Origin of the sequence: Paenibacillus sinensis (genome assembly GCF_019904155.1) — a bacterium.
GTDB classification, from domain to species: domain Bacteria; phylum Bacillota; class Bacilli; order Paenibacillales; family Paenibacillaceae; genus Paenibacillus_AQ; species Paenibacillus_AQ sinensis.
This window is the reverse complement of record NZ_JAHCMB010000013.1, coordinates 1-57,671: the sequence shown is the minus strand read 5'-3', so window position 1 is coordinate 57,671 and position 57,671 is coordinate 1. Positions and strand designations below refer to the sequence as shown.

At 55.1% G+C, this 57,671-nt stretch carries 51 protein-coding genes and 1 pseudogene; 11 read left to right on the top strand and 41 right to left on the bottom strand.

What is annotated here, in order from left to right:
* Positions 1-56: 56 nt before the first annotated feature.
* The 3 genes from KIH86_RS00865 to KIH86_RS00855 form a co-directional block, all read right to left on the bottom strand.
* Positions 57-1,646, bottom strand: a complete 1,590-nt coding sequence (locus KIH86_RS00865; RefSeq protein WP_223082817.1) for an ABC transporter substrate-binding protein — start codon at positions 1,644-1,646, stop codon at positions 57-59.
* A 67-nt stretch (positions 1,647-1,713) separates the two neighbouring features.
* Positions 1,714-2,703 (bottom strand): dipeptidase, encoded by a 990-nt coding sequence (locus KIH86_RS00860; protein WP_223082815.1) that lies wholly within the window; start codon positions 2,701-2,703, stop codon positions 1,714-1,716.
* A 16-nt stretch (positions 2,704-2,719) separates the two neighbouring features.
* The gene (locus KIH86_RS00855) at positions 2,720-3,901 is read right to left on the bottom strand and encodes a metal-dependent hydrolase family protein (protein ID WP_223110255.1); all 1,182 of its coding nucleotides are present in this window, start codon (positions 3,899-3,901) and stop codon (positions 2,720-2,722) included.
* A 197-nt stretch (positions 3,902-4,098) separates the two neighbouring features.
* Between KIH86_RS00855 and KIH86_RS00850 the strand changes: the two genes are divergently transcribed.
* Positions 4,099-5,019 (top strand): LysR substrate-binding domain-containing protein, encoded by a 921-nt coding sequence (locus KIH86_RS00850; protein WP_223082809.1) that lies wholly within the window; start codon positions 4,099-4,101, stop codon positions 5,017-5,019.
* 82 nt (positions 5,020-5,101) lie between these two features.
* On the opposite strand, the gene KIH86_RS00845 is transcribed toward KIH86_RS00850, so the two are convergent.
* Positions 5,102-5,929 (bottom strand): VanW family protein, encoded by an 828-nt coding sequence (locus KIH86_RS00845; protein WP_223082807.1) that lies wholly within the window; start codon positions 5,927-5,929, stop codon positions 5,102-5,104.
* A gap of 3 nt (positions 5,930-5,932) precedes the next feature.
* Positions 5,933-6,463: a cysteine hydrolase family protein gene (locus KIH86_RS00840; RefSeq protein ID WP_223082804.1), complete on the bottom strand. Its 531-nt coding sequence runs from the start codon at positions 6,461-6,463 to the stop codon at positions 5,933-5,935.
* Between the two features lie 103 nt (positions 6,464-6,566).
* On the opposite strand from KIH86_RS00840, the gene KIH86_RS00835 reads away from it, so the two are divergent.
* Positions 6,567-7,454 carry an NAD-dependent epimerase/dehydratase family protein gene (locus tag KIH86_RS00835; RefSeq protein WP_223082801.1) on the top strand — a complete coding sequence of 296 codons (888 nt, stop codon included), beginning with the start codon at positions 6,567-6,569 and terminating at the stop codon, positions 7,452-7,454.
* A gap of 107 nt (positions 7,455-7,561) precedes the next feature.
* Here KIH86_RS00835 and KIH86_RS00830 read toward each other — a convergent pair whose 3' ends face one another.
* The 3 genes from KIH86_RS00830 to KIH86_RS00820 form a co-directional block, all read right to left on the bottom strand.
* Positions 7,562-10,261, bottom strand: a complete 2,700-nt coding sequence (locus KIH86_RS00830) for a CHASE3 domain-containing protein (protein ID WP_223082798.1) — start codon at positions 10,259-10,261, stop codon at positions 7,562-7,564.
* Between the two features lie 65 nt (positions 10,262-10,326).
* The gene (locus KIH86_RS00825) at positions 10,327-10,713 is read right to left on the bottom strand and encodes a DivIVA domain-containing protein (RefSeq protein WP_223082796.1); all 387 of its coding nucleotides are present in this window, start codon (positions 10,711-10,713) and stop codon (positions 10,327-10,329) included.
* A 119-nt stretch (positions 10,714-10,832) separates the two neighbouring features.
* Entirely contained in the window at positions 10,833-11,192 is a 360-nt protein-coding gene (locus tag KIH86_RS00820) for a helix-turn-helix transcriptional regulator (RefSeq protein WP_223082793.1), read from the bottom strand.
* A gap of 195 nt (positions 11,193-11,387) precedes the next feature.
* Between KIH86_RS00820 and KIH86_RS00815 the strand changes: the two genes are divergently transcribed.
* Positions 11,388-11,729 (top strand): hypothetical protein, encoded by a 342-nt coding sequence (locus tag KIH86_RS00815; protein ID WP_223082791.1) that lies wholly within the window; start codon positions 11,388-11,390, stop codon positions 11,727-11,729.
* A gap of 11 nt (positions 11,730-11,740) precedes the next feature.
* Complete coding sequence (locus KIH86_RS00810; RefSeq protein WP_223082789.1) at positions 11,741-12,736, top strand: ketoacyl-ACP synthase III; 996 nt, start codon at positions 11,741-11,743, stop codon at positions 12,734-12,736.
* A gap of 225 nt (positions 12,737-12,961) precedes the next feature.
* Here the strand turns inward: KIH86_RS00810 and KIH86_RS00805 are convergent, their stop codons facing one another.
* Together KIH86_RS00805 and hrpB are read right to left on the bottom strand one after the other, a co-directional pair.
* On the bottom strand, positions 12,962-13,597 hold the full coding sequence (locus KIH86_RS00805; RefSeq protein ID WP_223082785.1) for a general stress protein: 636 nt from the start codon (positions 13,595-13,597) through the stop codon (positions 12,962-12,964).
* Between the two features lie 150 nt (positions 13,598-13,747).
* Positions 13,748-16,276, bottom strand: coding sequence for an ATP-dependent helicase HrpB (hrpB, locus tag KIH86_RS00800; RefSeq protein ID WP_223082782.1), 2,529 nt, complete (start codon positions 16,274-16,276; stop codon positions 13,748-13,750).
* Between the two features lie 243 nt (positions 16,277-16,519).
* Here hrpB and gluQRS point away from each other — a divergent pair, with 243 nt between their 5' ends.
* Positions 16,520-17,527 carry a tRNA glutamyl-Q(34) synthetase GluQRS gene (gene gluQRS, locus KIH86_RS00795; RefSeq protein WP_223082779.1) on the top strand — a complete coding sequence of 336 codons (1,008 nt, stop codon included), beginning with the start codon at positions 16,520-16,522 and terminating at the stop codon, positions 17,525-17,527.
* Positions 17,528-17,646: 119 nt separating this feature from the next.
* On the opposite strand, the gene KIH86_RS00790 is transcribed toward gluQRS, so the two are convergent.
* From KIH86_RS00790 to smc, 9 genes are all read right to left on the bottom strand, one after another.
* On the bottom strand, positions 17,647-18,024 hold the full coding sequence (locus KIH86_RS00790) for a DnaJ family domain-containing protein (protein ID WP_223082777.1): 378 nt from the start codon (positions 18,022-18,024) through the stop codon (positions 17,647-17,649).
* A 330-nt stretch (positions 18,025-18,354) separates the two neighbouring features.
* Positions 18,355-18,828 (bottom strand): DinB family protein, encoded by a 474-nt coding sequence (locus KIH86_RS00785; RefSeq protein WP_223082775.1) that lies wholly within the window; start codon positions 18,826-18,828, stop codon positions 18,355-18,357.
* Between the two features lie 349 nt (positions 18,829-19,177).
* A complete protein-coding gene (locus KIH86_RS00780; protein WP_223082772.1) occupies positions 19,178-19,987 on the bottom strand; it encodes an SDR family oxidoreductase in 810 nt (269 codons plus the stop codon).
* A gap of 150 nt (positions 19,988-20,137) precedes the next feature.
* Positions 20,138-21,001 carry a transglutaminase family protein gene (locus KIH86_RS00775; RefSeq protein ID WP_223082770.1) on the bottom strand — a complete coding sequence of 288 codons (864 nt, stop codon included), beginning with the start codon at positions 20,999-21,001 and terminating at the stop codon, positions 20,138-20,140.
* Positions 20,998-21,951, bottom strand: coding sequence for an alpha-E domain-containing protein (locus tag KIH86_RS00770; RefSeq protein WP_223082768.1), 954 nt, complete (start codon positions 21,949-21,951; stop codon positions 20,998-21,000). The genes KIH86_RS00775 and KIH86_RS00770 overlap by 4 nt, the downstream gene beginning before the upstream one ends.
* Before the next feature lie 61 nt (positions 21,952-22,012).
* Positions 22,013-23,476, bottom strand: coding sequence for a circularly permuted type 2 ATP-grasp protein (locus tag KIH86_RS00765; RefSeq protein ID WP_223082767.1), 1,464 nt, complete (start codon positions 23,474-23,476; stop codon positions 22,013-22,015).
* A gap of 567 nt (positions 23,477-24,043) precedes the next feature.
* On the bottom strand, positions 24,044-25,051 hold the full coding sequence (gene ftsY / locus KIH86_RS00760) for a signal recognition particle-docking protein FtsY (RefSeq protein ID WP_223082764.1): 1,008 nt from the start codon (positions 25,049-25,051) through the stop codon (positions 24,044-24,046).
* A 90-nt stretch (positions 25,052-25,141) separates the two neighbouring features.
* Entirely contained in the window at positions 25,142-25,699 is a 558-nt protein-coding gene (locus KIH86_RS00755) for a GNAT family N-acetyltransferase (RefSeq protein ID WP_223082761.1), read from the bottom strand.
* 66 nt (positions 25,700-25,765) lie between these two features.
* Entirely contained in the window at positions 25,766-29,335 is a 3,570-nt protein-coding gene (smc, locus tag KIH86_RS00750) for a chromosome segregation protein SMC (protein WP_223082758.1), read from the bottom strand.
* 188 nt (positions 29,336-29,523) lie between these two features.
* On the opposite strand from smc, the gene fdhD reads away from it, so the two are divergent.
* From fdhD to hydG, 3 genes are read left to right on the top strand one after another with little or no spacing between them, the layout of a single operon-like run.
* Positions 29,524-30,336 carry a formate dehydrogenase accessory sulfurtransferase FdhD gene (gene fdhD, locus KIH86_RS00745; protein WP_223082755.1) on the top strand — a complete coding sequence of 271 codons (813 nt, stop codon included), beginning with the start codon at positions 29,524-29,526 and terminating at the stop codon, positions 30,334-30,336.
* 58 nt (positions 30,337-30,394) lie between these two features.
* Entirely contained in the window at positions 30,395-31,465 is a 1,071-nt protein-coding gene (hydE, locus tag KIH86_RS00740; RefSeq protein ID WP_223082929.1) for a [FeFe] hydrogenase H-cluster radical SAM maturase HydE, read from the top strand.
* Positions 31,466-31,499: 34 nt separating this feature from the next.
* Entirely contained in the window at positions 31,500-32,915 is a 1,416-nt protein-coding gene (hydG, locus tag KIH86_RS00735) for a [FeFe] hydrogenase H-cluster radical SAM maturase HydG (protein WP_223082752.1), read from the top strand.
* Positions 32,916-33,023: 108 nt separating this feature from the next.
* Here the strand turns inward: hydG and hydF are convergent, their stop codons facing one another.
* From hydF to KIH86_RS00715, 4 genes are all read right to left on the bottom strand, one after another.
* Positions 33,024-34,274, bottom strand: coding sequence for a [FeFe] hydrogenase H-cluster maturation GTPase HydF (gene hydF / locus KIH86_RS00730; RefSeq protein ID WP_223082750.1), 1,251 nt, complete (start codon positions 34,272-34,274; stop codon positions 33,024-33,026).
* Between the two features lie 26 nt (positions 34,275-34,300).
* Complete coding sequence (locus KIH86_RS00725; protein WP_223082926.1) at positions 34,301-35,713, bottom strand: aspartate ammonia-lyase; 1,413 nt, start codon at positions 35,711-35,713, stop codon at positions 34,301-34,303.
* A 67-nt stretch (positions 35,714-35,780) separates the two neighbouring features.
* Entirely contained in the window at positions 35,781-36,842 is a 1,062-nt protein-coding gene (gene moaA / locus KIH86_RS00720) for a GTP 3',8-cyclase MoaA (RefSeq protein WP_322098658.1), read from the bottom strand.
* A gap of 28 nt (positions 36,843-36,870) precedes the next feature.
* A complete protein-coding gene (locus KIH86_RS00715; RefSeq protein WP_223082745.1) occupies positions 36,871-37,455 on the bottom strand; it encodes a 4Fe-4S dicluster domain-containing protein in 585 nt (194 codons plus the stop codon).
* Between the two features lie 447 nt (positions 37,456-37,902).
* On the opposite strand from KIH86_RS00715, the pseudogene KIH86_RS00710 reads away from it, so the two are divergent.
* Positions 37,903-38,754 (top strand): annotated as a pseudogene (locus KIH86_RS00710) (IS110 family transposase); the annotation flags it as partial.
* A gap of 140 nt (positions 38,755-38,894) precedes the next feature.
* Here KIH86_RS00710 and KIH86_RS00705 read toward each other — a convergent pair.
* The 14 genes from KIH86_RS00705 to KIH86_RS00640 all read right to left on the bottom strand — a co-directional run bounded on the left by KIH86_RS00705 (position 38,895) and on the right by KIH86_RS00640 (position 51,824).
* A complete protein-coding gene (locus tag KIH86_RS00705) occupies positions 38,895-40,313 on the bottom strand; it encodes a [FeFe] hydrogenase, group A (RefSeq protein ID WP_223082743.1) in 1,419 nt (472 codons plus the stop codon).
* 33 nt (positions 40,314-40,346) lie between these two features.
* Positions 40,347-40,958, bottom strand: a complete 612-nt coding sequence (locus KIH86_RS00700; protein ID WP_223082741.1) for a 4Fe-4S dicluster domain-containing protein — start codon at positions 40,956-40,958, stop codon at positions 40,347-40,349.
* Positions 40,951-43,098, bottom strand: a complete 2,148-nt coding sequence (fdhF, locus tag KIH86_RS00695) for a formate dehydrogenase subunit alpha (protein ID WP_223082736.1) — start codon at positions 43,096-43,098, stop codon at positions 40,951-40,953. Before fdhF ends, KIH86_RS00700 begins: the two co-directional genes overlap by 8 nt.
* 137 nt (positions 43,099-43,235) lie before the next feature.
* A complete protein-coding gene (locus tag KIH86_RS00690; RefSeq protein WP_223082734.1) occupies positions 43,236-43,586 on the bottom strand; it encodes a Na-translocating system protein MpsC family protein in 351 nt (116 codons plus the stop codon).
* A 208-nt stretch (positions 43,587-43,794) separates the two neighbouring features.
* Positions 43,795-44,499, bottom strand: coding sequence for a ribonuclease III (rnc, locus tag KIH86_RS00685; RefSeq protein WP_223082732.1), 705 nt, complete (start codon positions 44,497-44,499; stop codon positions 43,795-43,797).
* 12 nt (positions 44,500-44,511) lie between these two features.
* Positions 44,512-45,750, bottom strand: a complete 1,239-nt coding sequence (gene fabF, locus KIH86_RS00680; protein WP_223082730.1) for a beta-ketoacyl-ACP synthase II — start codon at positions 45,748-45,750, stop codon at positions 44,512-44,514.
* 213 nt (positions 45,751-45,963) lie between these two features.
* Entirely contained in the window at positions 45,964-46,197 is a 234-nt protein-coding gene (gene acpP, locus KIH86_RS00675) for an acyl carrier protein (RefSeq protein WP_025334828.1), read from the bottom strand.
* A gap of 133 nt (positions 46,198-46,330) precedes the next feature.
* Positions 46,331-47,080, bottom strand: coding sequence for a 3-oxoacyl-[acyl-carrier-protein] reductase (gene fabG, locus KIH86_RS00670; protein WP_223082728.1), 750 nt, complete (start codon positions 47,078-47,080; stop codon positions 46,331-46,333).
* Between the two features lie 121 nt (positions 47,081-47,201).
* Entirely contained in the window at positions 47,202-48,125 is a 924-nt protein-coding gene (fabD, locus tag KIH86_RS00665) for an ACP S-malonyltransferase (protein WP_223082726.1), read from the bottom strand.
* A gap of 21 nt (positions 48,126-48,146) precedes the next feature.
* Positions 48,147-49,136, bottom strand: coding sequence for a beta-ketoacyl-ACP synthase III (locus KIH86_RS00660; RefSeq protein ID WP_223082724.1), 990 nt, complete (start codon positions 49,134-49,136; stop codon positions 48,147-48,149).
* A gap of 8 nt (positions 49,137-49,144) precedes the next feature.
* Positions 49,145-50,134, bottom strand: a complete 990-nt coding sequence (plsX, locus tag KIH86_RS00655) for a phosphate acyltransferase PlsX (RefSeq protein WP_223082722.1) — start codon at positions 50,132-50,134, stop codon at positions 49,145-49,147.
* Entirely contained in the window at positions 50,118-50,714 is a 597-nt protein-coding gene (gene fapR, locus KIH86_RS00650; RefSeq protein ID WP_223082924.1) for a transcription factor FapR, read from the bottom strand. The genes plsX and fapR overlap by 17 nt, the downstream gene beginning before the upstream one ends.
* Positions 50,715-51,076: 362 nt before the next feature.
* Positions 51,077-51,250 carry a 50S ribosomal protein L32 gene (gene rpmF, locus KIH86_RS00645; protein WP_019911234.1) on the bottom strand — a complete coding sequence of 58 codons (174 nt, stop codon included), beginning with the start codon at positions 51,248-51,250 and terminating at the stop codon, positions 51,077-51,079.
* A 61-nt stretch (positions 51,251-51,311) separates the two neighbouring features.
* Positions 51,312-51,824, bottom strand: coding sequence for a YceD family protein (locus KIH86_RS00640; protein WP_223082720.1), 513 nt, complete (start codon positions 51,822-51,824; stop codon positions 51,312-51,314).
* A 159-nt stretch (positions 51,825-51,983) separates the two neighbouring features.
* Here KIH86_RS00640 and KIH86_RS00635 point away from each other — a divergent pair, with 159 nt between their 5' ends.
* A complete protein-coding gene (locus tag KIH86_RS00635; RefSeq protein WP_223082718.1) occupies positions 51,984-53,249 on the top strand; it encodes a tRNA(Met) cytidine acetate ligase in 1,266 nt (421 codons plus the stop codon).
* Here the strand turns inward: KIH86_RS00635 and KIH86_RS00630 are convergent.
* A complete protein-coding gene (locus KIH86_RS00630; protein ID WP_407672220.1) occupies positions 53,239-54,276 on the bottom strand; it encodes a SepM family pheromone-processing serine protease in 1,038 nt (345 codons plus the stop codon). The genes KIH86_RS00635 and KIH86_RS00630 overlap by 11 nt on opposite strands.
* A 161-nt stretch (positions 54,277-54,437) precedes the next feature.
* On the opposite strand from KIH86_RS00630, the gene KIH86_RS00625 reads away from it, so the two are divergent.
* The gene (locus tag KIH86_RS00625; RefSeq protein WP_223082716.1) at positions 54,438-55,694 is read left to right on the top strand and encodes a nucleoside recognition domain-containing protein; all 1,257 of its coding nucleotides are present in this window, start codon (positions 54,438-54,440) and stop codon (positions 55,692-55,694) included.
* Here KIH86_RS00625 and coaD read toward each other — a convergent pair.
* The 3 genes from coaD to KIH86_RS00610 all read right to left on the bottom strand — a co-directional run.
* Entirely contained in the window at positions 55,663-56,184 is a 522-nt protein-coding gene (gene coaD / locus KIH86_RS00620) for a pantetheine-phosphate adenylyltransferase (RefSeq protein WP_223082714.1), read from the bottom strand. The genes KIH86_RS00625 and coaD overlap by 32 nt on opposite strands.
* A 3-nt stretch (positions 56,185-56,187) precedes the next feature.
* The gene (rsmD, locus tag KIH86_RS00615) at positions 56,188-56,778 is read right to left on the bottom strand and encodes a 16S rRNA (guanine(966)-N(2))-methyltransferase RsmD (RefSeq protein WP_223082710.1); all 591 of its coding nucleotides are present in this window, start codon (positions 56,776-56,778) and stop codon (positions 56,188-56,190) included.
* A gap of 676 nt (positions 56,779-57,454) precedes the next feature.
* Positions 57,455-57,671 (bottom strand): hypothetical protein (locus KIH86_RS00610; RefSeq protein ID WP_223110254.1); only part of this gene is annotated, 217 nt, incomplete at its 5' end.

Below are 57,671 nucleotides of genomic sequence, written 5' to 3'. Positions count from 1 at the left end.
AGGGAGCACCTGCCAGCCGATTCCGGCCAGCAAGTGCGCTCTATTTTGCCGAACATTTATTTGTCCACATATGCCTTTTCGAACGTAATCAAGCTCAGCGGACTGACCGTGACGTCCTTCACGCCCGTTCTCTGTCCGATCATTACATAGCCGTCATACAACCAGAAAGCAACCGGGTCTTCGATGTACACAATCTCCTGCGCCCGTTTGTAGAGCGCTTTACGCTTCTCCGGATCGATCTCCTTCATCGCTTCCTGCATCACTTCATCAAACTCTTTGTTCGAATAAAACCCGTAGTTCTGCTCATTGGTAGGAGCTGTCGAATAGATTGTCCGCATCCCTTTGTCCGCTTCCAGCGTTGATGGCGCGGCGCCCATAATGAAGATTTCCTGATTGAATTCATCCGGTGTCAGACCGCTCCACTCCTGGACGATTTCACTCCATTCCTTCACGACGATCGAAGCATCGATGCCGACTTTTTTCAATTGTGCGGATAATGCCTCGGCCAGCTCCACGCCTTGGATGTAGCGTTCCGTCGTCGTAATGGTCGTCTTGAACCCGTTCGGATATCCTGCTTCGGCCAGCAGCTTCTTGGACTTCTCGGGATCGTAGGGGATGACGCCAAGGTCGGTATAGCCCCAGGTCACTTTCGCCAGGGAGCTGGTCGACAGCTCGCCGAGACCCGGCACTACATTATCCAATATTTCCTGCCGGTTGATGGCGTAGGAGACAGCTTGCCTGACCCGCGGATCATCATACGGCTTCTTGGCGAGATTGAAACGGAACTGCCGCTGATTGTTGCTCGGCGCTTTGATAATCTCAATGCCATCGACCGACTCCAGCCGTTTCAGTTCATTCGCCGGAATCTGCTGGATCACATCCACTTCTCCGGTTTCCAGCGCCATTACACGGGAGGCCGCCTCGGGAATCGGCTTGTATACGATGGTCTTCGTCACGCCTTTTTCGCCGTAATAGTCTTCATTTCGTTCCAGTACGATCTGCTGATCCTTCTTCCACTCCACAACCTTGTAGGGGCCTGATCCGATGGCGGATTCCGCCGATTTCCCAAGCTCCTTGCCATAGGTATCAATGGCTTTTGGATCCAGAATGCTGGCGGAGGTGCTGGCCAGAACGTTCGCTAAGGCTCCGAAAGGCTCCTTGGTCGTCAAGCTGACGGTGTAGTCGTCAATCACTTTGGTTTGGGTGATCATGGAGAAGGAGGCATATTGGGCAAGGGCGTTGTCCTTGTTGGTCAGCCGGTCAAAGCTCTTTTTCACCGCAGCCGCATTCAGTTCTTCACCGTCGTGGAATTTAACCCCTTGTTTCAATTTGAAGGTCCAGGTCTTCCCGTCCTCCGAGGTTTCCCAGGACTCGGCCAAATCCCCGACGACCTCGGACTTGTCGAACTTCAGCAATCCGCTGTAGATCATCCGGATCACCTGCTCGGAGGTGTTGTCATTCATATGCTGCGGGTCCAGGATTTGCGCATCGGTGTTGGGCGCGAAAATCAGCTTGTCTTTATGGCCGCTCGAAGTAGAAGCATTGTCTGCGGAGGCATCAGTTCCATTTCCATTTCCTGATGAATTGGAGCAACCGACAATCGCCAGAATGAGACACATGGACAGGATAAATACAACTTTCCTCACATTAACCCCTCCTGATTTCTATCAATTAAAAAGATGATGAACAAAATGGCGATTCTCAGCGGCTGTCCTATTTCCACACCTGCTTGATCACTCTTGCGAAATTGCCTCCCAGGAACTTCTCGATGTCGGATTCGCCGTATCCTCTTTTTTCCAGTCCTCGCACCACATTGTCGATATCTTTGACTCCGTCGAATCCCTTGGCATGAGCCAGCGCATAATCGGTTCCCACCCGGGTATAGTAATCGCCGGCCACTTGGGGATACATTGTGGCTTGTACAATCGTCCCCGACTCATCCGATTTGCCGTCAGGCGTACAGTCTCCGCCAAAGCCGACATGATCGATCCCGACCATCTTGATTACATACTCGACATGGTCGAGATAGTCGTCGAGCGAGGGCTGTTCATCATTCTTTCTTGTCCAGCAGATCGGCGCCCACGGTGTCAGACCCATAACTCCTCCGTTCTCGGCAAGCAGTTTGATCTCCTCATCAGTCTTGTTGCGCGGATTGCTGCTGATCTGCTTCACATTCGCATGGGAGAATACGATCGGCTGGGAACTGGCTTTGATAGCGTCGATCACCGTATCCCGGCTGCAGTGAGACACATCGACCAGCATGCCAAGCCGATTCATCTCCGCAATCACCCGTCTGCCAAAATCCGTAAGTCCGCGATCTCTGGACTCCGTACAGCCTGTGCCGATATAGTTCGCTTTGTTGTAAGTCAACTGAACAACCCTTACGCCGAGCTCATAGAACACACGCAGATTGTTCAAGGAGTCACCGATCGGATACGGCTCCTGAAAGGTCAGAATCACGGATTTCTTGCCCGCCTTCGCGGCTAGTTCGAGATCGTCATAAGTTCGCGCCACGCTTAAACGGTGCTCCTCCTTGTCAGCGAAATCGTAGATTTTGCCGATGCCGCGCACAGTCTCCGCAAAACCATCGAATGATGACAGGGTTAGAAAAAAAGCATTCAGTCTCGATTGCAGCACTTCCTCCGAGCAGCCTTCAAACCCGCCTTCGCTGTAAATGCAACCGTCGATAGTCAGTGTACTCAAGGTCGATTCCCTCCGTTTATATGGATTTGGCTATTAGATGGCGAGTATCAAATTCAACGGCTCCCGCTTTCATGACAAAGGGTACATCCTTCAATATGGTAAAATCATCCAATGGATTGCCCGCAACCGCAATCAGATCGGCATATTTACCCACTTCCAGCGTTCCGATCTTGTCGGCCATACCGCACAGATCAGCTCCGTTCTTCGTACCGGCTAGCAACGCCTCCATCGGCGTATAGCCCACCTTCACCAGGTATTCCATTTCCTTGTACAGTTCTCCGTGGATTTCATCCGTCCCGACCGCAATCTTGAGACCGGTTCCTTTGGTGCCTGCGATGGTACGGAACATGATCTCGGTGTCATCCTTCAGCTTCTCTTTCATGAAGGCCGGCACATCCGGCTGATCGCGGATGGCAAGGATTACACCAGCGGTGACGACCAGATAAGTACCATGCTCCACCATCAGCCGGATCTCATCTTGTGTCAAATAAATGCCATGCTCAATCGAGTCGATACCCGCTTTAACCGCGACGGCCGTTCCCGGACCGCCATGACAGTGGCCCGCAACCTTGCGCCCTCTCCGGTGTGCTTCGTCGATGACCGCCTTGATCTCATCCTCCGCGAACTCCGCTGCCAGCACATCGGAACCGAGGGTGGATAGTCCGCCCGATACCATGATCTTGATCAAATCCGCGCCGTTCTTGATCTCCTCCCGGACAGCGGCGCGCAGCTCATCCGGCCCGTCCGCTTCGCGTCCAAGAAAATGGGCGTGACCGCCGGTGCGAATGATGTTGCGTCCGGATACCACCAGACGCGGCCCCTGCACGAGACCTTCCTGAATGGCACGCTTCATCATGGGGCCTGTTCTGTCCTTCTCGCCGACGCTGCGCAGCGTCGTAATGCCCGCCCGCAGAATATCCTTCGCATTCTTGACGCACCGGATCGAGATGTACTCGATAGGCTCCCTGCACTGCGCTTCCTCATCTCCAAGATCGACCCCCAAATGATCATGACAGTCGATCAGGCCAGGCAGCACCGTCAGATGCGAGAGATCAATCACATTCCCTCTTTCCGCTCCCAGTGCTTCCGCCGGCTTCACCCACTCGACCATCCCGTCTTTGATCGAGATCGCCCTGTTGCGTAGAGGCTCATCTCCCGTTCCGTCAATCAAAAGACCGCAAAGCACAACAGTTGACACCATTCACACCCCCCATGTTATGATTAGTGGAAGTTTTTATAACATGTCTAGTAATTTAATATATCTTTAAATATACTAATTACGTCATGTTTATGTTGATAAGTGTACAGAATGGGTTATTATATTTCAAATATTAAATAAATTGGTTATGATATGTGACACATATCATTAACAGGCTTTGGAGAGGGAGGATTATAGTGGAACTTCGACATTTGCGTTATTTTGTCGCTGTCGCTGAAGAATTGAACTTCGGCCGGGCGGCTGCCCGATTGAATATCTCGCAGCCGCCTCTCAGCCAGCAGATTCAACAATTGGAGCTGGAGCTGGGGATTCAGTTATTTATGCGCACCAACCGTAAGGTGGAATTAACCCAGGCCGGGATTGTCTTTCTTGAGAATGCCTATAAAGTCTTGAATCAGGTAGAAAGCGCCTGTGAGCAAGCCCGCAAGGCCTACCTGGGAGAACAGGGCCAGCTCATTATTGGAGTTACCGGTTCCGCGCTCTATGATCTTATCCCGCTCCTCCAGTCTTTCAAGGCCCGGTATCCGCAGGTCGAGGTCATCATGCATGAAATGAGCACTCCGATGCAGCTAAAGGCACTCTCGGCAGGCAGTATCCAGATCGGCTTCGCCTGTATTCCCATCAAAGATGACGATATCATCGTTCATCCGTTCCGCAGGCAAAATTTCATCGTTGTCCTTCCGACCAATCATCCGATGGCAGACGCCGATTCACCTATTGATATACGCTCACTGGCCAACGACACCTTCATCATGATTCCAAGGGAGGTCGGTTCGGTGTATTACGATACGATTATCGGTATTTTTCAGAAGGCCGGTATCAGTCCTCCCACTACGCTGTCGGCGCATATTTCGGTTGCCGTGTCGGCCTTCGTATCCGCGGGTCTGGGACTGGCTCTGGTTCCCCGATCCTTGAAGCAATTGTCCGTTAACGGGGTCGTCTTCAAGGAAATCAGCGACACCGGCACCGTAATCGAGACAGCCGTCATTCACCGCATCGCCGACAATTCACATGTGGTCGCTTCTTTCATACATTTCGTGGATGAATTCAACGCTGTGGCTGAGGAGGAGTCATTGAGCACCGGATTCACCGGTTGAGACACATGAGATGCAAGAGACGCGGAGGACAATATCAGCCCAATAGAAAAAGACACCGCTTTGGGTGTCTTGTGCCGTCTCTTCAATTGGAGGCTTCCTTCAATAACGGAGCATACATCATCAGCGCTGTATTGTCCGCAACGGGTTCATCCCGAATCTCGCTGCCGTCCATAGCCAGCATTCTCCGGCGAATGCTGTTGCGCCTGACATAAGCGCCCCAAGGCTCAAGCCTGATAGAGTGGCTGCTCTCGTACACCTCGAACCGATTCAGGACGGGTGCGGAGGAACGCCATTCTCCATACAGATGTGTGTCATCAAGCCAAAGGCATAACTGGTAGTCATGCTCCGTGTCGTTGCGGATCTGCAGATCCAGATAGTTATAGGAACAGGTCGCCCCGCTTCCGAACGGCTGTGTCCGCTGTTCATCGGGGAACACATCATAACTGTGCCGGTGGCGTTCGGTAACGGTAAGCGGAGTGTGCAGTGTCATCCAGTAAATCAGATTCGACAGCTGGCATAATCCTCCTCCGACTCCGGACCGAAAGCCGCCGTAATACAGAACCATGCCGTCCAGATAACCTTTTCGCCGCGTTGGTTTCCCGATTTTCCGCCAATAAGAGAATGTCTCTCCAGGCTTGACCGTCAAGCCGTTTAGCCTCGGGATCGCGAGACTCAGGTTCCTGATTTTATTATATTGCAGCTGCATATCCACTTTGCGCAGCTTTCGGAGCAGGGGGGTCTGATGCGAGGCGGCCAGATAAGGCAGCTGCTCCTTCTTGAAGGTTGCCGCAACAGATTTGTCTTTAAGCAGCCAACGCAAATACCTTCTGTACACGAAATAGTGGCGACCGGCGAACAAGCGCAGGCGTGAGCGTTTCTTGGGGCGCAGGACAGACTGACTTCTTCTCATTCCTCAAAATACCACTTCGTCCGCCGGACTCAGACTGACAAACCGTCCGCCCAACACACGGTTGTGATGGCGGACAATCTCTTCACCGCTTAAGGAGTCGCTGTCGAATGTGCTGTGCGCATCTTGCACAAGTACAGAACGGTATCCCAGGCTGAAAGCGCGGCGGCAGGTCGTATCCAGGCAGAATTCGGACTGCATTCCGACGATAGTCAAATCGGTAATCCCCCTGCTCTCCAGTTCGGCTTGAAGGCAGGTCTTATGAAAGGCATCCCATGTCGATTTCTCAATAATCGCCTCTCCGGGCTGTGGTTTGATTCTAGCGCTAATCTCCCAAGTCGGCGTCCCCCTCAAATACTCTCCCTCGTCTTCGGTGTGTTGAATATATATAACAGGTATGCCTGAGCGGCGCGCGCGTTCCAGGACAGCTTGAATCCGGTTCATTACACCCTCTTCGTCATACAGCTTCATACCCGGTTCGCAAAACATCCCTTCCTGCACGTCGATAACAATTAAGGCCTTTTTAGATTCTGACATAATATCGCCTCCGTATCCTATTTATTCCATGATTCGTTTCTTATATGATGAGTATACCAAACAGCGAAGCTGAAAGAATATACGAATAAGGGGGACGTTAAGCTTGAGAGAAATATTGGTGCTTGGAGGGACAAGGTTCTTCGGTAAGAAGCTGGTCAGCCGGCTGATTCAACATCCCGATAACCATGTGACCCTGTTGACGCGGGGCAATGCCCATGACGATTTCGGCGACAAAGTAAGCAGGCTTCGGGCGGATCGGTCCGACCCTAAACAATTGGAAGACGTACTCGGAAGTTCATCCTGGGATATCGTATACGACAACATCTGCTATTCGCCGAATGATGCGCTAACCGCTCAGAGCTTGTTCAAGGGCCGAACCGCAAGATACATACTTACCTCCAGCATGTCAGTCTATGATCCGAGTCCTGAAGCCCTGACCGAAGCGGTGTTCGATCCATACCGGCACCCGTTGCGCCGGGGCGACAGAGACGACTTCACTTATCAGGAAGGCAAACAGCTCGCGGAAGCAGTCCTGCTGCAGCAGAGCGGATTTCCGGTCTCGGCTGTCCGGTTCCCGATCGTGCTTGGTGAGGACGATTATACGAGACGCCTTCATTTTCATATCGAACATATCCGAAACGGTGATCCGATCGGAGTCCCCAATCTTGATGCCCGCATGTCTTTTATCACATCGGATGAAGCAGCGGATTTCCTGAATAAGCTCGGATGTAGCACATTAACCGGTCCGGTTAACGCTTGCTCGGGCGGTACCGTGTCAATCAGGGAAGTAATCGCCATGATCGAGCGCGAGACTGGACAGCGAGCTGAGGTGTGCAGTGAAGCTCCAGAAGAGCATATCTCGCCTTTTGGAGTCGAGGAATCCTGGTATATGGATACGGCCTACGCACAGAAAGCCGGCTTTGCTTTTCGCGAGCTGACGGAATACCTTCCTGCCCTTATTGCCTCGATCAACCTTAAATTGAATAGTTAGAAAAAATAGAACCGCGCCAGCGGACGTTAACTAGTAACGTTACTGACGCGGTTCTTCTATGGCAAGCACAATTTAGAGGTGAAGTGATAATAAGCATACTATAGTATTTAAGCCGCGCGATCGCGAAGGTAGTACCGCAATATCCGGAGAAGCTCCCGGAACTGCACAGGCTTGCTGATGAAATCCGAGGCTCCAGCGGCGAGACAGCGCTGGCGCTCTTCTTTCATTGTCTTCGCGGATACCGCGATGATAGGCAGTTCGAGCAGCTGCATCTCGTCCCGAAGAATGGATAGGGTATCATATCCGTCCAGAACCGGCATCATGATATCAAGCAGAATCAAATCGATCGCGGAAGCGGTTCTCACCTTCTCCAGACATTCAAAGCCGCTTTGGGCAGTTAACACCCGCATGCCGTAGCCTTCCAGTCTCTGGGAAAGAGCATATAAATTCCGCTGATCATCGTCCACAATGAGGACCGTTGCATCCGCAAAAAGCACACCGGCGTCCGGATCTCCCTCATGACCTGTCTCTTTATCCCACTCACTTCTTGTCCAACTGTCAGGCTCATTCTCTCCCTGATTGTGCAGTTCACTGCGATCTTCCGCAGCCGCCGGCCGCTCTTCGGGGTCCCAAGGCTCTTCATGCAGCGGAAGATACAGTGTGAAGACACTGCCTCCCTCGGGTCTTCCTTCAAATGACAGATGCCCGCGGAGCAGCCGGGCGAGCTGCAGGGAAATGGACAGCCCGAGTCCTGTACCGCCAAACTTTCGGGCCGTTGAGCCGTCCGCCTGCTGGAACGCCTCGAAGATCAGCTTGCTCTTCTCCAGCGGGATGCCGATCCCCGTATCGATTACATCGAACGCCAGCACCGGTCCTTCCCGGGTATAATCCTCGGAGCGGATATCCTGCCGTATGGAAACCTCCAGCCGAACCTCGCCTTTCTCCGTAAATTTAAAGGCATTGGAGAGCAGATTCCGCAGGATTTGATGCAGCCGCATTTCATCCGTATAGAACAGATCCGGAGTATCGGGATGCACAACAACGCTGAACTCCAGATTTTTGGCTTCGGCAGTTTTTCCGAAATACCCTTGAAATACAGAAGGAAATTCCGTCAAATTCACAGCGCTCATTTCGATATGCATTTTTCCGGCTTCAACCTTGGACAGGTCAAGAATATCATTAATAATGGCGAGAAGATCCGAGCCGGAAGAATGAATGACAGAGGCGAATGAGCGCTGCTCCTCCGTCAAGTTGCCGCTGGGGTTCTCGTTCAGCAGCTGGGAGAGCAGCAGCATGCTGTTAAGCGGAGTCCTCAGCTCATGAGACATATTGGCCAGAAATTCGGATTTGTATCTGGAGCTTCGTTCCAGCTCGATGTTCGTCTGTTCAAGCTCGGCTGCCGTATTCTCGGCTACCCGCTTCTGGTTCTCAAGCTTGCCGTTCAGATTAATCAGCTCATGTGTCTGTGCGAGAAGTTCCTCCGACTGTGTCTGAAGCTCTTCGTTCATAATCTGGGCCTCGTTGTACAGATGTTGAATCTTGGAACGCGTCATAACGGAATTGATGGAGACCCCGAACAGATCGAGCAGCTTTTTCAGAAGGTCAAAATCACCTTGCGGCCATTGGGTCAGAGATGCCGTTTCGATAACGGCGACCGTTCGTCCTTCAAACAACACCGGCGCGATGATAAGCTGACGGGGCGGGGTGACACCTAGCCCGGATTGGATAGGAATATAATAATCCGGCAGATCGGCCAAATGGATCAAATGCTGGTCCTGCGCGGATTGTCCGACAAGTCCCTCCCCCCATTTGATCCGCTCCCGTCCGATCTCGGTTCTTCCCTCACTGCCGGCATAGGCACTGATCTTCGTCAGCTCGTCCTCGTTCTCGCGTGCGACGTAGACGGCGCCGAACTGGAATTCCAGCATCGTCGCCAGACGATATAGAAAGGTATCGCACAACGAGTAAATATCCGTCTTCTCCTGGAGCTTGAGCGACATTCCCGTGATCCGTTCGCCGGCGATCTGTTCCTTCTCTACCTTGTCAAGAAGCCGGTTCGTCATCTCGACCAGGTCGTATATTTCATCCTTTGTACTGAAGTTTAACCGCGTCTTTAAGCTGCGTCCTTCCGATATGCGCTGGATCGCCACAATGACTTCCTTCAATGCCTTGACAATTCCACCCGAGATCATCGTGCTCGCAATGATGGAGGCCAGCGCAACAAGAGTCCACAGCACATACATCGTCAGGAACAGTTCCCGGTTCCGATCCTTAAGCTCGACTACCCGTTCGGCAGTCTTCCCGGCTTCAATTTCGCGGAACCGGTCCGATTGGCTTCGGATTTGATCGACAATGGCTTTGCCTACATCCGCCTTGAAGTATGTGGCTACCTCGGCATCCTTACCCTGCTGCTTGAGCTCAACCACCGGCTGACCGGCCTCTTCGATCCACAGCTTGATGTTGTTCCTGATGCTCTCCAAATTCTCTAATTGGGTTGCATCAGACACCATTCCCTTGAGGTCGGCAAAATTCTCCTGCCAATCCTCGTTGCCGTCATTATAAGGAACCAGATAAGATTCATTGCCGGTAAGTGCAAAGCCCCGTTGACCCGTCTCCATATCGAGGACGTTCTTCTCTATTTTGTCGACCAGCTCGTTCACTTGCATATCATGCCCGCTCAGCAGTTCGGTTTCCTTCTCCAATTCTTTGATGCGTCCCTGTACGATAAGGAGAAACAGACCCAACAGAAGTACAATCATGAAATACCCCACGGCAATCTTGCCGCGGATCTTGAGATTCCACAACAATACGTTTACCTCCGTCCTGACATTCTCCATGCTTGTCCGCTCGTGATGATCGAATCCTCAATGAGCTAGATCATTTCACTGCGCTGGATACTTTCCTTCAGCAGGCGAATGCCGGATTCCAATTTCGTGATCGAGTCCTCGATCTCCTTCGGATCGACACCCTGGATTATAGGGGCTGGGACTGGAGCTGGAGCTGGCTTGCTCTCCGCCTTAAGCTCGCGAAGCGTGATCTGCTGCTCCTGCCATTTATCCATCAGGTCCGCGATCGTAGCGTAAAAACGCTCATAATCCTTGATTACACTATCGAGAAAGGTGTCCACCTCATCGGGGTCATAGCCTCTAAGCTTCATGCTGAATTCCTTCTCGTGAATGGTCAGCGCATCGAGCCCGATTCCGAGCTGACTGAACAGCTTTCTCTGTTTGTCCAATCTGCGCTTCATATGTTCATCCATGGTTATACCCTCCATTTTGACTGCTTTCTTCGGCATTACCCATTATATCAGGGTGAGCCCGGGCTGAAAATATCGGCGCTCGGCGATCGAAGACGCTCAGTCAGCAGCGATTCGTCCTACTAGAAATTGTCGGCCACCGCCTTGTTCAGAATGCTCAGACAGCGGTCAAGATCGGTCTTGACCTGCTTCTTGTACAGTTTGGCCTTTTCGGCTCCGTCGGATGTAAAATGATAAAGGACAATTTCCTGAAAATCCACTTTAGGGTCATTCCCCTTCAATTGTTTGGTCCGGTATAAAATTCCCTGCTGAACCAGTTCATGCAATGCCCGGTATATTTCGCTCTGAGGCGGGTTATAGCCGTGACTTCTAAATTCTCTCCGCAGATCCTCGAGCATCTGGTATCCATATCCTTTATGCTCCTCAACCATAGTGATCAAGTACAGCTTAATAAAGGCCCGCTGGGCAATCATAAATGCCACCCTCGCCTCTCACCTCCGAAATCTTTCAATAATAATGTTCCTGTTTCTAATATAATCATTGTTTCTAAGATTTCACAATAGGAAATTGGTTTAAGTTCTCTCTTTNAAATAATAAAGTGGCATTCTAATTGCCGTTATATTTCTCTGCCTTCTTACGGAAGTAATTAATTGGATTTGGAAAGGAGAAATCAGAGTATGGGTACTTTCAATCTCAAGACAGACAAAGCCTCACAGACTCTGCAAGTCAGTGTCGGAGGAACGTTCACCAGTGAGGATGCCGGTCGCTTCATCAACGAATATAACAGTACAGTAGCCACGTTCGATCCGAAGCAGTACGAGATCGTGCTCGACTGCACGGGACTGAATGTGTCATCTCCCGATGTGCTGCCTATGCTGGAGCAATGCTACGTACTATACAAGAACTCAGGCTTCAAGAAAGTCATCTTCACAATCAAAAGCAATCCGATTCTCAAGATGCAGCTCTCCCGGGTTGCTCGCGCAACGAAACTTGAGAATTACGAAATCCAGGAAGTCTAAGGAGGCGCGCCATGGATACGCCTATTTCCATTCTTCAAGCCGCGTACTATCATCCCGATCAGGTTGTCCATAACGATTACTATTTCGAGCATTTTGATCGCCAGGGCAAGGATATTCGCAACTTTCTGGCTGCGATGGGACGTAAAAATCGCTACGTCGCCGATCGCGCCGAGGAGAATGCTTTGACTATGGGCGTAAAGGCCGCAGAACAGGCGCTGAAGGATTCTGGTCTATCCGGAGAGGATATCGACATGTTCGTGTTCGCTACCCAGACACCGGAATACACCTACCCCACCAACGCGCTGTTGCTTCATAACCGGCTTGGTGGCAAGCATCGGGCCATTACGATGGACTCGAACGCCAACTGCGCCGGGATGGTCACCGCCGTGGAGCAGAGCAGCCGGTATATGCACAGCAATCCGAAAGTCCGCTACGCCTTGATTGTTGGCTGCGATTTCAGCACGGTCAATTGTAATCCCGAAGATGAAATTACCTATGCCAACTTCGGCGATGCCGCCGCCGCGGTAATTCTGGAGCGGGGCGGCCAGGGACAGGGGCTGATCGACTCCCTATACTACACCGATTCGGATATCCATGAGAGCATCACCTTCCCGGCCTGTGGATTGTCCAATGTGTACCGCTCGGACGTTCGGCCGGAAGACATTTATATTCGCTGGCTTCCTTTCGACGGAACCGTCTGTGTGAATGCGGCGATCGATGACATCAAGGATCTTGTAAGCCGGAACGGCCTGAAGCTTGATGACATCTCCGCCTTCTGCCTGTCCCAGTTCTCGCTGAAGAATATCGAGCTGATTCGTGATGGACTCGGGCAATCCGGGGAGAAATTCATCTACGTTGGAGACGAGTTCGGCTACACCGCAACCAGCAGCCCGTTCATCGCCTTTCAGCGCGGTGTCGAGCAGGGAAACATCAAGCGCGGCGACTACCTCATTTTCTGGTCGGTGGGCGCCGGCTGGCAAATTCCGACCATGCTGCTGCGCTACTAGGCGAATTCAACCGTCCGGTCAAAGAATGACACGATATGTATCAATGATATAGAAAGAGGCATCGGTTCCCCGGTGTCTCTTGTTCTGTTAATTGCTGGTGCATTCTCCCCCTTAATAAAAAAATCCTTAAGGCTTCGGTAGCAGGACTACTTGTAAGTCCCTTCCATCGCCTTAAGGATTATGATTATGCGTTGAAGTACCTTTATCCGTACATGGGCAAAACCGTTAGTGGAACCGGTCCTTCGTGCCGCTCCGGTCATCAAGATCCGGATTGGTATCGGCATTCACCGGACCGAGGTTTCCCGCGCTGCTGCCAACCATCGTGGCATCTTGTCCGCTGCTTCGCGTATTATCCGTCACCTGGGACGAATACCGGTTCGCGTTCAGCGAGCGGTTGCCTCTGAAGATATTATGAATGTCGGAATCGCGGCCATCGTCATCGACGAGAACCATGATTTTCCCTTCATTGACATAGCCTTCATATTCCTTCGCTTCGTCCTCCGGAATCCCGAGGCCTACCAGACCGCCGACTAACCCACCCGCGCCTGCTCCTAAGGCTGCGCCGGTCAACAGCGCCGCTATCGGTCCTGCCACGATGAACGGTCCAATCCCCGGGATGGCCAACGCGCCGATTCCTGCCAGCAGTCCGGCCAGACCACCGACCACACCGCCTGTCGCGGCACCTGTTGCTACTCCTTCCGGAGCCATTGTAGCCGTTTCTTCCGTAATGGTATTCAATTCATCGCGATCTTTCGTCACGACTGAAATCTCTTCATTGGGAATGCCTCTTGCCTGCAGCTCCTGAATCGCTTTGGTTGCCTCGCGTTCCGTTTCGAAAATGCCAATAATTTTCCTGGTCACTTGAAGCCCTCCTTCGTGATTGTGCTACGTTAGTTATTACCCTTCATCGGGTATTCCAAACGCGGCAGCAGCAGGAAGGCCGATTCTACTGCAATCAAGCGGACATGAATCGTCATTCGACGATCTCAGCTTATTTGCATCAAAGCCGGTTCAGACATTCCTAGGCGGACGCACCCTGCTTGTAGGGACCGCCTGCATCGGATCATCAGGCCAGTAATGCTTCGGATATCGTCCTTTCAAATCTTTCTTCACTTCAAAGTAAGTGCCGGACCAGAAGCTGGACAGATCGGAAGTAACCTGTACCGGACGCCGTGCCGGAGATAACAAGTGAAGGACGACCGGAATCCGTCCGCCGCCGATCCGCGGCGTATCCTGCTGGCCGAACATCTCCTGAAGCTTGACCGCCAGCACAGGCGCTGCCGGGTTTGTGTAATCCACCGCGACCCGTGAACCGCTTGGAACCGCGAGGTGAGTCGGCGCTTCTCTGTCGAGGCGCCGTCTGCTCTCCCAGTCCAGCATCCCTTCCAGCGCATCACGCAGCGGAAGACGCTGCAGATCGCGGAGACTTCGGCAGTCCGCCAAATAAGGAAGCAGCCATGCCTCCAGCTTGTCCTTCAGCCCTTGATCGGAAACATCCGGCCAATCCGGATCAAGCCGGTGCATGAAAGCCATCCGTTCCCGCAGCTGAGCGATGCCTTTGTCCCAGGGCAGAAGTTCGAGCCCCTCCCTGCGGATGACCTCCATCAGGGCAGCCGCCGCTTCGCCGGGGTCCGGCCGTTCATGACCACTCTCCTTAAGGACGATCTCTCCCAGCATCAGGCGGCGGCGCGCCTTGACGCTGCGGCTGTCCTCATCCCAATAGACCTCCGCTTTCTCTGCCGTCTCGTGATGCTCCAGCAAATCCCGCTCCCTCACGGGAGCGGCCAGCAGAATCCGGCTCTGCGTGCCCGCATCGTCAACGGCAGGAGCGACAATGTAGAGCTCCCGGGCCAGCTGCTGGCCCTCCCCCATCGCCGCTCCCCGCCCCCCGGAGAGCAAGAACGCTCCGCCTCCCCGCCGCTGCCCGATCCGGTCGGGGTAGGCGAAGGAGAGCAGCAGGCCGCATAGATACGGATCGGCGGAAGCTCCCGCCGCCGATTCCTTCAGCCGGCCTGCATCCGGCACCGCGCTGCGCAGCTGGGCCAGCAGCGCCCTTGCCCCGCGCTCCACCGCCCGGAGCGCGGCCGGATCGCCGCCGGCATCGCCATGCCCGCCGGCGGCTTCATACCGCAGCAGCGCCTCCACGCGTAGCGTGAGGTCGCAGCTGCCCGAGCCGTGACCGCGCAGCGGGTCACGCTCCTGCAGGAGCGCCGCCAGCCGGCAGGCGAGCGGCGCTGCGCCAAGCTCCGCCGCGCGCAGCAGCATGTGCGCGGCTCGCGGGTGTGCGCCCAGGCCGGCCAGCCGCCGGCCGTGGGGCGTGACGGCGCCCGCGGCGTCCAGGGCGCCGAGCGCGCGGAGCAGGCCCGCCGCCTGCGCAAATGGCGCGGCGGGCGGCGCGTCGAGCCACGCGAGGGTCGCGGGGTCGCGGACGCCCCAGAGCGCCAGCTCCAGGGCGAGGCCGGATAAATCGGCCTCCAGCATTTCCGGCGTGTCCGATTCCGGGAGCCGTACATGCTCTTCCATGCTCCACAGGCGGATGCACACGCCAGGCGCGGTCCGGCCTGCCCGGCCTTTTCTCTGCTCGGCCGACGCTTTGGAGATCGGCAGTGTTGTCAATCGCGTCATGCCGGTGCGCGGGGAGAACACCTGAGTCCGGCGAAGTCCGGCGTCAATAACCGTTCTCACCCCTTCGATCGTCAGGCTTGTCTCCGCTATCGAGGTGGACAAGACGACCTTCCGTGTTCCCGGTTCACTCTTGGCTACAGCCCGGTCCTGCTCTGCCTGAGGCAGCTGGCCGAAGAGGGGGGCGATGAAGGTATCGGAAGGAAGGCCGGCGCTCCGAAGCTCGGCTTCCGTCCGGCGGATTTCCCGCTCTCCGGGAAGAAAGACGAGGATATCGCCCGGCTGGCCTGCCAGCGTGCGTCTTACCGCATTGGCGGCGGCCTTCTCCAACGGCATGGATTTTGGCGGCGGCGCGTACTCCGTCTCAACCGGGAAAGTCCGGCCAGGGCAGCGTACGACGGGAGCGCCCCCGAGCAGCTCCGCCACTCTCTCTCCGTCCAGCGTGGCGGACATGACGAGCAGCTTCAAATCGTCCCGCAGGACGCCCTGGGATTCCAGAGATAACGCGAGGCCGAGATCGGCATTCAGGCTTCGCTCATGAAACTCGTCAAAGATGATCAGGCCCGTCCCTTCTAGCGAAGGATCGTCCTGGAGCATCCGGGTCAACACGCCTTCAGTAACGACAATGATGCGCGTACCCGGTCCCGTCTTGCTGTCCATGCGCATCCGGTAGCCAACGGTTTGTCCGGCCCGTTCGCCAAGCAGGGAAGCCATGTAGACAGCAGCGGCTCTCGCCGCCAGCCGCCGTGGCTCCAGCATGAGCATCGTCTTGCCCTTCATCCAGGGCTCGTCTAACAATTCAAGCGGGGTCATCGTTGTCTTACCGGCCCCCGGCTCCGCGATCAGCACCGCTGATGGCGAGTGAGCAAGTGCGTTTTTCAGTTCGGGCATAACCCGCATAATCGGCAGTGTGTTCATTACGTTCTCTCCGTTAAGATATATCAATAATGGCACCCGGCTGATTGACATCAACTGAAGGCATGTCATCCGGCTGGATATTCACAGTCACTTGAACTACAATTAAGAATCGGGCATGCGGATGCACTGCACATGATTAGTCAGCAGACAGCCGCTCCCTAACGGGTCGTTCCCGTTCCATAATCATGAAGGAATCTTATTCATTATTCAAGGGCAGCCCCTGAAATCCGGGAGGAAATTCACTTGCCATCCTTAGATTCATCTCATTCCACAGTTTCTGTTCGCGGGCGCTTCGCTCCATCGCCTTCGGGTCACATTCATATTGGCAATGCGCTGGCCGCCCTCATCGCCTGGCTCCAGATTCGGAGTCAGCACGGCGAATTCGTGCTTCGGATGGAGGATATCGATGTCTCGCGCTGCCGTCCCGCCTTTGCCGTCAGCATTCTGGACGATCTTCGCTGGCTCGGCCTGGACTGGGACGAGGGGCCGGACGTCGGAGGCCCCTTCGCTCCCTATACCCAGAGCGAGCGGCTGGATTTATATGAAGAAGCCTTAAACCGGCTTCTTGATGACGGTCGGCTGTATCCCTGCTATTGCAGCCGTCATGACATTCTGGCCGCTGCCGCCGCGCCGCACGGTTTATCCTCGGAAGGGCCGGTGTATCCCGGCACCTGCCGGAATCTGACGCCGGAGGAGGCCGCCAGCCAGGCTCAAGCCAAGAGTCCGTCGCTCCGCTTTCGGGTGGAAGACAAGACGCTATGCCTGGAGGACGGCATCGCTGGCCTACGATGCCTCAACGCCGCAACGGGTGGCGATTTCATCATCCGTCGAGCGGACGGCATCTACTCTTATCAGTTAGCTGTCGTCGTAGACGATGCGCGGATGGGCATTACCGACGTGCTTCGCGGCGCCGATCTGCTGGATTCCACCCCGAGACAGCTGCTGCTGTACGAGGCGCTGGGCTGGCAGGCGCCCAGATTCGCCCATGTGCCGCTGCTCATGGGACCGGACGGCCGGCGCCTGGCCAAGCGGCACGGCGGCATAACGCTGGCCGAGCTGCGAACAGCGGGTGTCACTCCCGCCGGAGTCACCGGCTGGCTGGCCTGGGTTATAGGCCTGATCCCCGAACCGGCGCAGGTGGCGGCATGGGACTTGATACCCCTGTTCGGGCTGACCAAACTGAAGTCCTCCGATATTGTTGTCACACCGGACATGCTGGGCAGGCTTCATTCCTCGCTCGGTGGCGCTTAAATACGTCATTTCACCTTCAACCACAAAAAAGCATACAGGCTCATGCCTGTATGCTGCCCGCTATTCCTCCCGGAACCGGTTCAATTGCTGCTCCGTGTACCCGCTCCTATTTAATCCGGTCATTCCCGGTCGAATCTCCTGCGGATGCCTTCCCCGTACTGGGCGAAAGCCGGACTGCTGTCAACGCCTCGCTGACGGAGCAGCTCCTCCAGACGAAGCTTCTTCTCGGTCAGCCTCCGGCCGAGCTTGCCCTGCTCATCCTTGCTGTGGCAGGCGGCCAGCAGATTTTCCAGAGAAGCGCATTCCGCTCTTAGCTGCAGCTCTTCCGGCAGCAAACCGGCATTTTTCATTATTTTAAAAGACATTCTCAGTTCCTCGGGAACCCCCGACAAATCCTCCAGCTCCAGCGGCTTGCCGTGACCCGGCAAATCGTTGAATTCGCCTTTGCGCATAGCTTCCTCGATTCGCTGATCGGCCAGCCAGGACATAATCGACAATGTCACCGCCTCCTTGTATATCTAAATCCGGGCAGCTGCCCGTGAAATCGCCTTAAAGAGATTCTAAAAGAAATGTGCGTGCCTATCAAATCCTTGTAATTCCCGGCAAGCATCCGCCTGTTCAGAAACCGCCAGATGTTCGCCCTTGCCAGATTTATTCTACCACATGCCAAGACCCTGCCGCATCCTTCCGTCCATTACGCGGTCAGTTCGTTGCCCGATGCGAGGCAAAGAGCATGCCCACAACAATCACGGCGGCAAGCTTGTTGGGGATTACCGCCTTGGTAACATGCGGTTTATTGAGCTGTCGTCCCCGTCGTACACCTGCGTTTACAAGGAGGTAGATTTATAATCCCCTTCCAAACGCAGCTTTGCAATATAAAAAACCTGACCCATGTGTTCAGAAAAATGCGCAGTACATTGATACAACATGTCGAGGTTGGTTCTCTCTTGGTTCCTTACCATTTGCGTTTGTTCCAGTGTCTCATCGGAAATGTTTCTAATTGTATCCATGATTAATTGAAATCGTTCTTCAATTATCGCTACTAATTCGGACTTCCTTACGAAAGTATGCGTTAGTTCTTCCACACGATTTCTCTGAATTTCTTGATGTAATATACCCTTTAAGACTCTTTCTTTAATATTACCTTCTATGTGCCTAACAAGTGTTGAAATACTGTGGCTTGACTCGTTGGGTCTCCAATTGAGTTGTTCATCATTTAGTTGGTTGACGGCATTAAACATTCTTTTTCGAATTTCCTCAAATTTTCTCAGTAACCATTCTCGATTAAATTCGTAATTCACACACAACACCTCCATTTCGCCCCAGTATTTTTATTCAAGCTATTCGGTAATTTTTTGCGCTATCCTGTCAGTTAGTTTAACAAAAATAAGCAGAAAGCCGAAGCATAGTATTCGTGTCGGTCACAGTAAAAAGGCATGATTTGACCAACATTTTTTCTTATTCGATGCGGTATTCTTCTTCAAGCGGCTTACAGCAGTTAAATCATCCAGTTCCAAATAGAAAACGCAGCCTCGCCTAAGCGAGAACTGCGTTTATGCGAGAGTTTCGTTGCTCCGGCCTGACTTCTGACTGATCATCGCTGGACGGAAAAGCTCAGGACGATGATCAAGCAGACTGTTGTCTTTCGAATTAAGTCAACAGGGACTCTGCGCCGTCAATCACAATCTGCGCTCCGGTGATGTGCGCCGACTCGTCGGAGGCCAGGAAGCAGACGAGATTGCCGACATCCTCCGGCTTGCCCGGACCGTCAGCAAGGGGCTGCTGCCCTTCCGGGAACTGGATCGGAATCACGATAGAGCCCAAATCATCGCTGGCTTCGGTGCTCTGGTCGATGTTCGTGGATATGGCGCCCGGCGAGATGACATTCACACGGATTTTGAATTTGGCGAGCTCCAGCGCCGCCATCTTCGCCAGCGCCACCTGACCGGCCTTGGTCGTGCTGTAAGCCGACCATCCGAAGCTGGTAAATCTCCGGTTGCCGTTGATGGAGCTGGTGATAATAATGCTGCCCTTCCCCTTCTTTTTCAAATGAGGGATCGTATATTTCAGGGAGAGGAACGTCCCGTTCAGATTGATGTTCAGGGTGCGCTGCCAGTCCTCGACGCTCAGCTCTTCAATCGGACCGATCGAGCCGTTGATGCCAGCGTTTGCGAACACGATATCGAGGCCGCCAAAATGTCCAACCGTCTTCTGCACCGCCTCTTCCATCCGCGCCGGATCGGAGGTATCCACATCGACCGCCAGCGCGCAGCCCTCCCTCAGTTTGTTCAGCTTGCGCTCCACCAGCGAGGTCCGGTCGTTGATGAGGTCAAATAAGGCGACGTTAGCTCCTTCGCGCGCCATTTGAATAGCGGTTGCTCTGCCTATTCCCGAGCCCGCACCGGTAATTATCGCAGTCTTCCCGGCAAATCGCTGTCTGTTTCCGTTGGTTGGGGTCATTGAACAGGCTCACCTTCCGTTCTTGTAGGTTTTGATTGCTCTGTCTCAAGATTACCCAAACCGGCGCAGGTTATAATCATTCCGGTCAAAAAAAGACAGCCGGACCGCAAATCGCGATTCAGCTGCCCTGTTCGTTGACTCCAAAAGCGTTTAGTCCAGTCTCCGCACGTCAACCTTAACTTCCAGATTGCCAGGCGTTCCCCGGTAGACGCCTTTCACCGGCACGATATCTTTATAATCCCGCCCGTGTCCCAGCTTCACATACCGCCAATTGACCTCCACATTATTGGTGGGATCGAAGCCGAGCCAGCCCGTGCCCGGAATATGCGTCTCTACCCAGGCATGGGATGCCTGCTCGAAGTCCGCATTTCCTCCCTGAAGATCCCCCACAAAATGATAGCCGCTGACATAACGAGACGGAAGCCCAACGCTCCGGCATACGGCGATCATCAAATGGGCATAATCCTGGCAGACTCCGCGTTTGAGCTTCAGCGCTTTTTTGACGGTGGTGTTGACGCTTGTCGCTTCGGGATCGTAGGTAAACTGCTCGTAAATGGTGGCTGACAGCTTTCTTGCCCAATCATACAGATCATCGGCCTCATCGAACGGATGCTGGGCGGCGAACTCCATCAGCTCCGGCGTCACTTCCGTGTAGCGGGTCGGCAGAATAAACTCGACATACCGGTTCTGAAAAGCTTCGTCATGAAGCATCCTGATCTGACTCTCAAGGTCCAGTCTGTCCCGGTCGGCACCCTGCTCCTTATCTACCGTAACAACGGTGGCCCGGGTATGAATAACCATCTCCGTATGCGGCTTATTAACCGAATAGGCATGCACCCGATTCCCGAAGAAATCCTCATAAGTCATCAGGTTGGCGGGCGGATAAATCTCCACCTCATGATGAAAGCAGGCTTGTCTGTAGTTGGTCCGCGGCGTCAGCCGGATTTCATTGACACTGTCCGTCACAGGCTCGGGGTACGTATATGTTGTCGTATGATCGATTTGTATTTTCATATCCGGATTCCTTCCTGCTGAAAAAAGGCGGAGCTCATCGTTCTTCCCAGCTTCAGGCAGGCGTTCTTGAGTTCATTCAGTACATCATCGACCCCATCGCCTTCCATGTCTTCCTTCTCCATGTAATCCAGCTCGGAGCGGATTTTGCCGGCTTGGCGAACCACCCGTTCATAACCCTCGCCGTTGTCTGCGAAGTCCATCTCAATCCGGGACAGATGCTCCTCGAGCTGCTGGGCCGAGAAACGCACCGATCTGGGGAAGGCGGCGCTGACGATCAGGAACTCCAGAATGCACTCCGGCGATACCGCGTCGGCATAATATTTCCGGAAGGCCTGATAGCCGCTTACCGATTTCAATACAGCCTGCAGCTGAGTATAGATGGAAGCCTGCTCCTTGTCTCTGCAGGACATGGTGACGGATTGAAGAATGCGCACCGTATTCTCCGCTCTCTCCAAAAAGCGGCCGCTCTCAATGAATCGCCATTCATTGCCCCGCAGCATGACCGACTCCTCGGCGCCCAGGAACATGGAGGCCCGTTCCTTGATCTGCTGGTAGAACTGATGCGGGCTCTTCATAATATCGGCGATCGTGCAGTCGCCCAACCACAGATTGAAGCTGTTCACGATATCCCACAGCTCACTCGGGAGCTGCTGCCGCAGCGTGCGCAGGTTGTTGCGCGCCTGATGTACGCAGGAGAACAGCGAATTCGTATTTCCCAGCTCCAGGGTGATGAAGTAGAGAACATCCTGCTCGTTAAAGCTGTCGTACAGCCGGAGATACTCCTCCCGGACACCGATCGCGTCAATTAGCCTGGACCACTTATTTCCTTCCTCCCGGAAATCGTCCTCCTGTTGAATATGGTAATGCACATCGATTAGTCTGGCATGGTTCTCGGCCCGTTCCATGTAGCGTCCGATCCAGAATAAAGCCTCCGCGCAGCGATTTAACATCTACCGTCACTCCCTCGTCCTCATATTGATGTTCAGGTGTTGCAGCATGAAGAGCAATATTTCAGGACATCACCCAGGTATCTTTGACTCCGCCTCCCTGGGATGAATTGACGACCAGTGAGCCTTCTCTCATCGCAACCCGCGTCAGTCCTCCCGGGACGACATGCGGCCTCCGGTCTGATCCCGTAAGGACGAACGCCCGAAGGTCGATATGCCGCGGACTCATGATTCCCTCCGACAGAATCGGCGCTCTGGACAGTGACATGATCGGCTGGGCGATATAGCGGTCGGGCTCGGCAAGAATTTTGAGCCGGAAATCATCCATTTCCTTACGGGTGGCTTCACTGCCGATCAGCATTCCGTATCCGCCGGAGAGGGAAGTTTCCTTGACGACCATTTCAGCCAGATTTTCCAGCACGTACTGACGATCATCCGGCCTTGAGAGCAAATAGGTGGGCACATTGTTCAGAATAGGCTCTTCCTTGAGGTAGTAACGGATCATGTCCGGAACGTATGCATACATGGCTTTGTCATCCGCAACACCGGTGCCGGGAGCATTCGCAATCGCGACATTCCCTGCGCGGTAAGCATTCATGAGTCCTGCAACGCCGAGCAGCGAGTTGGGCTCAAAGGCAAGCGGGTCGATATAATCGTCGTCCAGACGCCGGTACAGCACGTCCACACGCTTAAGTCCGTTCATTTGGCGAAGGTACAACTTGTGATCCTGGACAACCAAATCTCTTCCTTCCACAAGGTGAATGCCCATCTGCTGAGCCAGAAAAGCATGCTCGTAATAAGCCGAGTTATATTCACCGGGTGTAAGCAGGGCGATTACAGGATCTTGAGTATGAGAAGGAGAAAGACTGCGAAGCACAGACAGAAAACGGTTGATGCTATGATCCACATCCCGGATGGCATTCTGGAAGGTCAGCTCGGGGAACAGCTGATTCATCAGGGAGCGTCCTTTAAATAGGTAGGAAAAGCCCGACGGGGTGCGCAGATTGTCCTCCAGCACATAGTATTGGCCGTCGTTGTGGCGGATCAGATCGATGCCGGAAGTCGTGATGTAGGCACCGCCCGGAACTCGAAGCCCGGCCATCTCGGGACGGAAATAGCGGTTCACGATAATCATTTTGCGAGGAACGATGCCGTCCTTCACGATGTACTGCTCATGGTAAATGTCGTGAACGAACAGATTCAGCGCCGTCACGCGCTGGATAATGCCCGCTTCAAGCTTCTCCCATTCCTCTTTCGGTATGATCCGTGGAATCATGTCGAAGGGGATCGTTCGCTCCATCGGCTGAATCTGAGAAGGATTGTAGAGCGTGAACGTGATGCCCTCCTCCATCATCCGACGCTGCATCAGCGCCTGTTTGGCCTGAAGCTCCTCCGGGCTCATTCCGGCGAACATCCTGTTCACATGGCTGTAGTGGGGACGGACGATGCGTTCGCCTTCGAACATTTCATCGAAAAACTGGTGCAGGGGATACGGAGACAGACCGGGCAGTGGATCAAGTTTGGACATAAGCCCGACTCCTTTCAACGAGAGTAATGTTTGTTAACAGACCAACCCTTTTATTAAGGTAAATCTCGTAAATCGAATATAATCTTCTTTCATTTTACGAACATCCCCCTTTTCATGTCAATATATATAACAGGATAATTGAAGAATCATGTCAACATGATGAAATGTATGCGTTTCCCTTTACCCTGAGTGTTTTCATTGAACAGAATATGTAAGTTCTCGCGAAAAAAGTAGGGGGAGCTTAGTGATTTTTTCTGTTGTGAATTTTTCATATGGTGATAGTTGAAATGGTTTTAATGTTCGAAGCTTTATTGACGCAAAAAGAAGCCTGCCGTTCGTTCGGCAGGCTTCCAAATATCTCTTCCGAGCCTCCATGTTGACCCGGTCAATCGCGGTCAGCAGGATGGCATCAAGATGGCACACTCATTCTTCGGACAGCTTGCCCCTGACAGGCGGTCCCGAACCTTCGATCTCGGACTTTCCCAGATTACGGGCTCCTCGATCTCAGGCTTTTTCAATCTCAGGCGTTTACGATCTCAAGCATTACGATCTTAGGCGCTTACAAGCTTAGGCCTCTTCGTTCTTCTCGCTCTCCTCGTCGTCCCCGATGACGAGCCCCGCAAAAAGGGCATGCACGAACTGCTCCGAATCGAACGGCTGCAGATCCTCCATCTTCTCGCCAAGGCCGACGAGCTTGACCGGAATGTTCAGCTCCTGGCGGATAGCTACAACGATGCCGCCCTTCGCCGTTCCGTCGAGCTTGGTGAGGACGAGTCCTGTCACCCCGCTCTTCTCGCCGAACAGCTTCGCCTGGGCAAGCGCGTTCTGTCCGGTCGTTGCGTCCAGTACCATCAGCACCTCATGCGGAGCGCCGGGAATTTCCCGCTGGATGACGCGGAAGATTTTGTTCAGCTCCTCCATCAGATTGCTCTTGTTCTGCAGCCGTCCCGCCGTGTCGCAGATCAGGATGTCAACATTGCGCTGCTTCGCCGCCTGGACGGCATCGAACATAACCGCGGCCGGATCGGAGCCCGCGTTCTGCTTGATTACATCCACACCGGCGCGCTGGCCCCATACCTCCAGCTGCTCGATGGCTCCTGCCCGGAAGGTGTCCCCCGCCGCCAGCAGCACTTTTTTACCCTCGGATTTGTAGCGGTGAGCCAGCTTGCCGATTGTCGTCGTCTTGCCGACGCCGTTCACGCCGACGAACAGAATAACCGTGATTCCGTCCGGATTCTCCTTCAAGGCGTTGTTGTCGTCGCCACGGAGAAGCTCCATCAGCTTGCGGGAGAGAATCGGCTGAAGCTCGGCCGCATCCTCGATCCGCTGCTTCTTCACCTCTGCGCGCAGATCCTCGACCAGTGTCATGACCGTGTTCACGCCGACGTCCGCTCCGATCAGAATTTCTTCAAGCTCCTCGTAGAATTCCTCGTCGATTTTTTTGCGGCGGATAATCAGGTCCGAGACCTTCTCCACAAAGCCCTTGCGGGTCTTCTCCAGACCTTCCCGGAACTGCTTCGTGACGCTTTCGGTCTTGCCGGCAATGCTCTCTCTCAGCTTGCGAAAAAAACTCATATATTCCCTCCTGTGCTTGATATGGCGATGTGAATGAATGTACCGGTATCGGGAGGTCCACGTTTAGATCAGCAGATCCCGTCCGTTATCTTATAGCGTAAACCGAATCTTGATCCGGCTGACTGGCCTTGTCCAGATCATATGACTGTTCCCCGATCCCCAGTAGTCCTTCATGACATAATCAGGGGGTCCGAATTTATGGGTCCATACCCGCTGTGCCTCGCGATACCCGCTGTCCAAGCAAAAATCAGTGATGCCGCGGCCTGCCATCGCGATACCTGCAACGCTCCACATCAGACTGCCAAGGCCCCTGCCCTGAACCTCCGGATGCACCAGTACGGACTTCACTTCGGTCATTCCCTGCAGCTTCCCTTGTGTACAGGACAGAACAAGCCCGCTTACCGGGCCAATCTCTATGGTGCCCCGTATCCGCTCGCCGTCCATTGCGATAAAAAAGGTTCCGGCTTCGCCTCCGGTATCCAGATCAGCCTGGAGCGCCTTGTGTTTCGCCGCAATTTCCTCTTCGATATCTGCAGTCCATTCACCGAGCCCTTCCTTGCGGAAGGCGTCTCTTATTACCGTCTCAAAAAAGCTGTGCAGGTGATCTGTATCTTCGTTAACGGGTCTGCGAATGATAACCTTGCCCATGCTGCATAACTCCTCCACTTCCAAAAGCCGGGAAGCTCAGGACTCTCGTCCTGATTCCCGGCCCATCTAGGCAATCTCAGCCGCTTCGTCCTCCAGCTTCACGGAGACCATCTTGGAGACGCCGCCTTCCTCCATCGTTACCCCATAGAGCACATCCGCTTCCTCCATCGTGCCCTTCCGGTGCGTGACCACGATGAACTGGGTCTGCTCGGAGAACTCGCGGAGGTACTCGGCAAAACGGACGACGTTCGCCTCGTCGAGCGCTGCCTCAACTTCGTCCAGCACACAGAACGGAACCGGCTTGACCTGCAAAATGGCGAACAGCAGCGCCATAGCGGTCAGCGCCCGCTCTCCCCCGGAGAGCAGCTGCAGGTTCTGCAGCTTCTTGCCTGGAGGCTGGGCCACAATATCGATGCCGGTCGTCAGGAGATGTTCCGGCTCCAGCAGGAGCAGATCGGCTCTTCCTCCGCCGAACAGCTTCGTGAAGACCGTGCCGAATTCCCGGCGGATGGCGTCGAACGTCACCTTGAAGCGTTTCGACATTTCCTCCTCCATCTCGCCGATCACCTGATAGAGCGTCGTCTTGGCTTCCACCAAATCGTCTTTCTGCTCGCTGAGGAAGGTGTACCGCTCATGTATTCGCTGATACTCATCGACAGCGCCCAGATTGACCTCACCCAGCGCCGAAATGGCCCGGCGGAGTCTTTGAACCTCAGCCTGCGCCGCCGGTACATCCTCCGGAACCGGGTAACGCTGCTTGGCAAGCTCGTAGCTCAGCTCATAATCGTCGCTCAGCTTCCGGAGGATGTTGTCCAGCTCCACGTCCAGCCGGCCGACCGACACTTCGGTTGACCGGAGAAGGTCGTCCACCGCTTTGAGCGCCTGGCGCTGCTCCTTCGTCTCGCCTTCCTCCATTTCCAGCTTGCGGGTCAGGGAAGTGCGCTCCGCTCGCGCATAGTCCAGGTTCTCGGCCGTTTCTTCCTTCTTGAGCCGGTAGTTGTTCAAATCCTCGCGCTGCTTCACCGACTCGGTCTCATTTGTCGCCAGATCCTGCTCAATGGTATTCAACAGGCTCCGGTTCTGACGCATCTCCTTGTCCTGCGTGCCCGCATCGGCCTTCATCCGCCGGAGGCTCTCCTCCAGCGAGAAAATCTCCTGATCCATCTTGCCTTCGGCCACCTTCATCGACGTCAGCTTACCTTGGAGCTCTTCCTTGGCGTTCTCACTGGCCTTCCGCTCGGATTCCGCGCTCCGGATCGCTTCGTGTGCAGAGCGCTCTTCCGCTTCCAGGCGCGCCAGCTCGGCTACCGCCTGTTCACGGGCCTGCTCCAGCTGCTTGACTTCGCTCTCGAAGCCGCTATGCTCCGCTCCGGCGCTTTCGACCTGCTCCTTCACATGACGGAGCTCCTGTTCCAGCTGCCTTAGATCGCCCGCGATCCGCTGCTCCTCCAGACGCTTCTCATCGCCGCCGTGACGCAGCTTCTCCAGCTTCGTATTCGAATCCTCCTGCTCCTTCGCCAGTTGGGCAATGCTTGCTTTCAGCTTCGCAATCTGGCGCTCGGTCTCTCCGATCTCCTCCTGAAGCTGATCCAATTGGCGCTTTCGTCCAAGCAGGCTTGTATTCTTCTTGTGCTGACTGCCCCCGGTCATGGAGCCACCGGCATTGACGACGTCACCGTCCAGCGTTACAACACGGTAACGGTATTGACACCTGGCGGCAATTCGATTCGCCTGCTCCAGATTCTCCGCAATGACGACGTTGCCCAGCAGGCTGCCGACGATGCTTGCATACCGGTCGTCATAGCCAACCAGCTCGGAGCCTATGCCCACAAAGCCATCGGCTCCCTCGATCATGCCCCGGTCGCTCGAGCCAATTTGGCGCGGCCGGATTACATCGAGCGGCAGGAAGGTCGCCCGGCCCAGCTGCCGCTGCTTCAGGAAGGATATCGCTTGCCGCGACACGGCTTCGTTATCCATGACAATATGCTGAAGCGAAGCGCCAAGCGCTGTCTCCACCGCCGTCTCAAGCTTCTCCGGCACGGAGATCAGCTCGGCAACAGCGCCGTGAACGCCGCTCAGCTGGCCCTTGCGGGCACCCTTCAGCACTTCCTTAACACCCAGCATGAAGCCGTCGAAGTCGTCCTGCATTTCCTTCATCGTCTCATGCCGGGACACCTGGGCTTCCCGCTTCTGCTCCCATTTGCGCAGACCGGAATGCGCCTCATCCAGCAGCTTCTGGCGGGCAACCGAGCGCTCGCTCTCGGTTATATACTCGCCGCGCAGCTTGCCAAGCTCCTTGCCGAGCGCTTCGATCCCGCTCTTCAGCTTGCTCTGCTCGCGCAGCAGCTCCTCATAGCGGGCGTTCCACTTCCCGCTCTCCTCCTGGCTCCGGCTCATCCGGCGTTCCAGCGTCTCTTTCTGCTGGTCCGCATACCGGATTTCATTCCGCGCCTGGGCCATCTTGTTCATAAGCTCCAGAAGCTCGCTCTTCAGGCTCTCTTCCTTGCTCTGGCTTATCCCGTCGGTGACCCCTGTCAGCTTCGCCTCTTCATCCTGGATCTCTTGACGCAGCAGGGCGAGCCTGCTGCGCGTCTGCTCCAGACTTTGTTCCAGCGCGGCCAGCTCTCGCTGACGGTCCTCCGACCGCTCGCCGACAGAGCCAATGGACTGCAGAAGCTGCTCCCGGTTGTTCTCCAGATGACGCCGCCGTTCCTTCAGCAGCTCGCCGTAGCCCTCGCATTTCTCATAGGCTTCACTGTAGCGCAGAAGCTGCTCCTGCAGCTTCTCAATCTTCTCTTCAAGCTGCCGCAGAGCGGCCCTTCCGCTCTCCAGCTTCGCGTCGATCGCCGTGACAACCGTGGAGAGCTGCAGCTGCTCGTCCTTCAGAACCTCGAGCTTCGCGCTGCCTTCCTGCCAGGCTGTATGTATGCCTTCGATCTGGTGAACATAGACCGAGATTTCCAGGTTCTTCAGCTCTTCCTTCAATTCCTTGAAGCGGATCGCCTTCTCGGACTGCTCCTTGAGCGGGCCGATCTGGTCTTCCAGTTCGCTGATCAGATCATGGATGCGAAGCAGATTCTGCTCCGTCTCATCCAGCTTGCGCCCCGCTTCTTTCTTGCGGGATTTGTATTTGACAATGCCTGAAGCTTCCTCGAAAATACCGCGCCGGTCCTCGGACCTCGTGCTGAGAATCTCCTCGATCCGCCCCTGCCCGATAATGGAATAAGCCTCGCGGCCGATGCCGGTATCCATGAACAATTCGGTGATATCCTTCAGCCTGCAGGACTGTTTGTTGATCATATACTCGCTGTCTCCGCTGCGGTGAACCCGCCGCGTTACCGTCACTTCGCTGAAGTCCAGCGGCAGAGCGTGATCCTCGTTGTCCAGCGTCAGAGACACCTCGCCATAGTTGACCGCCTTGCGGGCATCGCTTCCTGCAAAAATGATGTCTTCCATCTTGCCCCCGCGCAGCGACTTGGCGCTTTGCTCGCCGAGCACCCAGCGTATGCCGTCGGAAATATTGCTCTTGCCGCTCCCGTTCGGACCGACGACAGCCGTGATGCCGCGAACGAACTCCATCTCCGTTTTGTCGGCAAACGATTTGAAGCCCGCTAACTCAATCCGCTTTAAAAACATACTCGACTATTCACCTCCCAACCATTATACCATAGCGGTTCATGACCTAGCACTAGTAGGCGGCATGCACAATACACAAGCATTTCTGCCCGACTATGAAATATAAAATTGACAGGGATTGGAATTCGTGATGTAGTTAAGTGGTTAAGATTTCCATTTATTCTCATCTTCTGGACAGAGGTGACGAAATGAAGGCGCAGTCTGAATGTCAGGAACCGGTTATTCGTTACAGGCAGGGCAAGATCACTCATGAACAGGATTCGATCGTTACGGAGCGTCCGGTCACACTGGTTATTAACGGCGAGGAATTCGTAACGCTGGTATGTACCCCCGAATATCTGGAGGATCTTGCCGTTGGCTTTCTGGCCTCTGAAGGGATCATAAGGGAAGTTCGCGATATCTCCGAATTATGGGTTCAGGAGGACGAGGGCTATATCCATGTCTCCACGGACCGCTGGAATGACCTTCAGCGCACGCTGTATGCGAAGCGTTACAGCACCTCCTGCTGCGGCGGCGGACGCCTTGGCTACGTCTATGTCAATGACGCCCGCACAGCCAAAATCATGGACGGGATTCATGCGTCCCTATCGTTTGAGGACATCTTCCGGCTCATGGACAAAATGCAGACCGGCTCAGAGCTGTTCCACCGGACAGGCGGAGTGCATTCCGCAGCGCTATGCGATTCCAGGGATATTGTGCTGACCAGAAGCGACATCGGGCGTCACAATGCCCTGGATAAAATATACGGCCACTGCCTGAGGCGGCAGATGGTTCTAAGCGACAAAATCATCGTGTTCACCGGCCGCATCTCCTCGGAAATTTTGCTGAAGGCGGCCAAAATCGGCTGCGAAATTATTTTATCCAAATCGGCGCCTACCGCGCTTGCCATTGAACTCGCCAGGCAGCTTAACGTAACGACGGTCGGATTCATCCGCCGGGATTCTTGCAATGTGTATACGGGAGCGGAGCGCATAACTGGCTGTGTGCCGGCCCGGTTGTAATAGACAGCCTATCAATCCTGCAAGGAGTGAGGATCAAACGGATCAGCTGATCAATCGCATTGATGAACAGGGCTATTTGAATCGTGAGGAAATAGTCGCTCTCCTGGGCAGGCTGGAGCAGGATCAGGAGCTTCGATCACGCCTGCGTGCCGTGGCCGATCGCAAGAGGCGAGAACTGTACGGTGTCGGCGTCTATGTCCGGGGATTGATCGAGTTCTCCAATATATGCAAGCAGAACTGTATGTACTGCGGAATTCGCTCATCCAACCGTACCGCCGAACGCTACCGGCTTCTTCCGTCCGAAATTCTGGAGTGCTGCAAGGAAGGATATAGGCTCGGCTACCGGACCTTTGTTCTGCAGAGCGGCGAAGACGACTGGTATACCACCGATATACTGGAGTCCCTGATTACGGATATCAAGCGAATTTGTCCGGACGCCGCTGTCACGCTGTCCATCGGAGAGCGGGATAACGAGTGCTATTCGAGGCTGTTCCAGGCGGGAGCGGACCGCTACTTGCTCCGACATGAGACGGCATCTGCCTGCTTGTACAAAAGTCTGCATCCGACGATGAGCTTCGACAACCGGCGCGACCGCCTGCTTGCGCTCAAGGAGATCGGCTACCAGATCGGGGCCGGATTCATGGTAGGTCTGCCCGGACAGAGTCTGGAGGACTTGGCCGAGGACTTGCTGTACCTCAAAGAGCTGGACCCGGATATGATCGGCATCGGTCCTTTTATTCCGCATGCGGGTACTCCCTTAAGGCAGGAGCCAGCCGGGTCCTTCGAGACAACGCTGGATATGATTGCGCTGGCCAGACTGTTTGTTCCTGCCGCACTCATCCCGGCCACAACTGCCATGGGCACCGCCCACCCATACGGACGTGAGCTTGCGCTTCAAGCCGGCGCCAATGTCGTGATGCCGAATTTATCTCCCGTTGCGGTCCGGCCCAAATATACGCTCTATGACGGCAAAATCTGCATCGGTGACGAATCGGCTCAGTGCAGATTCTGTCTGGAACTGCGAATCCGTGAAGCGGGGTTTGTGATGGATATGGGACGCGGTGACAGTCTGAAACGGTTAAATCATTCAGCGATCCCTCTTGTTTCAGCAGACGGAGCAGGACAATGATGAAACTCCAAATCCATGAAAGAAGTGATTACTTGTGAATCAAGTCAAGAAGATCGACCGGGCTGATTTTATTCAAGACGATATCATTCAGGAAGCCATGAGATACGGAGAGGCCGGGATCAGGGATCAGGGGCTTATCGACTCGATTCTGAACAAGGGCAGGGAAGCCAAAGGACTGACCGCTTCCGAGGCGGCAGTGCTATTGAATATTGAGGACCCGGATACGCTCGAGCAAGTATTCCGGATCTCCAGGGAAATCAAAGAGCGGATTTACGGGAACCGCATTGTGTTGTTCGCCCCATTGTATGTCAGTAATCATTGCGTCAACAACTGTGTCTACTGCGGCTACAAGCATTCCAACTCAGACTTCATCCGCACCCGGCTTACCATGGAGGAAATCGCTCAGGAGACAACGGCACTGCAGGCTATGGGCCACAAACGCCTCGTAATTGAAGCGGGTGAGGACCCGGTGAACTGCTCCATCGATTACATTCTGGAGTGTATCCGGACGATCTACGAGACAACCTCAGGCAACGGAAGCATCCGGAGGGTTAACGTGAATATCGCAGCCACCACCGCCGACGATTACCGGCGGCTTGCCGAGGCCGGAATCGGAACCTATATTTTATTCCAGGAAACCTACCACCGGCCCACCTATCGCAATTATCATCCCCAGGGACCCAAGACCAATTACGATTGGCATACAACCGCTATGGACCGCGCTATGGAGGGCGGTATCGATGATGTCGGCATCGGCGTCCTGTACGGTCTGTATGATTATAAATATGAGACGATCGCCATGCTGCTGCACGCTTCACATCTGGAAGAGGCATTCGGCTGCGGTCCTCACACGATCTCAGTCCCCCGTCTTCGCGAAGCCGAGAATGTCAGCCTGGACAGCTATCCCTATCTTGTGAGCGATCAGGATTTCGCCAAGATCGTCGCCGTTCTGCGGATTGCCGTTCCCTATACGGGGATGATCCTCTCCACCCGGGAGGATACGGTGTTCCGCGATCACATTATCAAGCTTGGAATCTCTCAGATCAGTGCGGGTTCAGCAACAGGCGTCGGCGCCTACAGTGTCAACAAGAACGGAAAAGACAAGCCCCAATTCGAGGTCGGTGACCACCGCTCTCCAATGGAGATCATCCAAACCCTATGCCGCGACGGTTATGTTCCCAGCTACTGCACCGCATGCTACCGGGAAGGCCGGACCGGGGACCGCTTCATGGCGCTGGCCAAATCCGGGCAGATTCATAATGTATGCCAGCCGAATTCGCTGATGACCTTGAAGGAGTTTTTGCTTGACTATGCGGACGAGGAGACCCGTTCCATCGGAGAGCAGCTGATTCGCGACAATCTGGAGCGTATTCCGCTGGAATCCGCCAGACAAGCTACAATCAAGCAGCTGCGGCGGATCGAGGCAGGCGAACGAGATCTTCGGTTCTAGATTTATTTGCGGAATTCAGACAAAAGGGACGCTCCCCGCTGTGTACGTACAGCACCGGGAACGTCCCTGTTTGTGTATCTATTTTAGCCAACGTATGGATGTCACGGTCTATCTCTGCTCCCACGCCATCATCGCGGACGGGAACATTTCAATCGCCCTTGGAAACACTCCCTGCACATAAGCGATGAACACGCCATAATTCACGATCGGCACGCCCGCCGACTGCGCTTCCGCAATCCGCCCCTGCATCACTCTGCGGTTCAGCATGCATGCGCCGCAGTGAATAATGAGCGCATACTGCTCGAGATCCGCAGGGAAATCATGGCCCGACACATGTTCGATTCTTAGCTGTCTGCCTGTGTTCTCCCTCAGCCAGCGGGGAATTTTGACGGTGCCGATATCGTCGGACTGCCGGTGATGACTGCAAGCCTCAGCGATTAGTACCCTGTCGCCGTCCCGCAGCCGGGCGATTGCCTTAACACCGCCGACCAGACTGGGGAGATCGCCCTTATAGCGGGCAAATAAAATCGAGAATGACGTCAACGGCACATCTCTAGGCGTATCCGCTTCAGCCTTCAGAAATGCCTGGGAGTCCGTGATAACAAGGCTGGGCTTCTTCCCGAGGGAATCCAAGGTGTGACGCAGCTCTTGTTCTTTTGTAACAACAGCGCTTGCGTCGCATTCCAGAATATCGCGTATCGTCTGCTGCTGAGGGAGGATAAGCCGCCCTTTGGGCGCTGCTTTGTCTATGGGAACGACAAGGACCGCCGTATCTCCGGGTTGAAGCAGGTCCCCCACAATCCGGTATCGGTCTTCCTCAGCGGATAAGACCGATATGATCCGCTTCTTCAACTCTCCGATCCCTGCACCTGTTGAAGCGCTGACCGGTATCGGGGACACGCCAAGCCGGGCCGCAATGCTGGCCGCTGCCAGACCGCCTGCCTCTTCAATGCCTCCTCCTTTCAACAGATCAGCCTTGTTGAGCAGAACAATTGCCGGAATCCCCTTGTCAGCCATCGTCTTCATCAGCTCTTGTTCGATTTCCCCGGCCTCGGCAGCGGCATCGACAACGAGCAGCGCCAGATCGGTTCGATCCAAAATCCCCATAGATCGTTGAACACGCTGCCGCCCCAGCTCACCCGTATCATCCATCCCCGCCGTATCGATCAATACGACAGGTCCCACTGGGAGCAGCTCCATTGGCTGAAAGACCGGATCGGTCGTTGTTCCGCTTACCGGTGAGACAATTGAAATAGGTTGACCGGCAAGCGCATTGATGACGCTGGATTTGCCGGCATTGCATCGGCCGAACACGGCAATATGCGGACGCTCTCCACGAGGAGTGTTATTCATATTCATCGGACTTCGCCCTTCCGCTTCCTTCATTATAGTGAGTCAGATTCTGTCCGCCCCGGAATGCCCGGCTTCACTGATTGATGCTGCTGAAGAACCGCGGAGGCCTCCCTCTCCGTCATTCCCTCCCGCTCCCGCAGCAGCTCGGCAAGCGTCCTGCCCGTTGCCGCAGCTTCCTTGTGCAGCTCAGCTGCCGCATCATACCCGACATACGGCACAGCGGCGGCAGCCATGACGCCCGAGCGAATCAAGTGATCGCTGCATCGGTCACGGTCCAGCTCTATTCCAGCAACACATCGTTCAAGAAACACCGGTACGGCATGCGTCATCAGCTCAAGCGATTCCAGGAGCGACTCGGCGATCAAAGGAATGAACGCGTTCAGTTCGAGCTGTCCGGATGCCGCAGCAAGGGTTATAGCCGTATCATTGGCTATAACCCTCATAGAGACGCTCCCTGCCATCTCGGCGATGACGGGATTGACCTTGCCGGGCATGAGGGAAGAACCGACTTGCACAGAGGGGAGCTTGTATTCGCCGATCCCTCCGTCCGGTCCGGAATTCAACAGCCTGAAGTCGCCCGAGATCTTCAGCAGATTCACTGCCGAGGCTTTGAGCAGCCCGGATACCTCAACGAATACATCCATATTCTGCGTAACATCCATCGGGAAATCGCTGCGGCTTAATCCAAGCCCACTCATTTCCCGAAGCTCCTCGGCAGCGCCGTACACATAAGGCAGCGGCGCATTCATGCCGGTGCCTACCGCCGTCCCGCCGAGGTTGATCTCGCGCAGCCGTTCCTCCGCTTTATAGAGCCGCCAGCGGTCCCGCGCCACGGCTTTGGCATACGCGCCGAAGCTGTGGCCGGCCATAATCGGCAGCGCGTCCATCAGCTGAGTCCGTCCAAGCCTCATGATGTCGGCAAATTCCTTCTCCTTCATCTGCAGCCCTTCCTGCAGCAGCGCCAGCTGGCCGCTCAGCGTACGCAGCAGCGGAATGGCGGCAATCCGGAGCGCGGTCGGATACACATCATTCGTCGATTGGTGGAGATTGACGTGATCGATCGGATGGATCAGCCGATAATCGCCCCTGGTCCCTTCCAAATGCTCGATTGCGCGGCTCGCGATCACTTCATTCACATTCATATTAGTGCTCGTCCCCGCTCCACCCTGGTAAGCGTCTGTCAGGAACTGGTCATCCAGCATGCCGGACAGCAGCTCATCGCAGGCGGCCTGAATCGCGCCGGAGACGGATTCGGCCAAATAACCGAGCCTGCCGTTCACTTTGGCCGCAGCTTTTTTGACTAGTACCAGAGCGTGTATGATCCGGCGGTTGACCGGCCGGCCGCTGATCGGGAAGTTGTCCCTGGCTCTCAAGGTATGAATCCCGTAATAGGCGTCCTTTGGAACGGAAGCAGAGCCTAATATGTCTTTTTCCACACGAAACATTGATTCTTCGCTCTTGCTGCTCTTGCTGCTCTTGCCACTCTCAACGCTCTTGTCGCACATTTGCGCATCACCCTCCGATCTGCGACATTTGGCGCAGTGTATACGGCTGGGAGGCAATGTCTTTCGGCACGATCGTCATTTCATGGCGCAGCGGCTTGCTCGCCAGCGATTGGAGGAGTATGCGCCGCAGCCCCTCTTCATCACCGATGTATGGCTTCAAATCCCATTCCTCGTTCCAATAGAGACAAGGCTTGACGCAGCCGTTCGCCGTAATTCTGAGCCGGTTGCAGCTCCCGCAGAAATGCCGGCTGACCGGGCTGATCAAACCGAACTCCCCCGCAGCCCCTGCGATCCGGTAGTACCTTGCCGGCCCCGATATCTCATGCTCCTCCTGAAGCTCATCCTTTAGCCCGCCGGTGCTACCAGTACTTCCGCTGCCTCCGGCCGGTTCAATCTGCCAGCCCTTTTCCTCACAGCGCATCAGAATACTCTCCGCCGGCATATACTCCGATCTCCAATCCTGAATCCGGTCTCCGATCGGCATGTATTCAATGAAGCGGATGAAGAGCGGGTAGTTAACCGTTAGCTTTAAAAAAGCTTCAATTTCGTCATCATTCACTCCATGCATCAGCACAACGTTGAGCTTGACCTTGTCAAACCCCGCTTTGCATGAGCTTTCAATCGACTTGATCACCCTGTTGAAATCTCCGCCGCCTGTTATTCCGGCATACCGTTCCGGCACCAGTGAATCGATGCTGATGTTGACGTCGGTTAATCCAGCCTGCCTAAGCAGAGAAGCCCTTGGCCCCAGGAGCATCCCGTTGGTGGTCAGCCCGATTTGGCTGATTCCTTTAATTCGGCTCAGTCTTCCGATGAGCGCCTCCAGCCGGGGACGCAGCAGCGGTTCGCCTCCGGTCAGCCTAACCTTCGTGACCCCCATATGGGCCAGAACCTCAACAAGCGCCGCCAATTGGTCAAAACTGAGCAGCTCCGACTTCACCTTGCAGCCAAGAGAGCTTCCCGGTCTGCAATATTGACAGCCCAAATTACAGAGGTCCGTAACGGAAATGCGGACATAATTATGCACACGGCCAAAAGAATCGACCAGCCGATCGGTCACATTGTTCACCTTGCTTTCCGGTTAGTACCCCGATGTATTAGTAGCCGCCAAATCCTCCATACGATTGCAGCATCTGCACCGTATCCGTCCGCTTCCGGGCGATTGACTCATCTATCTGTGAGGCATCGACGAACTGAAGCGCATGAGTCGGACACACCCGCACACATTCCGGTCCGGCTCCGGTATCTTCGCATAAATCGCATTTGTTCGCGACCATTCTGGCCTTTTGGCTCCAGACATTCCCGGATTGAACGCGAAGGCCGCGCTGCAGCTGCTTCCGCCCTTCATGGTAGGCGGCAACCATGGTGATTGCCCCATAAGGACACACAACGGCGCAGGTCTTGCAGCCAATGCATGTATCCTGATTAATAAAAATGCTGTGATCCCGGTTCGTGATCGATCCGTTCGGACAGACATTGGCGCAGGGGGCATCCTCACAGTGTCTGCACTGAACAGGGGCGGTCACATCCTCCGTCTCCACAACGGTCAATCGCGGATAATAGACCACTTCTTCGTCACCCGCCTCAAAAATCCGCTGATCCGAATGGGCGACAATACAGGCTGCCTCGCAAGTATGACAGCCGATGCATTTGCCCGGATCAGCCAGTACAAAGCTGTTCATCACTACTCCTCCTCGTATAGTATTTTCAAAAGCCCTGTATAAGCTAATTTCCAGTCCCCGAGAGGACTAGCGGCCACTCGAAGATTTACCAGTCACTTGCTCCTTGAACATCGAATCAGGGACTGGACTTTCCGGCGTGCTTCTGGACAATGAATCTTAGGATTCATTCGGGGATATTCTTGCGCCTCCCGTAGTCTCGTCTACTTCTTAAGTCTGTTTCTCCGGTACGCGTCCGAACTTCTTACCCGCTGGCTGTTCCCTTCGGCAGCCCATGCCTGGCTTTAGCAGACCCAGGGCAGCTCATGGACCGAAGCGTGTTCTCATACGCGAGGGTGCGGTTGGGCGCGTGCGCCGGAGGCATCCCGGAGCGTCCATTCCCTCAATCCCTAAAGGAAAGGAGGAATTTCCCTTGAAGCTTTTTGTCGGAATTGACGTGAGCTCCCAAGCCACCAGGACCCGGCACTTCGTGAGCGCAAGACCAAGGTGTTTACGCTGAACCCCAAGCTCATCTGCAAGTTCCGCGAAGCCTACGCTGACATGGACAAGACCGACCGTCTGGATGCCTGGGTCATTGCGGATCGCCTTCGCTTCGGCCGCCTGACGACCACCCTCGTCATGCAGGAGCAGTATATCGCGCTCCAGCGCCTCACGCGCATGCGGTTCCACCTGGTACACAACCTCGCTCGGGAGAAGCAATACTTCTTGCAGAACCTGTTCTACAAGTGCAATGCCTTCACCACCGAAGTGGACAGTTCGGTATTCGGCCACGCCCTCATGGAAATGCTCTCGGAGAAGTTCAGCCTCGATGACATTGCCGAGATGAATGTTACCGACCTGGCTGACTATCTGCGGGACAAGGGGCGGAATCGCTTCCCCGACCCTGAACGCGTGGCTCGCTGCATCCAGCAAGCCGCCCGCGCCTCCTACCGGTTATCGAAGGTCGTGGAAGATTCCATTGACCTTGTGCTCGGCACGTCCATCGAGTCCATTCGCAGCATCCAGAAGCAACTCAAGGATCTGGACAAGGCCATTGAACGCATTCTGGACGGCATCCCGGGCGCGCAGTGCCTCCTGTCAGTGCCCGGCATCGGCAAGGTCTACGCCGCCGGGAACTCGGTTCGATTGCGCGATGAGGAATTCGGTGTGTACTACCGGAAGAAATATAACGAAGTGCCCAGAAATCAACACAAACGCGCCCTCGTCTTAACGGCAAGAAAACTCGTGCGTCTGGTCGATGTGCGGCTACGCAACAGCCAACTCTATACGCCTCGAAGGAAGGTGAATAGCGCGAAGCATTAACGCCTTCTTCGCCAAGTCCTTCAGTAAATTCCCAGTAAAATTCTGGTATATGATTGAATTTTCAGCTGGGTTTGTTTCGATGCGCCTTTTTTTCGTGACTTCTTCCTTGATGAGCCTGGGAAATTTCCAATTCGCACAACTCAGGGACTTGACATCATACCGCTGGACTTAGGGCTTCTTGAGCAGAACTTCGTATGCAGCAGATGATGGGACACCTCGCCTAACGGCTCGCCCAAATAATCATCATACAATTTGACAATGGCCGGATTCTCATGCGATTTGCGTATTTTCAATGTGGAATCATGACTGTAGATCGATGCCTTTCTGGCCGCATATGCGGCCTTGCGGTCTCTCTCCAGCAGCAGCTTCGGCTGCCCGCCGCCGCTGACGCAGCCTTCCGGACATGCCATCACTTCGATGAAATGATACGGGCTTTCGCCCTTTGACACTTCCTCCAGAATGCTGTGGACGTATTTGAGCCCCGCCACAATGGCGACCTTCAGCTCCAAATCCCCGAGCTGTACCGTTGCCGTGCGGAGCCCTTCATCTCCTCTGATAAACTCCAGCCGCAGATCAGGAAGGGCCTGATGCGTCACCAGCTCATATCCGGTACGGATTGCGGCTTCCATCACACCGCCTGTCGCCCCGAAAATCGTCCCCGCGCCCGAATACAGGCCAAGCGGAGAATCGAACGGCTCGTCGGGCAGATTGTTGAAATCAATGCCTTTATCCTTGATAAGCTGAGCCAGTTCTCTTGTCGTGATAACCAGGTCGACTTCACGTTGTCCGTCAACCGTCATCTCTTCCCGGCTTGACTCGAATTTCTTGCAGGTACAGGGCATCACCGCCACGCTGAACATGTCGCCCGGGGAGACGCCTTCGGCCTTGGCGCCATATGTCTTGGCCAGTGCGCCAACCATCTGCATCGGGGACTTGCAGCTGGAGAGATGATGCAGAAGATGAGGCGCTGCTGTCTCGGCATGCTTCACCCAGGCCGGACAGCAGGAGGTGAACATCGGCAGCGCCTCGCCAGCCATCACCCGGCCGATCAGCTCGGCTCCCTCCTCCATAATCGTAACGTCCGCTCCGAAATTGGTATCATAGATCCGGTCGAAGCCCACTCGTCTTAGAGCTGAGGCCATCTTCCCCGGCGTCAGCGTTCCGAACGGCATGCCGAATTCCTCGGCAAGCGACACACGGATAACGGGTGCGCACTGCACGATGTTGAAGCGCTTCGGATCATCCAGCGCCTCGCGCAGCTTCGGCGCGTGTCCGGCTGAATACGCGGCGAATAAAGGCTCGTTCACGCTCTGAAGCTGGCCTCTCTGCCGCAGCTTATCACTGCGGGTCGCGGTGGTCATTCTGGGATCGCCTTCGGCAGCATAGGCGCTGCATACCTGCACGCATTGTCCGCAAATAACGCAGCGTTCCGGATCAACCGATTGGGGACTTCTCCGTTCACCAATAATGGCATCGACCGGGCATACAGACGCGCAGCGTCTGCAGCCGGTACACAGCTCCTGATCGATATGAATGATCGGTTCGATGGATGATGGCATTTTACAATTAACCTTCTTTTCATCATGGATTGGTCACAGCCGCCGAACTGCCGCAAGCCTTGTGCTCATTTCCTTCTTAACGGGAGTCATAAGCGTCAGTGCCTCTTCGGGACATACCGATACGCACCAGGGCGTTCGCTCTCCCAACTGATCACCCGACTCTTCACGCTCTTCAGAAGGCAATGCACCCCGGCATAAATCACATTTGTAGGCAATGATTCTCGTCTTCCGTTCCAATGCTGCATCCTGGCGCTTTTTAAGACGGGTATTGTTATTTTCGGAGCCTCCGCTGTAAGCCTGGAACAGAGCGATCGCCCCAAAAGGACAGGCAAGCGGACAGGACTTGCAGCCGATACACCTGGCTTCATCGACTTGAATCGCCCCGTCCTGCTGGATAATCGCGTTTACCGGACACGCCTCGGCGCAAGGGGCGTTCTCGCAATGTCTGCATTGAACCGGCATCGTGAGGCTGTCCGTCCGGATGACATACAGCCTCGGGATCACCGGCACATTTACAGTGCCCGCCGCTGCGCCAACACCGTTATACCGGTTATGAACGGCGAAGCAGGCGATTTCACAAGCTTTACAGCCGATACATTTCTCCGGGTCGGCAATGACGAACGAATTGGCCTGACCGTCATTCATGCGCTCCCGCCCCTGCCAGCATTTGCCGTCTAAGCGACTCGTACTGCTCTTGAATCTGAAGCTCGGCCTGCTGCTGGTCCGGGATTCTCTCCAAACGTATGGCGCAGTACTTGAACTCAGGCGTCTTCGAGATCGGATCAAGGGCATCGACGGTCAGCTCATTACAAGCGCCAATCCAGAAATGGTAGGTCATATAAGTCGCTCCGGCCTTCACCCGTTCGCTGACCTGTGCTCTGGCGGTTATTCTCCCGCGGCGTGATATGACCTTCAGGAGATGCCCATCCTCAATCCCGAGTTTTCGGGCATCCTCCGGACTGATTTGAATATACCCGGGCTCATCGGACAGCTGGCTTAATGCCCGGCAGTTCCCTGTCATGGTTCGGACGGAATAGTGACCGACTTCGCGGACGGTGGACAGCGTCAAAGGATATTCCCGGTCGGGCTGCTCCAGCGGAGCTCTCCATTCACAGGCGAACAGCAGGCCCTTGCCGTTCGGCGTCGAGAAGCGGTTCCCCTCATATAGATAAGGCGTTCCCGGATGATCCTCTGTCGGACAAGGCCATTGCACGCTCCCCTGCTCCTCCATCTTCTTATAGCTGGCCCCGGCGAATTTCGGGCACAGTCCCCTCATCTCATCCCAGATTTCCTCGGTCGAATTGTAGCTCATCGGATAGCCCATCGCGGTGGCAATTTCGCAGATAATCTGCCAGTCGGGTTTCGTGCCCTTTGGTGGCTCCACGGCTTTGCGAATACGTTGAAACCCGCGGTCCGCAGAGGAATACACGCCGTCATGCTCGCCCCAGGAGGTAGCCGGCAGAATCACATCGGCATGCAGCGCCGTTTTGTTCATGAAAATATCCTGGACGACGACGAACTCCATTTTATCGAGCATCTCTCTCACTTCAGCCGCATTGGGATCACTCTGCACCGGATCTTCGCCAAAAATGTAAAAAGCTTTAACCTTGTCTTCCTTAAGCGTCAGGTGAGGAATCTCCGTCAAATGATACCCTTTCTTGTCGGGCAGCTTGACTCCCCATGCTTTCTCGAACTTGGCGCGAACTTTAGCATCCGTGACCGATTGGTAGCCCGGGTATACGTTGGGCAGCGCCCCCATGTCGCAGGAACCCTGCACATTGTTCTGGCCGCGGACCGGTCCAATGCCGACCGAGGATCTTCCGAAATTGCCTGTCAACAAAGCCAATGAAGCCAATCCCTTCACGACATCGACCGCCTGGGAGAACTGGCATACACCCATGCCGTACAGAATCATCGCTTTCTTCGACCCGGCATACTGCCGCATTGCCTTACGGATGTCGGCGGCTTTGACGCCAGTGATTCCCTCCGCATATTCAGGCGTGTATGTCCGCACATTTTCTATATATTCGGCTAGACCTTCAACATGCTTGGCAACGTAATTCTCATCGTATAACTGCTCCTCGATCAGCACATGCCCAAAAGCATTGACAAGCGCCATATTCGTTCCGCCTTTAAGGGGAAGCCAGGTATCTGCAAGCCGCGCCGATTCCGTCTTCCGGGGATCGCATACAATGATCGTGGCGCCCTTCTGCTTCGCCTTTACGATTCTTCCGGCTACAATCGGATGGGTTACAGGAGCGTTGTACCCGAAGATCAGGAGCAGATCGGCATCCTCAATCTCCGGAATCGAATTGGACATAGCTCCGTCGCCTAGCGAGTAGCTGAGCCCCGCCACAGAAGGTCCATGACAGACTCTCGCACAGTGATCAATGTTGTTGGTGCCGATTACAGCGCGCATAAATTTCTGCATCACATAGTTGGCTTCATTCCCCGGTCCGCGCGCCGAACCCGTTCCCATAATGGAATCCGGGCCGTATTCATCTTTGATAGCCAGCAGGCGGTCGGCCGTATAGCGTATCGCTTCTTCCCAAGGGACTTCCTTAAGAACCCCCTCTTTGCGGATCATGGGTTTTCTGAGGCGGGCCGTCAAAATCTTCGGATCATTCAAGAAATCCCAGCCATAATGACCCTTCAGACATAAAGTGCCTTCGTTCGTTCTGCCATTCGCCGGTTCGGCGCCTACGACCTTTCCGTCCTCGACGATCAAATTCAGATTGCAGCCGCTTCCGCAGTATGGACAGACTGTTAAGATTTTGTCTACCATTGGTGGAGTCATCCTTTCATCCCTATAATCAGTAAAAAACAAAATAAAAAAAGCCAATACACAGCTGAACTCAAGACCAGTCCGTGTAATGGCTTATTAAAAAGCGAAGAAGCATGAGTAATGCTCTTTCTCTTCAATCAAACCGATGTATTCAGTTGCACGACAATTCGCCTGTCGGACGGAGAGTGATTCAGCATCCTCCAGGTGTACGTAAACGCGCCGCCGATCGCTTCCTTCAACTCGCTCATATACTCTTTCTCCAAGTGGGGTTTCAGTATCTTCCAGTAATCAGCAACCAGCTGCTCTGCGCCTTCTTTCATTAAAATTTCGGATAAGTTCGAGAGAATCCCTTTAATCTCAACTGTAATTACCGGTGAATTCTCCATCCTCACCTTCACGTTGTCCGGCCCTCTGCCTCTGTAATGCTTCACAATCTTCACGGCCAATCTTCTAATCTTCTCCTGGCATTCGAATTCCGACTCAGTCATTCAAACACCTCTGATCCGCCTGTATTTTTTGGAATATATAAGAATTAATTACATGTTAAACCTTTCCACTTTGCCTTGTCAAACGATAAAAATTGGACATTTCGAGTCGTGAAGTTCCCCCCATAAACATATGAAAAAGGGCGGCAAAGACTGATCCCTATCTTGAAAGATCAATCCTTGCCGCCCCCATCATATCAATCCATCAACCTCACACGCCGCCTTCGTTCAACCGCTTTAGCGCGGCCGCCGCGGCCTGCTGCTCCGCTTCCTTCTTGGAACGGCCGCTTCCCCGGCCGAGAAGGCGGCTGCTCATGCTGACCTCGGATACAAACTCACGCTCATGCGCCGGGCCGCGTTCCTCAACAATCCGGTATTCCAGAATTCCCATCCCGTGGTGCTGGATCAGCTCCTGCAGCTCGGTCTTGAAGTCGCTGACGCCAAGCTGCAGCTTGCCGTCGGTCTCCACAAGCGGGAGCACGTACTCATCCAGAAACCGCCGGACGGCGTCCAGGCCCTGATCCAGGTAAAGCGCCCCCACGAAGGATTCGAACACATCGGCCAGCAATGCCGGCCGGGTGCGTCCTCCCGTCAGTTCCTCGCCTTTGCCGAGCAGGACGTAATGTCCAAAATCCAGCTTCTCGGCGAACTTGACCAGCGACGGCTCGCAGACGATCGCGGCGCGCAGCTTGGTCAGCTCTCCTTCCGGACGGTCCGGAAGGAGATGGTATAAATATTCGGAAACCGTCAGCTCCAGAACCGCGTCGCCCAGAAATTCAAGGCGCTCGTTGTCCTGGTGCTGGTTGAAGCGGTGCTCGTTGACATAAGAGGCATGGGTAAATGCCTGCTTCAGTAGCTGAGAATCGTGGAATTGAATATGAAGTTGACTTTGTAGTTGCTTCAGGTCCCCATTCACCGCACGCTCTCCTTACTGGTTGTATTTTTTCAAGATAACGGTCGCGTTATGGCCTCCAAATCCGAAGGAATTGGACATGACGATATTGAGATCCGCTTCACGCGGTGTGTTTGGCACATAGTCCAGATCGCATTCCGGGTCCTGGTTGTCCAGATTGATGGTAGGCGCAATCTTGCCCTTATTCAGGGAAAGTCCGCAGATGATCGCCTCAACGCCGCCCGCAGCTCCAAGAAGGTGGCCTGTCATCGACTTGGTGGAGCTTACCGCCACCTTGTACGCATGATCGCCCAGCGCCGTCTTGATTGCCGTCGTCTCCGACTTGTCGCCTACAGGCGTGGATGTGCCGTGCGCATTGATATAATCGATATCTTCAGGCGCAATGCCGGCATCCCGGATCGCCATCTTCATACAACGTGCAGCGCCATCCGGATCGGGCTCGGTCATATGATGAGCGTCGCCGCTCAGGCCGTAGCCGATAACTTCGGCATAGATTCTCGCGCCGCGCGCCTGGGCATGCTCCAGGGATTCCAGCACCAGAATGCCCGCCCCTTCGCCCATGACAAATCCGTCACGATCCGTGTCGAACGGCCGGCTCGCCTTCTCAGGCTCGTCGTTTCTAGTCGACATGGCTCTCATCGCACAGAAGCCTGCCATGCCCGTCGGACGGATCGTTGCTTCCGCGCCGCCGCAGACCATCGCATCGGCATCGCCGCGCTGGATCATGCGCATCGAATCGCCGATGGCATGGCTGCCTGTGGCGCAGGCAGTAACCTGCGTCGTATTGGGGCCCTTGGCTCCCAAGCTGATCGACAGCTGGCCGGAGCCCATATTGGCGATCATCATCGGGATGAAGAAAGGGCTGACGCGTTTGGGACCTTTCTCGAGCAGCAGATTATGCTGGTCTTCCCAGGTGCCAAGCCCGCCGATGCCGGAGCCGACGGATACACCGATCCGTTCAGCCTCGATATTCTCGCCGATCTTCAGGCCGCTGTCATCCAGCGCATTCTGTCCCGCCGCCAGAGCGAACTGGACGAAACGGTCCATCTTGCGGGCTTCTTTGCGACCAAACAGCTCTTCGGGATCAAAATCCTTGATTTCCGCCGCGATTTGTGTCGGATATTCGCTTACATCGAAAGCTTCAACTTTGGAGACGCCGGATTTACCGCTCATCAGACTGTCCCAGAACGTATCCAGATCTTTTCCAAGCGCAGTAATCACGCCCATACCGGTAACAACCACTCTATGACTCAAACGCACTCACCTCATCAGTTTGCTGAATAGCTGCAACTAAGTCAGCATTCATGTTAATCACTCTATAAATCGCAAACGCCGCGAGTATCGGCGGCGGTTGGAATATGCTCAGGAAATGCTTCCCCCGGAAGAGCCGAGGCTAAGGGGGCACAATCACCGTAAAAATGAGGAGAAGTCCCGCCTTAGCAGGTACGGGACTTTCAAACAATGACTCTAGGTATGAGATTGTATGTAGTTTACAACTTCACCCACGGTCGTAATTTTCTCTGCGTCTTCATCAGAGATTTCCATATCGAATTCATCTTCCAATTCCATAACCAATTCGACAACGTCGAGAGAATCAGCTCCCAAATCGTCTTTGAAAGATGCTTCAAGTGTGACCTCGGCTTCGTCAGCGCCTAAGCGGTCGACGACAATGCGCTTTACACGCTCCAGTACATCGGACATCCGGTTCACCTCCTCTTAGGGTATTATACGAGAAATGACTACAAAATACCATAGAGCAAAAAAACGCTTTACGGCGCGCTTTTCGCGCTCATTTCACCGTTTTTCGGCCCCTGTCGCGGGGCCGGCATCATGCTTACATATACATGCCGCCGTCAACATGCAGCGTCTGGCCTGTCATGTAAGAGGCTCCTTCGGACGCCAGGAACAGAACGGCGGAGGCAATCTCCTCCGGCAGACCCAGGCGCGCCAGCGGAATACCCTTCGCCAGATCGGCGCGGACATCTTCCGACAGAGCCCGGGTCATATCGGTGTCGATAAAGCCCGGAGCAATGCAGTTCACCGTGATGCCGCGCGAAGCAAGCTCACGGGCCGCGGATTTGGTCAGACCGATAATTCCGGCCTTGGCAGCAGAATAATTCGCCTGACCGGGGTTGCCAGTCACGCCGACCACGGAAGAAATATTGATGATCCGGCCATAGCGCTGCTTCATCATCGGACGGGTGACCGCCTTCAGGCAGTTGAACACGCCTTTCAGATTCGTCTCGATGACCTGATCGAATTCTTCTTCCTTCATCCGCATAATGAGGTTGTCACGGGTAATGCCCGCGTTGTTGACCAGAATGTCAACCTTGCCCCAGGCGCCGAGCACCTCCTTCACAAGGCCCTCGGCCTCTTCGGAGCTGCCGACATTGCCGCGCAGCGCGATGCCCTCCGAGCCAAGCTCTGCAATGCGGGCAACGGTGTCCCGCGCAGCTTCCTCGCTGCCGGAATAGTTCACGGCAACCTTGACGCCGTGCTCCGCCAGCGCCAGCGCAATGCTGCGGCCGATACCGCGCGATGCGCCGGTGACAAGGGCTGTCTGGCCACGTAATGCTGAGAACATGGGAGAGTCCCCTTTCCTATTGGATCAAGTGTTGAATGCGCATTGAATCACTTCTTGAATTACGTCATGAATCATGCCCGGAAAGACGCTGCAGGGATTCGGAATTCCTTCGCGCCCGTGGTCAGCCCAGCGCTTCGATGCTCGCCAGACTGCTGATGCCAATAACCTTGACGCTTCTGTCGATCTTGCGGATCAGGCCGGCCAGCACGCTTCCGGAGCCGATTTCCACAAATGTGTCCACGCCTTCGGCAATCAGACGCTCAACAGAGTCCTGCCACAGCACGGGCGAGTACACCTGACGAACCAGAAGCTGCCGGATTTCCTCCGGGTCGGTTACCGGAAGCGCCGTAACGTTCACGACGACCGGTACCGACGGCGCACGGAACTCGGTCTTCAGCAGCTCAGCTTCCAGACGCTCCGCCGCTTCCTTCATCATGGAAGAATGGAAAGGCCCGCTGACCTCAAGCGGAATCGCCCGCTTCGCACCGGCTTCCTTCGCACGCTGGACAACCGCGTTAACGCCTGCCTGCGAACCCGAGACAACAATCTGTCCGGGGCAGTTGACATTGGCCAGTTCTACCGGACCGTCACTCTCCGAAATGCTTGCGCACAGCGCGGCCAGATTGTCGCGCTCCGCGCCAAGAACGGCTGCCATAGCGCCTTGGCCGTTCGGCACGGCCTCCTCCATGAAGCGGCCGCGAAGACGCACCAGCTTGACGGCATCGGAATAGGACAGAACGCCGGCAGCTACAAGGGCGCTGTATTCGCCCAGGCTGTGGCCTGCGACATAGTCGGCTTCAAGTCCTTTTCCTTTCAGCGCTTCAAGCAGAGCTGTGCTGGCCGTAAGTAGCGCCGGCTGGGTGTTGGCTGTCATCTTGAGTTCGCTGTCCGGCCCCTCAAACACAAGGGTGCTCAGCGCGAAGCCCAGCGCCTCGTCGCCCTGTTCAAATATCGCACGGGAAGCGGGGAACGCGTCATATACATCCTTGGCCATGCCGACTGCCTGCGCTCCCTGACCGGGAAATACAAATGCCGTTTTGCCCATTACTGAAATTCTCCCTTCAGCCTACCAGATCAATATGGAAGCGCCCCACGTCAGGCCGCCGCCGAAGCCGACCATCAGAACTGCGTCGCCTTCCTTTATGCGGCCTTCCTCGGCGGCTTCGACAAGCGCAAGCGGAATCGACGCTGCGGAGGTGTTCGCGTATTTGTCTACATTAATAACAACCTTCTCCGGCGGAAGCTCCAGCCGCTGCATAGCGGACTGGATGATACGGATATTGGCCTGATGCGGTACAAAGATATCGATATTCTCTTTGGTCAGACCCGCTTTCTCCAGCACCTTCTCGGTCGCGGTACCCATGACCCGAACCGCGAACTTGAACACCTCGCGTCCGTTCATGTAGATATAATGCTTCTTCCCTTCCACCGTCTCGGCCGAGGCAGGGAGACGCGAGCCGCCGCCTTCAAGCTTCAGAAGCGTACCGCCCGCACCTTCCGCTCCCAGGTCAAACGACTTGAAGCCTCTACCCTCCGGAACTTCGCCGAGGATGACGGCTCCGGCACCGTCGCCGAAGAGCACGCAGGTATTGCGATCGGTGTAGTCGGTGATCCGCGAGAGCGTGTCCGCACCGATAATCAGAGCGTTGTTGTACATGCCGTTCTGGATGAATCCGACTGCTGTCGCCAGGCTGTACACGAAGCCGGAGCAGGCTGCCGACAGATCGAACGCCGCTGCGCCTTTGGCGCCCAGCTTGTCCTGAAGGATGCAGGCGGTCGAAGGAAACGTCGTATCCGGTGTTACCGTGGCCACGATAATTAGATCCAGGTCCTCCGCCTTCATGCCCGCCGAATCGAGAGCCCGGACCGCGGCGTGATATGCGAGATCCGAAGTCGCTTCCTCCGGAGCGGCGATATGCCGTTCCCGAATGCCTGTGCGGCTTACAATCCACTCATCATTGGTTTCCACTATCTTCTCAAGATCACTGTTGGTCAAAATACGTTCCGGAACATATTTGCCTGTTCCGATAATGCCGACCGGCCGTAAGCTGTTCATATTGTCACTCACTTCCCGCTAATTTCCTTGGATATGCCGGGCACAAGACCCGAAGACAACGCAATCCGCGCCTGACGGACCGCGTTCTTGATCGCATTGCCGTCCGACGAACCATGTCCTTTGACGACAAGGCCGCTTAACCCCAGCAGCGGAGCGCCGCCGTGCTCCTTGTAATCCAGCTTGCCTTTGAGGCCGCGCAGCTCGGGCATCAGCATCGCTGCTGCCAGCTTCGTCTTAAGAGATTTGGAGAACTGCTCTTTGAGCAGCGAGAACATCGCCCCCGCCGTGCCCTCCAGCGACTTCAGCAAAATATTGCCGGAGAAGCCGTCGCACACCAGAACGTCACAGTTTCCAGTCAGAACGTCCCGGGCTTCCACATTCCCGACAAAGTTGATTCCGGAAAGCTGCTCCAGCAGAGGAAAAGCTTCCTTCGTCAGCTTGCTGCCTTTTCCGGCCTCTGTCCCGACATTCAGCAGACCCACGCGGGGATTCGCCAGTCCATGCACCTTGCTGCGGTAAATGCTGCCCATCATGGCATACTGCACAAGATGCTGCGGCTCAGCGTCCATATTCGCGCCGAGGTCCAGCGCAAGCACACCGACGTCATCCAGCGTGGGGATCATAGGAGCCAGTGCTGGGCGTTCAATCCCCTGCATTCTGCCTACGACCAGAAGTCCTGTCGTCATCAGCGCGCCTGTGTTGCCCGCCGAGATCATCGCCTCGGCTTCACCTTCCTTCACCATGCGGCCGGCGACGACCATGGATGAATCCTTCTTCCTTCTGACAGCCTTGACCGGCTCATCGTCGGGACCGATCACTTCGCTGGCATGGCGCACCGTCACATTGGACGGCTTGTCCTTGAGAAGCGGCGCCAGCCTTGCCTCATCGCCTACAAGCACGATCTGCGTATCCTTCCATTCCGCGGCGGCGGATAAAGCGCCTTCTACATTGCTCTCCGGCGCATGATCCCCGCCCATTGCGTCAATGGCGATCTGCATGTCGGCTTCCTCCTTCGCTGTATTCTTCCGCGGCCGAACGGTACACGACAAAATGGCCTTGGAAAACCATTTCCTCGCCCACATAGGTATATACTTCAACCTCGGCCTTCCCCCTGCGGCCTGCCAGCGAGCGGACATAGGCCTTGGAAATGCATTTCTCTCCAAGACGGACCATCCGAACGAAGCGAATATCCGCAGATGCCGTAAGCGCAATTTCATCATTAATCACAGCAACAGCCAGGGAATTGGCCTGAGCGAACACGTAGTGGCCCCGAGCGATCCCGTTGCGGGAGAATACATGCTCCTCCCGGATCTCGAATATGGAAATCCCGCTCTTGTCGAGCTGAAGATCGACGATGTCGCCCACCACCTCGTCTGCCGACAGGGATCTCACCTGATCATAGCTGTGCTCCGCCATCTGCTTCATGCGCTCTCTCAGCTCGGGGATACCCAATTCCATCCGGTCCAGCCGAATCGTCTGAATGCTGACCTTCAGCTGACGGGTCAATTCCCGGTCGGTCACAAAAGGATTATCATCTATAATTTGCAGCAGCTGTCGCTGGCGTTCTTTCTTCGATATGCGTTCGATGGCGGCCACCTCCCGTCTTGTCCCGCGTTCGCCACGTCCGGCTTAAGGTTCTCTCCGGGGTGCATCCCGGCCTTGCAGTTTTAGAACCTGGTACTAGTATGTAGTATAAAGCATAGTCCCGTAAAAAGAAAGAGCGACGTTCACAGCGCTCTTCGGCGCTGCTGTGCTCCCGGTTCACGCAGTGATCCCACCCTTTATCCTCACCGGGCAATGCATGATCCATACTTCATCTTAAGAGAGCTGCCAGATGCCGGAGCGTCATCCTTGTGCCGCCAATCAGTCCCCCCCTGTTAACGGCACAAAAAAATAGCACCCCACCGTTAGATGAAGTACTACTTTGTTTGGCAAATCGATTATTGCTTGATGATCTCTCTTGCTTTGTACGTTCCGCACACTTTGCATACGTGGTGAGCAAGCTTCAGTTCACCGCATTGTTCACATTTCACCATGCCCGGGACAACCAGCTTAAAGTGCGTACGACGCTTGTCACGGCGTGTCTTGGACGTTCTACGTTGAGGTACTGCCATGTGTTCCACCTCCTTATTCAAGTCAACCCGCTCATCGGGCAGCTTCAAATCCATGCCATTCTCATTTAAAAAAATCCTTCAACCCGGCAAGACGCGGGTCGATCACGGTGTTGTCGCAACTGCAAGAGCCCTCGTTCAAATTATGGCCGCAGGTCGGACAGAGTCCCTTGCAGTCATCGGCGCAGAGCACGGACAGCGGAAGATGGAGCATATAGCTCTCCTCGACGTAAGGCTTCAGATCCACGGCCTCGTCGGCCACATAAATCAGATCTTCATCCTCGTCTTCATCAGGTGCTGCCGGTTCCTTGCCCCGTTTGAACGCTTCGGCAAAAGGAATATCCATATGGGTCTTGACTAAATTCAAGCAACGCGCACACAGCATGTCCGCATCTCCGCTCAGCTTACCCTCCACGGCCACGATGTCCGTGCCCGCGGGCAGCGCATCGAGATCGGCCGACAACGGCGATACGTTCAAAATATCCTTGCGTCCTCTAACAGCCTCGCTCACATCCACAATTTCATGGAAATGCAGCGGTCCGTCGGCATTTGCAATTTTGCGAAAGTGAAATTCCATGCATTATCACTCCAAACAAACAAAATTTATTATACCTACCATGTATGACCTTTGTCAACCATTTTCCCTTTATATTGCTGCTTAAGCAAGGGTGTAATATGTTATAACTATAACCATCCGATATTTTAGCATAACCAAGAGTGAACGGAGTGAACCTGGTTGCCAACAGTAGGAATTATTGCCGAGTACAACCCGTTGCATAACGGACATGTACATCATTTCCGGGAAGCCAAACGGCTGTCCGGCGCAGACCGGGCCGTCGTCGTCATGAGCGGCCCGTTCACCCAGCGCGGCGAGCCGGCGCTTATAAGCAAGCGGGCCCGGACGGAGATGGCGCTCAGAATGGGCGCCGATCTCGTCCTCGAGCTGCCCGTCGGCTACGCGCTTCAGCCCGCCGAATGGTTCGCTTACGGCTCGGCGGCGCTCCTGGAAGCATCAGGCGTCGTTGACAGCCTGATCTTCGGCAGTGAGGCCGGCAGCTTAAGCGAGCTGCTGCCGCTGTCCAGGCTGCTCGCTGATGAGAGCAGCCTCCTGCAGGGCGAGCTCCGGCGCCGCCTGGCGCTCGGCGAGCCCTTCCCCGCCGCCTACAGCGCGGCGGCGGCCCTGGCCTTCCGGCGCGAAGACGAAGGCGCGCCGGAGACGGACGCCGCTTCCCCCGGCCTGTCAGGGGAAGCGGCGGAGTCCCTGCTGCGCGGCCCGAACAACAGCCTCGGGCTGCATTATCTCATCGCGCTCCGCCGACTCGGCAGCGGCATCCAGCCGCTGACCGTTCCGCGCCTTGGAGCGGGATTCCATGATCCGGCCGCGCCGGGAACGACAATCGCAAGCGCAACCGCCATCAGAGGGCTGCTCCAGGAGGGCTCTTCTCCGGCGGACTATATGCCGGATTACGCCCTGGCCATCCTGCGGCGCGAGCGGGAAGCCGGCAGGGGGCCGCTGGACTGGGACAGCTTCCGGGGAACACTCCTCCATCTTCTTCTGACCACTTCGCCGGAAGAATTGTCCCTGCTGCAGGGAGTGGATGAAGGTCTTGAATACCGGCTCGCCAAAGTTCTTGCCGGACTTGAAGTCTTTTCGGTAGGCGGACTGCTTGCCGGGCTTAAGAGCAAGCGCTATACCTACACCCGGCTGCAGCGAATGCTGGCTCATATCCTGCTCGGACACCGCAAGGAGGAATACGCTCCGGACAAATTGGCTCAGGGCCCGGGATACATCCGGGTGCTGGGCTTCCGAAGCAGCGGACGGGAGCTCTTGAAGCAGATGAAACGGAAAGCCTCGCTTCCCGTCGTCACCTCCCCCTCGCGGCTGCAGCACCCTCAGCTCAGCCGGGATATCCAGGCCGCTTCCGCATACGCGGCTGCCTTCGCATCGCCTGTCCGCCGCGACCTCTACGCGGATTATTTGCAGCCGCCGGTCATGATTTGACCGGCAGCTTGTTCATATAATCGAGCGCATCCTTCAGGCTTGTTACCTTGACAAGCTTCATTTGGCTGCCGATTTTCTCGGCCTTGGCTTTGGCGGTATCATAATTGGCTGCCGGCACAAAGAAGATTTCGGCGCCTTTCCGGTTGGCGGCAACAATTTTAAACTGAACGCCTCCGATCGCCCCGACTTTTCCGTCAGGATCAATTGTTCCAGTGCCCGCAACCCGGTATCCTTTTGTCAAATCGCCCGGTGTGAGCTTGTTATAAATCTCCATTGTGAACATCAACCCGGCAGATGGACCGCCCACATCCGTAGACGTGAAGCTGACATCCCGGCCCGATTCCGTCGGCTCCACCTTCTGCACCGCTCCGATTACGACCCCAAGGCCCGGCCGCGGTTCCGTCTTGCCTTTATCCTGGATCGGGACCAGCGTAACCTTTTCCGTGATCTCCTTGCCGCTCCGGTTAAGGACAACGTCCACCTGGTCCCCGATTTTATGAGCGGACAGGAGCTTGGCCAGCGCTTCCGTATCCGTCACATGCTGCCCGCTTACGCTGATAATTTTGTCACTCGGCTGAAATTGTTTCGTGCCAATCTCGCCAGGCACCGAGAAGACAAAGAGATATTCCGTTTTGTCCCGATACGGGATTCCTGCTGCATTGTATGCCGCTTCCACCGCATTGGACTGTGAGCTGCTCATGTAATACACCTGGGTGGCTGCGTATTCCTCTTCGGTCTGGTTGCCCAGCCGTTTGGATTTTTTATCGATCTCCGCATTCGGATTCAGTGCGGAATAAATCAGAAGTGCTACATTTGCGTAACTGGCCGACACGGTTGTCATCATGAAGGTTCCGGATTCGGTCTTGTCTTCATTCTCCACCTTGATCATGGGAGCCACTTCATTGGCTCCGCCAGGCTGGTACACCACATATGGCGTTGCCATGAAGACGATCACATACACCAGAATGATCAGGGTGAATAAATAGGCCGCCGCGCGTACCCCCGTCTTGGTTCTCATCCGGTTCAACTGTAATCCCCTCTTTCCACGTATGCACCCGGGCTTTCCTCCGGATTTATAACTGCTTCCATTTCTATGCAGCTCCACCGCTTCGGCATGCCGGACATGGCCTCCGCATACAAGTATTATTAACGGGTCTGTCCCAAGTGATAATTGAGGTGATTTGAACCATGAGCCGAAATCCGGCCGCTGTTCTGCGAAGAACGGCCCCTTTTCTGTCCGGAGGCATCGCCCTGCTGCTTGCGGGAGCGATCATCCAATCGCCCGAAAGCTCCTTCGCCGCCTCGCTTCAGGGTCTGAAGCTGTGGTGGACTCTGGTCTTTCCGGCGCTGATGCCCTTTCTGATGCTCTCGGAAATGCTGAACGCCTCCGGCTTCGTTCATGCCGCAGGCGTACTGATGGAGCCATTGATCCGCCCCCTCCTCCGTCTTCCAGGCAGCGCGGGCTGGACGCTCGCGCTCGGAATGACCTCCGGCTTCCCCGGAGGCGCTCACAGCGCCGCCCTGCTGCATAAGCAGGGGCGGCTAAGCAGCGAAGAAGCGGGCCGGCTTGCATCGCTGGCCCACTTCGCCAGCCCGGTCACGATTCTGATCGTGATCGGTTCGGCCATGCTGCACAGCCCCGCCATCGGCTACGGGCTGCTGGCCGTCCACTGGCTCGCGGGGCTCGCCGCGGGCATTACCCTGTCCCGGCGGGCGCAGCGCCGGGACACGGCTCCGCCGGCGGCTGCGGCTCCTGCGCCGCCGTCTCGCGGCGCAGCCGCGCAGAGCGGCACGCAGCGCCGCTCCTCCCTTGTGCGGCGGGCGTTGGCCGCCGCTGCCGAGGCGCGGGCCCGGGACGGCCGCGGCTTCGGCAGGCTGCTCGGCGACTCGGTCGCGTCCGCCGTGCAGAATCTGATGCTGGCCGGCGGCTGCATCATTGCCTTCTCTGTGGCGGCCCATATCGCCGGCCGCCTGCTGCCTCAGCTGCCCGGCTCCATGCGCGCCGGCCTGCTTGAAGTGCATCTCGGAGCGCAGGCGCTCGTCTCCACCGGAGGCGCACTGCCCGGCGGAATCACGGGGCCGCTTGGGCTTGCGCTCCTCTCGGCTCTACTTGGCTGGGGCGGTCTCTGCTCCCAGCTGCTGGCGCTCGCCGCGCTGAAGCCGGCTAGTGCCCGGTTTCTTCCATTTGCAGGCGGGCGGCTGCTGCACGGCCTGTATGCCTTCCTGCTGACGCTCGCACTCTACCGTCCGCTTATGACAATGCGTCAGGCCGCGCTGCCCGCATTCGGACCTGCGTACCTTCCGGCAGCGGATGATGGAGGCGGCTTGGCGATCTGGAGCTATACGCCCGCGCTGCTGTTCGCCCTTCTAGCTCTTCTATGCGGTCTGGCTGCATGCTCAGGTGCTGCTTTATTCATTTCGCGACGTCGCCGTCACTCCCGCTGAATTTTACTTTCAGCGCCCGTTCAACTTCTGGCGTTACGAAATCTGAGACATCGCCTCCGAAATGACCGATCTCCTTCACGACGCTGGAGCTCAGATAGGAGTATTTGGGGTTGGTCATCATGAAGATCGTCTCCGCTTCGGGATTTAACTTGCTGTTGGTCGTAGCGATCTGCAGCTCATATTCGAAGTCGGTGACGGTCCGGATGCCCCGGACGATAACCCGAGCATTTTTTTGCCTCGCGTAATTGGCCAGCAGGTCCCGGAAGCTGTCGATCTCGACATTCGGCAGATGCGCTGTAACCTGCCTAAGAAGCTCCGTTCGTTCGTCCACTGTGAATAATGGATTTTTGCTATAGTTGTTCAGTACGGCCACGATCAGCCGATCAAACTGCTTGGCGGCGCGTTCAATAATATCGATATGTCCCAGCGTCACGGGATCAAAGCTTCCGGGATAAATGGCGATTCGTTCCTCTCTAATCTGCAAACTCATCGTTCAAATCCCCTCTTCCTGATCGGCGTTCGGCTCGTCACCGCTGCCATATCGATAAATAGAAACCGCCGTTTCGCCGTAGACAACATGGCGCAGCCGGCTGAAGCCCTCTATATGCTCGGGATATTCGTATCCCGATTCATGCTCCAATACGATAATGGCTTCGTTATTCAAAAGCCCTTTGTCCGCCATGGAAGCTATCAGTTCATCTCCGAATTTATGCCGGTATGGCGGGTCCAAAAATACAAGATCAAAAATGCGGCCTCTTTTCTCCAGCGCACCAAGCGCCTTTTTGGCATCGTTCCTGTAGACCTCTGCCTGTCCGGCCAACTCGGTTGCCTGTAAATTGCTTCGGACCGTATCGATGGCTTTATTCTCCATATCGATAAAAACGGCCTGTTCCATCCCCCGGCTGAGGGCTTCAATTCCCAGACCGCCTGTTCCGGCGAATAAATCAAGGACGCAGCCTCCGTCAAAATAGGGGCCGATCATGCTGAATATCGCCTCCTTGACCTTATCGGTCGTAGGACGCGTCCCGGTTCCGGGGACACTCTTCAGCGGTCTTCCTTTCGCTGTGCCCGACACCACTCTCACTGCCTGCTTCACCTGCTCTGTTTCTCTGTATTTGAATACGTCTATTGGGACATTATTTCACGCCTATCGTACCACATTCCCGCTCTGAATGAAAAAAGGTTTCGAAGCGATGTATAAAACCGGAAACCCAGGGTCATCCTTACATTATCGGCATTGAGAAATGCCGTAGACAACCGCGAAGCAGGCTTACGCTTCCCCATAAGCTCTTCGTCCGGTTTCTCCTCTCCCATGAAAGAGGTCCTCGAAAGAGGGCCTCGATTTTTTTTAATAAAACCATATTTTATAAGGGTTTTAACCGTCTGAACACTTGACCGATTGTATATTAAATCTCGATTGTTGACGAAATATATCATGCTTCAATTTGTCTTCATCATTAATAAAGCCTAAATCAGCAGATAGGATAAGGAACTTTCTCAAGGTTGTTAAACAGTGCCGAAGTGGCTCAATGACGAAGCGGAACGCCAGCACCTCAATTTCAGCCAGGTCCTGCAAGAAGGATTGAAGCGAAACCTCGGAATTGACAGAGAACGCGTCTAACCCGCCAGAAGATGGCCGGATCGGAACCGGCCGAAACTCACTCCCCAATTTTGGGGGCTGAGTCGTGGGAACCCGCTACGAGCTGGCCCGGCCAGGCTGGCCTTGATATAGTTTTCCTTGATAAGGAAACACCTCTACGCTAGCTGTTCATAAATTGATAAATTTGTTTTTCTGAAAAAGTACTCTTTAACTTTTCAAATATAAAATGAGCGCTTTCTTCTGCTGAATAGTACTTATGCTCCTCTGAAAGATCACTCTCCCAGCGGTCACTCGTTCCCCAAAACAAGGTACTCCATTGCTGATTTATAGTTCTTCCACGTCGTATCGCGGTAACGTATAAACTCTTAAACAATGAA

What these genes read in the sequence shown, in the direction of transcription:
- KIH86_RS00845 (WP_223082807.1), bottom strand. Translation starts at nt 5,929, where the DNA reads ATGAGAAGAAGTCAGTCTGTCCTGCGCCCCAAGAAACGCTCACGCCTG.
- KIH86_RS00840 (WP_223082804.1), bottom strand. Translation starts at nt 6,463, where the DNA reads ATGTCAGAATCTAAAAAGGCCTTAATTGTTATCGACGTGCAGGAAGGG.
- KIH86_RS00825 (WP_223082796.1), bottom strand. Translation starts at nt 10,713, where the DNA reads ATGGATGAACATATGAAGCGCAGATTGGACAAACAGAGAAAGCTGTTC.
- KIH86_RS00815 (WP_223082791.1), top strand. Translation starts at nt 11,388, where the DNA reads ATGGGTACTTTCAATCTCAAGACAGACAAAGCCTCACAGACTCTGCAA.
- KIH86_RS00810 (WP_223082789.1), top strand. Translation starts at nt 11,741, where the DNA reads ATGGATACGCCTATTTCCATTCTTCAAGCCGCGTACTATCATCCCGAT.
- hrpB (WP_223082782.1), bottom strand. Translation starts at nt 16,276, where the DNA reads ATGAACACACTGCCGATTATGCGGGTTATGCCCGAACTGAAAAACGCA.
- KIH86_RS00780 (WP_223082772.1), bottom strand. Translation starts at nt 19,987, where the DNA reads ATGACCCCAACCAACGGAAACAGACAGCGATTTGCCGGGAAGACTGCG.
- KIH86_RS00775 (WP_223082770.1), bottom strand. Translation starts at nt 21,001, where the DNA reads ATGAAAATACAAATCGATCATACGACAACATATACGTACCCCGAGCCT.
- KIH86_RS00770 (WP_223082768.1), bottom strand. Translation starts at nt 21,951, where the DNA reads ATGTTAAATCGCTGCGCGGAGGCTTTATTCTGGATCGGACGCTACATG.
- KIH86_RS00765 (WP_223082767.1), bottom strand. Translation starts at nt 23,476, where the DNA reads ATGTCCAAACTTGATCCACTGCCCGGTCTGTCTCCGTATCCCCTGCAC.
- ftsY (WP_223082764.1), bottom strand. Translation starts at nt 25,051, where the DNA reads ATGAGTTTTTTTCGCAAGCTGAGAGAGAGCATTGCCGGCAAGACCGAA.
- KIH86_RS00755 (WP_223082761.1), bottom strand. Translation starts at nt 25,699, where the DNA reads ATGGGCAAGGTTATCATTCGCAGACCCGTTAACGAAGATACAGATCAC.
- smc (WP_223082758.1), bottom strand. Translation starts at nt 29,335, where the DNA reads ATGTTTTTAAAGCGGATTGAGTTAGCGGGCTTCAAATCGTTTGCCGAC.
- fdhD (WP_223082755.1), top strand. Translation starts at nt 29,524, where the DNA reads ATGAAGGCGCAGTCTGAATGTCAGGAACCGGTTATTCGTTACAGGCAG.
- hydF (WP_223082750.1), bottom strand. Translation starts at nt 34,274, where the DNA reads ATGAATATGAATAACACTCCTCGTGGAGAGCGTCCGCATATTGCCGTG.
- KIH86_RS00725 (WP_223082926.1), bottom strand. Translation starts at nt 35,713, where the DNA reads ATGTTTCGTGTGGAAAAAGACATATTAGGCTCTGCTTCCGTTCCAAAG.
- KIH86_RS00715 (WP_223082745.1), bottom strand. Translation starts at nt 37,455, where the DNA reads ATGAACAGCTTTGTACTGGCTGATCCGGGCAAATGCATCGGCTGTCAT.
- KIH86_RS00705 (WP_223082743.1), bottom strand. Translation starts at nt 40,313, where the DNA reads ATGCCATCATCCATCGAACCGATCATTCATATCGATCAGGAGCTGTGT.
- KIH86_RS00700 (WP_223082741.1), bottom strand. Translation starts at nt 40,958, where the DNA reads ATGAATGACGGTCAGGCCAATTCGTTCGTCATTGCCGACCCGGAGAAA.
- fdhF (WP_223082736.1), bottom strand. Translation starts at nt 43,098, where the DNA reads ATGGTAGACAAAATCTTAACAGTCTGTCCATACTGCGGAAGCGGCTGC.
- KIH86_RS00690 (WP_223082734.1), bottom strand. Translation starts at nt 43,586, where the DNA reads ATGACTGAGTCGGAATTCGAATGCCAGGAGAAGATTAGAAGATTGGCC.
- acpP (WP_025334828.1), bottom strand. Translation starts at nt 46,197, where the DNA reads ATGTCCGATGTACTGGAGCGTGTAAAGCGCATTGTCGTCGACCGCTTA.
- fabG (WP_223082728.1), bottom strand. Translation starts at nt 47,080, where the DNA reads ATGTTCTCAGCATTACGTGGCCAGACAGCCCTTGTCACCGGCGCATCG.
- fabD (WP_223082726.1), bottom strand. Translation starts at nt 48,125, where the DNA reads ATGGGCAAAACGGCATTTGTATTTCCCGGTCAGGGAGCGCAGGCAGTC.
- KIH86_RS00660 (WP_223082724.1), bottom strand. Translation starts at nt 49,136, where the DNA reads ATGAACAGCTTACGGCCGGTCGGCATTATCGGAACAGGCAAATATGTT.
- plsX (WP_223082722.1), bottom strand. Translation starts at nt 50,134, where the DNA reads ATGCAGATCGCCATTGACGCAATGGGCGGGGATCATGCGCCGGAGAGC.
- rpmF (WP_019911234.1), bottom strand. Translation starts at nt 51,250, where the DNA reads ATGGCAGTACCTCAACGTAGAACGTCCAAGACACGCCGTGACAAGCGT.
- KIH86_RS00640 (WP_223082720.1), bottom strand. Translation starts at nt 51,824, where the DNA reads ATGGAATTTCACTTTCGCAAAATTGCAAATGCCGACGGACCGCTGCAT.
- KIH86_RS00625 (WP_223082716.1), top strand. Translation starts at nt 54,438, where the DNA reads ATGAGCCGAAATCCGGCCGCTGTTCTGCGAAGAACGGCCCCTTTTCTG.
- coaD (WP_223082714.1), bottom strand. Translation starts at nt 56,184, where the DNA reads ATGAGTTTGCAGATTAGAGAGGAACGAATCGCCATTTATCCCGGAAGC.